We start from the raw sequence: 53,978 nt of genomic DNA, 5'->3' as shown, positions 1-53,978 counted from the left end.
CCGCGAGGCCTTCTCGCGGCTGTTCGAATACTTCGCGCCGCGGCTGAAGGCCTACCTGATGCGCTCCGGTGCGCCCGCCGGCGCCGCGGAGGACTTCGCCCAGGACGCCATGCTGACGGTCTGGCGAAAGGCCGACCTGTTCGATCCGTCCCGCGCCGGCGCGGCGACCTGGATCTTCACCATCGCGCGCAATCGCCGCCTCGACGTTCTGCGCCGCGAAGGCCGTGAGGCGGGACTGCCCGAGTTCGATCTGCGGCCCGATGAACCCCAACGCCCGGACGACCTGTTGACCGAGGCCGACGAGGCCGCGCGGTTGAACCAGGCGATGCGCCGGCTGTCACCCGACGAGATCGCCGTGCTGCGTCTCGCCTTCTTCAAGGGTGACGCCCACTCCGAAATCTCTCACGCCCTGAACCTTCCCCTGGGCACCGTCAAATCACGCATCCGCAAGGCCATGATCAAGTTGAGACTGATACTCGAGCCCGTCAGGGGGCAGGAATGAACGCGTTGCGTCATACCGTTTCCGATGAGCGTCTTCTCGCCTACGCCGCCGGCGGCCTGAGCCCGCCGGAAGCTGTGGTCGTGGCCGCGCATCTATCGTTCCGCTCTGAAACGGCGGCGTTCGCGCGCCGGCTGCAGGCGGTGGGGGGCCGGTTCCTGGACGACATGGAGCCGGAGCCGATGAGCGACAACGCCCTCGCCGCGGTGCTGGCGCGCACCGAGGTCGATACGGGCGCGGCCCTGGCCCCGCCGCCGCTGAACGACATGCCCCAACTGCCCGAACCCCTGCGCAGACTGCCCCTCGGTCCCTGGCGATGGATGGGCCCGGGGGTCAGGGTGCGTGACGTGCACGGGCCGCGGGCGGGGAATTGCCGGGTCATCCTGCTGGAAATCCAGCCGGGCCGCGCCACGCCCAAACACACCCATGGCGGGGTGGAGCTGACCTGCGTGCTGGCCGGCGCCTACGCGACCGAGACCGAGCGGTTCGATGTCGGCGATCTCGAGGAGGCCGACAGCCAGACCGTGCACCAGCCGCGGGTCGTTTCGAACGAGCCGTGCCTGTGCGTCGCCGCGCTGGACGGCCAGATTCTGCTCGACGGCTGGCTCGGAAAGCTGCTGCAGCCGTTCGTGCGGCTGTAGGCGGGCATCCGTTCGCGGCCTTGGGGCGTAGGTCAGGAGACTATCGGAGATCTCATGCCGATCCTTCTCGTCTGCGCCGCGTCGATCGCCTCCCTGTCGGCCGCCTGGCTGGTCGTGCGTCGAACCGGAGACGGCGGCTGGACCGATGTGATCTGGGCGCTTTCGGTCGGACTGATCGGCGGCGCGGCCGCGTTATGGCCCGCGCCGGATGCGGATCCGGCACGGCAGGGGCTGGTCGCGCTGCTGATCGGCTTCTGGGCCTTGAGGCTCGGCGGCTATCTGGCGGTGCGGACCGCGGGCGCCTCGGCCCCGGATCCTCGCTACGAGGACTTCAAGAAGGGTTGGGGCGGCTGGGGGCTCAAGGCCTGGGGCTTCCTGATGATCCAGGCGGCGACGGTCGTGGTGCTGGCGGTCTCCATCCGGGCGGCGGCGGCGCGACCGGACCCCGGGCTCGACTGGCGGGACGGGCTGGCGGGGTGTGTCGTCCTCGTCGCCGTCGCGGGCGAGGCCCTCGCCGACCGTCAGATGGCTGTGTTCCGCCGGGAGTCCTCCAACAGGGGCAAGGTCGCCGACACCGGCCTGTGGGGCTGGTCCCGGCATCCGAACTACTTTTTCGAGTGGACGGTCTGGCTGGCCTGGCCGGTCATGGCGTTCGACCCCGGCCATCCCGCGAGCTGGCTGACGCTGCCGGCGGCCATCCTGATGTGGTGGCTGCTCAATCACGTCAGCGGCGTGCCCATGCTGGAGGCCCAGATGCTGAAGACGCGTCCCGAGGCCTACCGCGCCTACCAGGCCCGCGTCTCCCGGTTCCTGCCCCTGCCTCCGCGATCGCGATGAACTCGGCGCCGGAGGCGCAGGGTCACTCCGCCGGAGCCGGGGCGGGCCTGCCGCCGCCCGCCAGGGCCGATTGACCCAGGATGACGATCGACAGGGCGGTGGTGGCGGCGGCGATCGTCACCCAGAAGCCGGCGCGGGCCCCATACAGGTCCACGATCGAGCCCGAGACGAAGGCGCCCAGGGCCATGCCGATGCCGATGCCGGTCATCACCCAGGTCACGCCTTCGGTCAGGACTTCGGCCGGGACGCGGCGCTCGATCAGTCCAAAGGCCGTGATGAAGGTCGGCGAGATGGCGACGCCGCTGAGGAAGATGGTCGCGGCCAGCAGCCAGACGCTGTCGGCCAGCAGCAACGGCACGGACGTCAGCAGCAGGACCCCCAGGGCGGCCAGCAGCTGGCGGTGCAGCGGAGCCTTGAGGTTCAGCGCCCCGATGATCAGGCCGACGGCGAACGACCCCAGGGCATAGACGCCGATCACCAGGCTGGCGGCACCGGGCTGGTTCAGCTCGCGGGTCAGGGCGACGGTGCTGACCTCGGCGGTGGCGAAGATGGCGCCGACGAAGATCAGGGCCAGGGTGATGATCTGAACCGGCCGCCGCGTGATGGCCGAGCGGTGCGCGACGCCCTCCGATCCCCGGACCGGCGGTTCGGTGCCGCGCTGGACCACGAAGGCGGTCATGCCCAGGGCCAGGGCCAGCGTCGAGGCGACCAGTCCCGCCTCGGGGAACAGGGCGACCGACAGGCCGACAGAGAGCGAGGCCCCGGCGATGTAGACCAGTTCGTCGGCGGCGGATTCGAAGGCGAAGGCCGTGTTCAGCTCGGGCCGGTCGCGGAACAGCTCCGTCCAGCGGGCCCGGACCATGGCCGGAATGCTGGGCATGGCGGCGGCCAGAAAGGCGAAGACGAACAGGGTCCAGACTGGCCAGCGCTGGTGCGTCGCCAGGATCAGCCCGATGAAGGCCAGGACCGCGACCGCGGCCGTGGGGATGAGCAGCCGGCTCTGTCCGAAGCGATCGACCAGGCGCGAGATCTGCGGCGCGGCCAGGGCGTTGGTCAGGGTGAAGACGGCGGCGACCGCCCCGGCCAGCCAATAGGCGCCGTGGGTCTGGGCCAGCATGGTGACGATGCCGATGGGCGCCATGGCGATGGGCAGGCGGGCGACGAAGCCCGCCGAGGCGAAGCCCGCCGCCCCGGGCGCGCTGAAGATGACTCGATAGGGATTGGCCATTGGGGAACCGCTTCGATGTGATTACATACGTCTCGTATGTGAGCGAAGTGGTTACATACGCGCCGTATGTCAACGCAATGGAGAAGACTTTTGTCGGCAGGCTCCGTGATCAAGCCGAAACCCCGGGCCGAACGGCTCGCGGCGACTCGCGCGACCCTCATCGCCGCGGCGCGCCGAGCCTTTGGCGAGAAGGGCTACGCCGAGGCGTCGATGGACGATTTCACGGCCGAGGCCGGGCTCACCCGCGGCGCGCTCTACCACCACTTCGGAGACAAGAAGGGGCTGCTGATGGCGGTGATCCTTCAGATCGATTCCGAAATGGCGACGCGCCTGAACGCGATCTCCGCCGCCGCGTCGGACCGCTGGCAGGGCTTCGTCGACGAGAACGTGGGCTACATCGAGATGGCGCTGGAGCCCGAGATCCAGCGCATCGTGCTGCGCGACGGCCCGGCGGTGCTCGGCGACCCGTCCCAATGGCCCAACAACGACGGCTGCATCGCCGCCATCAGCGCCAGCGTGCAGCGGCTGAAGAGCGAGGGTCTGGTCAGGGACGTCGACGCCGAGGCCGCCGCCCGACTGATCTGCGGGGCCTCGACCTATGCGGCCCAGTGGATCGCCAACGCCGACGATCCGGCGGCCACCGCAAGGCGGGCCATTCCGGCGTTCCAGGCCCTGATGGAAGGCCTGCTGCGCGGGGCGTAGGGCGCCGTCGGGATCAACGGAGCCGTTGCGGCTCAGCGACCAAACGTTAGCATGGGCGACGACGAGCGAACGGAGGCGGGGGCTATGCCGAAAGCGAAGAAGAAGCTGCTCCCCAAGGATTTCGACGCCCTTCTCAAGGCCGGCGACATCGCCGCGCTCAAGGCCGTCTTCGATACGTGCGAACTCGATGCGCGCGGCGGGTACGGCAAGCAGACGGCCCTGGCGTTCGGGGACTGTCCGGATGAGCTGGCGCGCTGGCTTGTCGGTCAGGGGGCCGATATCGAGGCTCGCGACGCCTACGGCCGCACGCCGCTGCACGAGCGCGCCGGAAGCTGGCAGGGCGGGGGGGAGATCCTGCTCGATCTCGGCGCCGACATCCAGGCGACGGACGGGCAGGGGAATACTCCCCTGCACGGCGCGGCGATGTCGGCCCGGCTGGAGGCGGTGCGCGTTCTACTGGCCCGGGGCGCCCGGGCCGATGCGGTCAACCTCGCCGGGCAGACGCCGCTGGCCGCCGGGCTACAGCAGTGCAGCAACATCCATATCGAGCCGATGGCCGGCATCGCCGCCCTGCTGCTGGCGGCGACCCCGCCCAGGACGCCGGGACTGTTCGACCGGCTGCGGCGCGCGGTGTCGGGCGGCGGCGACTCGGGGCCGGTCACCCCCCAGATGCAGGCCGCCGTGCAGCGGATCGGCGAAAATTTCGAGTTCCACCGCGCAGGCTTCAATCCCGAGTTTCTGGAGGCGACCAGCGATGGCCTGGATCGTCTGTACGCATTGTTCGATGTCCCGCCTGTCCCGCGCCGGCTGATGCATGACGGTCTCGCGCCGATCACGGTCCGGGGAGGACGCTGGCAGGATCAACAGCAGGAATTGTGGGCCCTGCTGGTCCCCTCCAAGGGGCCCGCCGCGACGGTGCAGGGCGAGGTCATCCGCATCGCCGGACGGATCGCCGACGAGGTTGACCGCAACGGCGGCGCCAACTGGGACGCCGACTACCGCCGCATGGGCCAGGCCTTCCTGGCGCACCTCGCCTCGGGCGCGCCCCTGTCTGACGCCGAACGGGACCGGGCGGCCCGGCTTGTCGCGGAGGTGCGCACCCGCGAGGGCGCGGGCGGCGAGCTTTGCGAACTGGCGGTCCAGTGGGTCCGGCTGAACCCCACGCCGGCGCCCTTGAGCCCGCCGGACTACGCGCGATGAACGATCCCGTGCCCGGCTATCTCACGCCCGCCTTTGTCGTGCTGGGATTTTCGGCGGTGGTCCTGGCGGGTTTCGGCGGGATGTTCTCGGGACAGAAGATCCAGGCCCTGTTCGGCGCGGGCGTCGGCTTCTGCCTGCTGATGCTCGTCGTGCTCTCGATCATGCTGTTCGATCGGGTGTCTCTGTGGACGCAAAGCCATATCACGACCGGCTTCGGCGTCCTGGCGGGCGTCTGCTACCATCTGCTCGTCGTCGCGGACGGCGCGTGGACAGGCCTGCTCGGCCACGCCGCGGTCGGCGGCGTGCTGTCGTTCCTGGTCTATTGGGCGCGCGATACGATGAGACCGTCCACCTGACGGGCGGCTGAACCCCGCCGGCCGGCCGCCGCTTCCGATCTAGTCGGCCACCTGCGATCATGACGACGGATAGGGCGCCGCCGTCACCGTTCACCGACAGGCGGCGCCGTTGGCCGATGCGGTGTTGCGGGGCCGCGGACCGGCTGGTCGAAAGGCCGCCTGTTTCGTCGGGGTCTTCCATGCGTCCAACCACCCGCTTCACCGCCACGGTCATGGCCTTCGCCCTGACCGGTCTCGCCTCGAACGCCATGGCCCAGACGCGGGCGCCGGATGTCGATCTGGACGCCGTGTTCGCCGCCGTCGCCCCGACCGGCCCAGGCTGCGCCGTGGGTCTGGCGCGGCCGGGACAGCCGGTCCTGCGCGGCGCCCGGGGCATGGCTGATCTGGAGCATCCCGATCCGCTGACGCCGGCCACGATCTTCGAAAGCGGCTCGGTGGCCAAGCAGTTCACCGCCGCCGCCGTGCTGCTGCTGGTTCAGGACGGCAAGCTGGGGCTGGACGACGACATCCGCCTGTATCTGCCCGAGATGCCGGACTACGGGACGCCGATCACCCTCCGGCATCTGCTCACCCACACCAGCGGCCTGCGCGAGCAGTGGAGCCTGCTGGCCCTGACCGGCAATCCGCCCGGAACCCAGGTCCACAGCCAGGCCGTCATCCTGAATCTGGCGTCGCGCCAGAAAGGGCTGAACTTCACGCCGGGCGCCGAGTTCCTCTACACCAACACCAACTACAGCCTGGCCGCGATCATCGTCGCGCGGGTCAGCGGCCAGAGCCTGCAGGCCTTCACCAACCAACGCCTTTTCAAGCCCCTGGGCATGGGCCAGACCCGCTGGCGCGAGGACTTCCGCACCGTGGTCCCGGGCCGCGCCACCGCCTATGCTCCGGTGGAGGACGGCTTCATCGCCAGCATGCCGTTCACCAATGTCATCGGAAACGGCGGCCTGCTCACCACCCTGGACGACCTGCTGCGCTGGAACGCCTTCCTGGACCGGCCCGCCGGCCTGCCGGGCGGGGCGCAGCTGGTCGCCGCGCTGGCGACGCCGGGCCGCCTGAACGACGGAACCGCCACGCCCTACGGCCTAGGGCTCGAGCTCGACCGGGCCCATGGCCTGCCGCGCGTGGGGCACAGCGGTTCGACCGGCGGATACAAGACCTGGACGGCCCGCTATCCCGACGCCGGGATCTCCGTCGCCGTGCTGTGCAACAACGGCGGGATCAATCCCGTCGCGGTGGGCGAGGCGCTGGCGGACCAGGCCCTGGCCGCCGCCGGCCATTCGGTCGAGGAGCCCATCGTCCCCGCACCGGCGGCGACCGTATCGGCGGCCGCGCCGGCCGATCTGGCGTCCTATCAGGGCCTGTTCCGGAACCCCGTCACCGGCGAACTGCTGCGGACGGCGCTGCTGGACGGGCGGCTGACGCTCACGCAGGGACGCTCCCAGGACCTGACCCCGCTCGGCGGCGAGCGGTTCAGGCGGGCCGACGGCGACGGCGTCCGCTTCGTCCGCAACGGGCAGGGGCCGACGGAGCTGATCCTGAGCCGTGATGCGAAGGAGACCCGCTATCCCGCGGTCCAGCCGCCCCTCGCGGAGATCGGCGCCTATGCCGGGACCTATTACAGCGTTGAGCTGGACGCCCGGATCGTGGTGGTCCGCCAGGGCGAGGCGCTGGTGATCCGGCAGGCCTTCGGGGTCGAGTGGCCGCTGACGCCACGCTTCGCCGACGGGTTCTCGACCCCCTTGCGCGGCGTCACCACCTTCGTGTTCACGCGCGCGGCGGACGGGCAGGTGGACGGCGTCCGGGCCTGGGCTGGCGGCGCGCGCGACATCGCCTTCGTCCGCCAGTAGGTCAGGCGCGGCTTTTCATCAGGGCACGGCTACGCTTCCGGGACACGGTGGGCGCAGATTCAGGGGATGGCCTGCGATATCGGGTGGCCCCCCGGGTCCGCAGGCCCTATCTGGAGACCATGACCGACGCAGACCGTATTGAAGCCCTTCTGGACATCGTGGACGACAGCCGAACCGAACAGCCCGCCGTGAGCGAGCAGCTGGCTGTGCTGGGACTGGTTGAGCGGCGCGGCAAGGCCCGCTTCTGGCCGACCAATGCGGGCTGGAACCTGATGAGCAGCCTGGGCCGCCCCTTCGACGTCGCATCGAGCGCTCGCCGGGCCTGAACAGCCCTCAGGCGCCGCCCAGCGCCTCGATCAGCACGCCCATGTTCTTGATGTACTCGCCGGTCGAGATCCCCATCACGGGGAAGTCCGTGATGTAGGGCGAGGTGTCGGACGCATCCCCCACACGCGTGATGCGGAACTCGCCCGGCGCGACCTGGGGTGAGCCGTCGCCGATGTAGGGATTGCTCACCGCCTTCAGCGGCGTCGGCCAGTAGCCGCGGGCGTTCAGCCCCGCCACCAGTCCCGCGACCACGGCGGGCTCGGCCGGCGGGCGGCGCCCGTCGCTGGTCATGTCCGAGACCGAGATGTCCTGCAGGGTGAAGTAGCGGGGCAGGGCCACCGACCCCCGCGGCGCCAGCAGGGGCGAGCCCTCCGACGCGTGTTCCGGCGTCATCGCCATGAGCCGCGCGTACTCGGCCCGCATCCGCTCGACATTGACCGCCCGGAACGAGCTGTAGTGGATCACCGTGTCGTTGGGATCGCCATCGACATAGTAGGCGCCGTTGACGACGTTCGAGCCCCGGCGATGCACGTACAGCGGCTTGTTGGTCCCCGGCTCGATGAAGGTCGGATGCGTCCGCCCGTCGCGCTGCAGCCGCTGCGGCACGCGCACGCTGTCCAGCCAGTCCAGCGCCTCGGATACGCGGGCCAGGTATTTCCGGTCGCCGGTGAGGCGGTAGAAGCTGAACAGCTGCTCGATGTTCGCCGCCGTCGTGTGGGTGGCGTAGGCCTCGGGCTCATAGGTCCGGGCGGCGGCGGGCTTCAGCGTGTCGGCGTGGTGCTGGAGGCCCCATCCGGCCTGGGGCGCCGGCTGCTGGCAGGCCAGGAAACAGTCCATGGCCCGCCGGATCGGATCGTCCAGGCGCCCACCCCCTTCTCTGGCATTGAGCGTCTGGCGGCAGAAGATCAGGAATTTGATGTTCTCGCCCGCCACATCGTCGTTGAAGGTGATGTAGCCGGTGTAGTCGGGTCGCCCGTGCAGCCCCGCCCCGTCGGTGCGCGGATAGCGCTGGGGCCAGCCGCCGTTCGCATACTGGCTGTCCAGGACGAAGCGGATCGCCTTGTCCAGCGGCGCCCGCCACTCGCGCTCGCGCTTCTCCAGATACAGCCGCAGCAGGAACTGCGACGCCTCCGAGGTCCCCGCGTCGTCGAAGGTGGCGTTGCCGTAGTCGTGGTGGAATTCCTCCATCCGCCAGGCGTTCTTACCATAGGTCTCGTACCAGCGGCGTAGGCTCTCGGGCCCGGCGGTGTCGATGACGTAGTTCCAGCCGCCCGACGGATGCTGGCCCCGCACCAGTGCCCGAGCCGCGCCGACGGCGGCCTCGTAGAACTGTTCGTCCCCGGTGGCGTGATAGGCGTCCAGGAACAGGTGGCCCATGGTGCCGGTCCCCGGCGGCTGCACCCAGATCATCGTCGGCGCCGCCTCCAGTTCGCCCCAGCGGCGCGAGAAGTCGGGCAGGGCGGACCAGACATAGCCCCCGCCCACCGAGGCCTCCTCGGTCATGAACCGCGTCGCCCGCTTCATGGTCGTCAGCACCGCGGCGCGGTCGGGCGCTGTCGCCTGTGCGCAGGCGCGCCCAGGCGCCGGTAAGGCGGCCAGCAGCGGCGCGGCGGCGCCCGCGGCCAGCAGGCCGCGTCGGGACAGGGTCGATGTCATGCCGGCATCCTCGCGGCGGTCAGAAGGCGCGGCAAGTTGGGTTGTTCATGACACCGGTGTCAATGCTGCGCGATCTCTTCTGAAGAATGGAGGACGATCACGCTAAACCATCACAACCCGGGTCCCCAACGCATTGATCTCCAAAGGCGCCCCATCCCCACCAGCGTCCTATTCCCGGCGCCCCTCCGGCCCCATGGGATAATGAGGGGATGGAAACGACGGCGACATCGAAGGATCGGGACGAGGCGCTGCGGAAGGCGCTGGCCTTCACCTTCCACCGCGAGGACCCCGAAGCCACCATGGCCTCCATCGAGGACCAGGTCGCGAAGGTGATCGTCGACGGCCGTGTGGAGGACGCGGGCCGCCTCATGCGGCTCGGGATGACGGCCGTTCGGTTCTGGCAGGTGAAGGAGCGGTTGCGCGCCCGCCATGCGCCGCCCCCGCCGCCAGAGCCGGAGCCGGAGCCGGAGCCGGAGCCGGAGCCGGACCCGGACCCCGATCCCGAGCCGGTCGCTCCGCCCATCGTACTGCGCCCGGCCCAGCGGCCGCCCCAGGCCATGCCCGACGGTTCGGCCTGGCGCACCTGGCTGTTCCTGGGCGGTCGCGGCGCCGGCAAGACCCAGGCGGGCGCCGAATGGCTGGCTGACCAGGCCGAGGTTCTGGGCAAGGGCGGCCGCCTGGCCCTGATCGGCCCGACCCTGCATGACGTGCGCGAGGTGATGATCGAGGGCGTCTCGGGCCTGCGCGCCCTGCCGCGCTGGACGGCCCAGACCCGTCCGGTGTTCGAAAGCTCGCGCCGCCGCCTGAAATTCGCCAACGGCTGCATCGCCTACGCCTTCTCGGCCGAGGATCCCGACAGCCTGCGCGGCCCCCAGTTCTCGGCCGCCTGGGCCGACGAGTTCTGCGCCTGGCGGGCCTCCGGCGCGCGCGGCGCGGCCGAGACTCTGGCCCTGCTGCGGATGGGATTGCGGCTCCCTATTCCTCCCCCGGCGGGGGAGGGGGTCTCGACCCATCCCCGCTTCTGGTGACGACAACACCAAAACCCACCCGCGCCCTGGTCCGCCTCAAGGACGAAGCCTCCTGCGCGGTCACCCATGCCGGCACCTCGGACAACGCCGACCACCTCGCCCCCGGTTTCCTCGACGGCCTGCGCGCCCTCTACGGCGGCACGAAACGCGAGGCGCAGGAGCTGGAAGGGAAGATCGTCGAGCTCGACGGCTCGCTGTTCACGGCCGAGATGATGGCGCGGGCGCGTTCTCCCTCCCCCTTGTGGGGAGGGATGTCGACGCGAAGCGGCGACAGGGTGGGGTGCGTATCCGAGCGCGCGGTTCCCCACCCGTCTGTCGCTGCGCGACAGCCACCCTCCCCAGGAGGGGAGGGAGAAGGGCCCTACGAACGCATCGTCGTCGCCGTCGACCCGCCGGCCACCGCGTCCGGCGACGCCTGCGGCATCATCGCGGCGGCCTCTCGCCTGCGTCCGGACGGCGTGCGCGAGGCCGTGGTGCTGGCCGACCGCTCGGCCCACGGCCTGTCGCCCGAGGAGTGGGCCCGGCGCGCCGTCGCCCTGGCCCGCGAGGTCAAGGCCGGCTGCATCGTCGCCGAGGTCAACCAGGGCGGCGACATGGTCGTCTCGGTCCTCAAGGCCGTCGACCGCCCGATCCCGGTCCGCACCGTCCGCGCCACCAAGGGCAAGGTCCTGCGCGCCGAGCCGGTGGCCGCCCTCTACGAACAGGGCCGGGTCAAGCACGCCGGCCTGTTCGAGGCGCTGGAGGAGGAGCTGCTGATGCTCGGCTCCGAGCTCGGCGAGGGCTCCCTGGACCGGGCGGACGCGCTGGTGTGGGCGGTGACGGACCTGCTGCTGGACCGGCCGGGGGCAAGGGGGCCGAGGGTGCGGGTGGTGTGAGCCTGCACGGCGGTCTGGCGGACATTAATACGATCCTTTCCCGTCGCTCGGTGCGGCCCTAGAGATTACGAGATAGAAGGATCAATGCTGTGAACGAACTCGATGCCTTGAAGACTGACCTAACCACGTTGGTTGTGGAAACATGGGAGAGCGGACGAAAGCCTTATCTGTTGGCCAAGCTCGGCGCGGATTTGGTGCGCCGTGGCCATAATCTGAAAGGGGCTTTGGGCGGGAAGAAGCTTGCCGAGTTGATTCATCGTGATCTCTCCGAAAAAGTGCGGACCTTCGTGGACCCGAACGATGAGAAGGTCCTGTGGGCGGTTCCCGCTGACGTGACCGATGTCAGTCCGCCCGAGCGCGTTCCCGCCGCTGAACGGCCGAAAAGGCTTGAGTTGGACCGCCAAATCCTCGAGGCGTTCACCACGCGTCTCGACGCTGGCCTGGTCCGAATGGTCAGCGTATCGCCCGTGCTCGCCGTGGCCGAAGTCCATCCGATGACGGCAGAATCCTCCGGTCTTCCGGTCATCACTCCCAGCGACCTGATCCTCGAACCTATCGCGACCCCGGCTGATCGCGATCGGCTCCAAGCCGCCATCGAGGCTTGGGCGGTGGCTAACAAGGTGATCATCTCGTCGCTCGCCCCAGCAACTCGTCGAGCCCGTCGCTCTTCTGGCTCCAGCTTGCTCGAAAAGTTATTCGAAGCGCTTGAGCCGGACGAACAGGAGCGGATCACCATGCCTCTTGACGTTGTGGCGAAGCTGATGAGAACGCCAGGTCGCTGAAGATGGCTTATGTCTTCGCCTTCGCCGGAATCCCCGCGTCGATCTACGACGTCGTTTACGACAGACGTCGAACGATCTGTGGCGACGATGCAGATTTCGTATCGTCACCAGCGAAAAACAGTTCTCATTCTGTTTCTGCCGCAGCCCAAGTCTGTAGTCTTCTCAAGACACTCGCGGATCGAGTCCGCAGTGATCATCACAATGCTCTGGTTGATACTGCCTTTGCCCTGATCGCCATTGGACCGACTTGCCGGACCGCAGCCCTTCAGGCCGCTTTTCCGGCCATTCTGGTGATCCCCGTCGAATGGAGTTTGGACACAACCACCGCGACGACGATGAAGCGCAGTCGGAATGAATTGATCGCGTTCCTCCAAGAGGCTTGCTTGCGGGCACGAGCAGTCTTCAAGCCGCTAGCCAAGGAACTCAGGGAAAAAGACAACCGAACGCCGCTCCTCTTGCCGCTCAAGAACTTTAAGTCCTCGGCTTTGACTCAGGAACTGAGCGCTTTCCACGAAACCGTAGCACGGGGTGGTCAAGCCGAAGCTGCGATCGTCGTGACGACCCAAGCCGTCAATCGACAGCACCCGCCGCAGTTGATCCAAGGAAAAGTTCGTCGTTGCTATGTCGATCGACGCCGCGTCGAATTCCACGCTCCCGGAAGCGCACGGCATGCCTATGCACGGTCGAATGGCGATCACCCAGATATCTGTATCTTGGCGGGCTCCCGACGGTTCGGGGCCCCTTTCGACCGGTGCTTTCATTACGATTGCAGCAAGGGGACCAAGAAGTTGAAGGGCCAGTTCACTCGCTGCCACGACAGCGAGGCGACGTGGAGCGGTGACCCGCACCTCAACATCGCGCCCAACGACTACATCCGTGTCTAATATTCCGATTTCGGCGTCGGCGGCTGACCGCAGTCAGCCGCCTCGGCGGAATTCGATCTTGCCTCGTCACCGGAGAGAACTCCTCTCTCCTTCATGTCCTACGATTGCGAGGCCAACGGCGGGGGGTCTCTAGAAACCAACCCGACGCTCAAGACACGCAACCGAGCCGAAGGCCTTTAGCAAAATTGGCTTCGACATTGGCGGGGGCTCCATTCCTCCTGCTCCCCGTGGGGAGCGCTCAGGCCGGAAGCGCATGGGACGTCCGCACCCTAGGGTGCACGGTATTCATATCGTGGAGTAACCAGCGAACGCAAGTCGGGCCTTCATCCTACCGTCAATCTCCGAAGTGCAGGCTTCACCCGAACTCCACCAGCACGTCATCCGCCGCTACCGGATCGCCGGCCTTGGCGGATACGGCCTTCACCACGCCGTCGCGTTCGGCCTTGAGGATGTTCTGCATCTTCATGGCTTCGATGATGGCGACGGTTTCGCCGGTCTTGACCTCCTGGCCCACCACCACGGGGATGGCCACGACCAGGCCCGGCATGGGGCTCAGCACCATCTTGGAGGTGTCCGCCGCCACCTTTTCCGGCAGGCGGGCGTAGAGGTCGGCCAGGCGGGGACGCAGCACGCGGACGCGGGCCTTGGCCGCGCGGTGGCGGATCTGGAAGCCGTCGGCGACGCGGGCGACGTCGGCGGTGAAGGGCTCGCCGTCCAGCTCGGCGCGGAACTGGGGCAGGCCGGGACGCCAGTCGATCTCGGTCAGACGGGCGTGGCCGCCGCCGGTGAAGGCCAGCAGCAGGGCCTCGTCCTCGTCATAGGACAGGTCGACGCCGTGCGGGGCCTTGTCGATGAGGACGACCCAGTCGGTCCGGTCGGACGGGTCGCCGTCCTGCTCGGCCTGGATCTCGTTCATGGCCACGGCGGCGGCGGCGATCAGGCGGACCTGGTGATCGGTCGGGGGCAGGCCGTGGAAGCCGTCGGGGAACTCGTCCTTGATGTAGCTGGTCGAGATATTGCCCGAGCGGAAGCGGGGCTGGTCCATGACGGCGGCGAGGAAGGGCACGTTGTGGCCGACGCCGGCCAGGTGGGTGTCCTCCAGCGCGCGGGCCATGCCGGTCAGGGCCTCGTCGCGGGTCGGGGCCCAGGCGCACAGCTTGGCGATCATGGGGTCGTAGAACATGCTGATCTCGTCGCCCTCGCGGACGCCGCTGTCGTTGCGGACGACATAGCCGTCCTCATGCTCGCCTTCCTCGGGCTGCTCGTAGCGGACCAGGCGGCCGATGGAGGGCAGGAAGCCGCGGTAGGGGTCCTCGGCGTAGATGCGGCTCTCGATGGCCCAGCCGTTGATCTTCAGGTCCTTCTGCTCGAAGGCGAGCTTTTCGCCCCAGGCCGAGCGGATCATCTGTTCGACCAGGTCGACGCCGGTGATCAGTTCGGTGACCGGGTGCTCGACCTGAAGCCGGGTGTTCATCTCCAGGAAGAAGAAGCTCTTGTCCTGGCCGGCGACGAACTCGACCGTGCCGGCCGAGTCATAGTTCACGGCCTTGGCCAGGGCGACGGCCTGGGCGCCCATGGCGGCGCGGGTGGCCTCGTCCAGAAGCGGGGAGGGAGCCTCCTCGATGACCTTCTGGTTCCGGCGCTGGATCGAGCACTCCCGCTCGAATAGGTGGACGACGTTGCCGTGCTTGTCGCCCAGCACCTGGATCTCGATGTGGCGCGGGTCGATGATGAATTTCTCGAGGAAGACCCGGTCGTCGCCGAAGGCGTTCAGGGCCTCGGCCTTCACGGCCGCGAAGCCCTCGGCCATGTCGTCGTCGGAGTGGGCGACGCGGATGCCCTTGCCGCCGCCGCCGGCCGAGGCCTTGATCATGACGGGGTAGCCGATCTCGCGGGCGATCTTCACCGCCTCTTCCGTCGATTCGATCAGCCCCATGTGGCCGGGCACGGTGGAGACCCCGGCGTCCTGGGCGAACTTCTTGGAGGTGATCTTGTCGCCCATGGCGTCGATCGCCTCGGGATTCGGGCCGATGAAGGCGATGCCCTCGGCCTTCAGGCGGCGCGCGAAACCGGCGTTCTCGCTCAGGAAGCCGAAACCGGGGTGGACCGCCTCCGCGCCCGTTTGACGCACCGCGTCCACGATCTTGTCCGCCAGCAGGTACGACTGGGCGGCGGGGGCGGGACCGATCAGGACGGCCTCGTCGGCCATCTCCACGGCCAGCGAACCGGCGTCCGCTTCCGAGTATACCTGCACCGTGGCTATGCCCATGCGGCGGCAGGTCTTGATGATGCGGACGGCGATTTCGCCGCGATTGGCGATCAGGATCTTCTTGAACATGAAGGCTCGACTGTGAAGCGGATGATCCGCCTGCGGAGGCGCTTCGCCCCGATTAGGCCGCGATCCGCAGGGAGTAAACCGGATGGGGGCGTTCATCCGAACGGGGTAGAGGCTTGGCAAGTCTGTCACCCTTGGGCTTTAACGTCGCCACGCCCTGTTCAATTCGGCTCCGGAGCCTGACTTCATGTCCCGTTTCCTACCCGCCGCGGCCGCCGCCGCACTGGTTCTCGCTGTCAGCGCCGGCTCCGCCTTCGCCCAGGATTTTCGCGCTCTGGCCCGCCAGGACCTGCAAGCGGCGCATGACGAACTGGCCGCCAACCACCCGGCGCCGGCCATCCCCGGCCAACCTAGCGTCGACTTCCGCGCCTGGCTGGACGCCGGCCTGCAGGACTCGCTGGGCCGGGTCAACCGCGTCAACTCGGGCGATTCCCACGCCTATCTGCTGCGCTACTACGCGGCGGGCTTCCGCGATTCGAACATCCAGATCGCCCCGACCTATGAAGGCCTCGGCCCGTATTTCGGCACGTCCTGGGCCGGTTTCGCCACCGGCTGGCGCGGCGGCAAATATGTCGTGACCTACGTCAAGCCGGGCCTGCGCGGCGCCAATGTGCCGCGCGTCGGCGACACGGTGGTGTCGTGCAACGCCACGCCGATCGAGGAGTTCGCCCGGGACAAGCTGGACCGCTGGGAAGGCAACCTGGACACCGAAGCCGGTCGCGTGACTTCGGCGCCCTACCTGACCTGGAACCGCAACAACCCGTTCGTGAACGGCGTGCCGTCGATCTGCGAGTTCGCCACCGGCAACCGCCGTCCGCGCGCCGTCACCCTGCGCCCCGAGCCGCTGGTCGCCGGCGACCTGGAAGCCGCCTACCGCGCCACCGTCTACATGCCGTCGGCGACCCCGCTGTCGGTCGAGACCGTCAACGGCCGCCCTTGGGTCAACGTCCACTCGTTCGCCGACTCGGCGGGCTGGGACGCCTTCAACTCAGCCGTTGAGGCCCAGGCCGCCCAGCTGCGCGGCCCGCAAGGCTTCGTGCTGGACCTGCGCGCCGCCTCGGGCGCCTCGGCCTACACCTCGACCGCGCGCGGCTATGGCCTGGCCAACCGCATCTGGACGCCGGAGTTCACCACCAGCCGCCAGCCCGCGGCCGGCGCCATCACCTACCGCGCCACGCCGGGCAACCGCACCTGGTACGCCGAGACCCTGGCCCTGATGCAGGCGGACCCGCGCTTCGCCGCCGAAGCCCCGGCCGTGATCGAGCAGACCGCCGCCATCGTGGCCGCCTTCGACGCCGCCATCGCCGCCGGCCAGCCGACCTTCACCCTTGAAGGCCGCGCCTCCACCGCCGACACGGGCGCCGCCAATCCGGTGCAGGGTCCGGTGATCGTCCTGGTCGACGCCGGCTGCTCGGGCGGTTGCCTGGACACGCTGGACCTGATCTCCAAGCTGCCGAACGTCCGCATCGCGGGCACGACGACGGCGACCGACACCATCTTCATCGAACCGACCACCCGTCGCCTGCCGTCGAACTATTCGGAGCTGAGCTACGGCCACAAGGCCTGGACCGCCCGTCCGCGCCCGAACAACACCCCCTACGCCCCGGCCGCCGGCCTGGTGTACACGGGCGACCCGGCCGACCAGGCCGCGGTTCAGGCCTGGGTGGGCACGCTGTTCGGGGGCTGAACCCGGTTTGAGTGAGACAAGGGGCCGGACAGGAAACTGTCCGGCCCTTTTCCTTGAAGGCTGGACCCGCAACCGTCCGCTTCCTATCTCCACGCCATGACCGACACGCACCGCTCCCCCTCCGGATACGACCTGACGCCGCCGGATGCGGTCGAGCGCGCGCGGCTGGAGGCGGACCTGACGGCCGAGGAGGCGCGGGTCCTGCTGTCGCACGGCACCGAGGCGCCGTTCTGCGGCGTGCTGCTGGGCGAGAAGCGGGCCGGGGTGTTCTGCTGCAGGGAATGCGGCCTGCCGCTGTTCCGGGCCGGGACCAAGTTCGAGAGCGGCACCGGCTGGCCCAGCTTCACCGAACCGGTGGACGAGGCCCATGTCGTCGCCATCACCGACACCAGCTACGGCATGGTGCGGACCGAGACGGTCTGCGCCCGCTGCGGCGGGCATCAGGGGCATGTGTTCCCCGACGGGCCGCCGCCGACCGGACTGCGCTACTGCATCAACTCGGTGGCGCTGGAATTCGTGCCCGAGGGCGAACCGCTGCGCGATCCGTTGCAGCGTGGAGACGGAAACGCCTGACCTTGGCCTTATTCAGGGCTAGGGTGGGTTTGGTACAGGAGTAGGCGCATGGCGGTTTCCGCACTGATGATGGCCGCGGCCCTGATGGGCGGCGATCCCGACGGGGTGATGACGACCGCGCCGGCGACCAATGTCGACCTGACCGCCGTGACCCGGCCTGTGGCCCCGACCGCCGAGGGCGCGGCCCAGCAGGCCGCCGAGCCGCACAACCTGACCACGGACCAGCAGATCGACCGCTGGATCGCCGCGCGCGATCCGGAGGCCCGGCCCTACGCCAACGGCGTCGCCGCCGACCGCGACATCGGCGGCGTCCGCGACACCCGGGTGGACCGCAAGATGCACAGCGAGTTCACCGCCGGCATCGGCACCGGCGGCTATCGCGACTTCGGCATGGCCGTGACCCTGCCGATCGGCGAGAACGGCACCCTGGGGCTGAGCTACCGCCAGACCGAGAACAGCCCCTACGGCTATCGCTACCGCGGATACGGCTACGGCCGTTCGCCCTATTTCAACGACGGCGGCTACGCCTTCCCGGGCCGCTACGACGCCGAGATCCCGCTGGAGCACGAACGGCGCGTCGCCCGGCCGGACGGGTTGCCGCTGGGAACAGCCGCCGATTCGAACTTCTGAGATCAGGGCCCGGTCGAAAGACCGGGCCCTTTCTCTTTCAGCTTCCCTTCGTCCGCCGTCCCAGCGAGGCCAGGACCGGCAGGACAATGAGGGTCAGCAGGGTGGCCGAGGTCAGGCCGCCGATGACGACGGTGGCCAGCGGCTTCTGCACCTCGGCGCCCGGGCCCCACGCAAACGCCATGGGGATGAAGCCCAGCACGGCGACGAGGGCCGTGGTCAGGACCGCGCGAAGGCGGCTGACGGCGCCGGCGACGGCGGCCTGGATCGGTGGCTCGCCGGCCTTGAGGCGCTCCAGAACCGCCTGCATCAGGACCAGGCCGTTGAGGGTGGCCACGCCGGAGACGGCGATGAAGCCGACCGCCGCCGAGATCGACAGGGGCATGCCCCGCGCCGCCAGCGCCAGGGCGCCCCCGACGAGGGCCAGGGGCACTCCGGCGAAGACCAGCGCGGCGTCCCGCACCGAGCGCAGGGCCAGGAACAGCAGGCCGCCGATGGTCAGGAAGACCAGCGGCACGATCAGGGCCAGGCGGGCGGAGGCGCGCTCGAGGTTCTCGAACTGGCCGCCCCAGTCCAGCCAGCCGCCGACCGGAGGCTGGACCTCGGCCGTCACCGCGCGCCGGGCCTCGGCGACGAAGCCGCCCAGATCGCGGCCGCGGACGTTGGCCTGGACCACGATGCGGCGCTTGCCGTTCTCGCGGCTGATCTGGTTGGGACCTTCCCCCGCCTCGAAGCGGGCGACGGCGGACAGGGGCACGGTCGGGGCGCCCGGTTCGGATTCCTCGGGCATGACCGGCAGCTGGGTCATGATCCCGGGATCGTTGCGCAGGGCGTCGTCGAGGCGGACGACCACGTCGAACCGGCGGTCCCCCTCCAGCACATGGCCGGCCTCGCGTCCGGCCAGGGCGATGGCCAGGGCGTCGGCGGCGTCGGAGGCGTGAATGCCCTGGGCGGCCGCGATGGTGCGGTCGACGCGAGCGGTCAGGGTCGGCTGGCCCGAGACCTGTTCGACGCGGACGTCGGCGGCCCCGTCGATGCGCCGCAGGACGGCGGCGACCTGTTCGGCCGAGCGCGTCATGGCCTCGAAGTCGTCGCCATAGACCTTGACCGCGACGTCCGAGCGGACCCCGGCGATCAGCTCGTTGAAGCGCATCTGGATCGGCTGGGTGAACTCATAGCTGTTGCCCGGCAGATGGCTGAGCGCCTCCTCCATCCGCTTGACCAGTTCGGCCTTGGGCAGGGACGGGTCGGGCCAGTCCTTGCGGTCCTTCAGCATGACGAAGGTGTCCGAGATGGACGGCGGCATGGGGTCGGACGCCACCTCGGCGGTGCCGGTGCGGGTGAAGACGCGTTCGACCTCGGGCATGGCCTTCAGCGTCGTCTCGACGCGGAACTGCATGGCCTGGCTCTGCTCCAGCGAGGTGGAGGGGACGCGCAGGGCCTGGACCAGGATGTCGCCCTCATCCAGCGTCGGCACGAACTCGCTGCCCAGCATCAGGAAGGCGACGACGCCTGCCGCCAGGGCGGCGCCGGCGCCGGCGAGGACGGCGCGCGGGCGGGCCACGGCGGCCTTGAGCAGGGGCTCGTAGCGGTCGCGGACGGCGCGGCTGATCCTGGTCTCGCCATCATCATGCCCCGCCCTGGGCTCGCGGACCCAGAGGGCGGTCAGGGCCGGGACGAAGGTGAAGCTGAGGATGAAGGCCCCCGCGAGCGCCAGCATGACAGTGGCGGCCATGGGGCCGAACATCTTGCCCTCGACGCCCTCGAACATCAGCAGGGGGGCGTAGACCAGCAGGATGATGGCCTGGCCGAAGGCGGCGGGCCGGGCCATTTCGCGGGCGGCGGAGGCGGCGATCGACAGGCGTTCCGCGACCGCCAGGGGGCGACCGGTCTCCTGACGTTTGAGGGACAGGCGGCGCAGGGTGTTCTCGACCACCACCACGGCCCCGTCGACGATCAGGCCGAAGTCCAGCGCGCCGAGGCTGAGCAGGTTGGCGCTGATGCCGAAGCGGTTCATCGCCGTGGCCGCGAACAGGAAGGCGAGGGGGATGACCAAGGCGGTGATGATCGCCGCCCGGACGTTGCCGAGGGCGAAGAAGAGCACGGCGATGACCAGGGCCGCGCCGAGGGCGAGGTTGTGCTCGACCGTGCTGATGGTGGCCTCGACCAGCGCGGTGCGGTCCAGAACCGGGCGGATCATGACGCCGGGCGGCAGGCTGGCCTGGATGGTCTCCAGCTTGGCGCCGACGCGCTGGGCCACGTTGCGGGAGTTCTCGCCCTGCAGCATCAGGGCCGTGCCGACGACGGTCTCATGGCCGTCCGAGCTGGCCGAGCCGAGGCGCGGCGCGCGGCCGGTCTCGACCACGGCCACGTCGGAGACGCGGATGACCTGGCCGTTGCGGTTCAGGATCGGGGTGGCGGCCAGTTCCTGAAGGGTGCGGACGCGGGCGTCGGCGCGGACGATCCAGGCCTCTCCGGCGCGGTTGACGTAGCCGGCGCCGGCGATGCGGTTGGCGTGCTCCAGCGCCTCGACCAGCTGGACCAGGCCGACGCCGTAGGCGGCCAGTTTCGCCGGGTCGGGATGGACGGCGTACTCCTTCACATAGCCGCCCAGCACGTCGATGCCGGCGACTCCGTCCACACCGCGCAGCTGGGGCGCGATGATCCAGTCCTGGACGGTGCGGAGGTAGGTCGCCTTCTCGGCGTCGGTGGTCAGGCGTTCGCCTTCGGGCGTGACATAGGGGACGCCGGTCCGGGCGGCGGCGCCCTTCATCTCGACGGTCCAGATGTAGACCTCGCCCAGGCCGGTCACGACCGGCCCCATGGAGGGCGTCAGGCCGTCAGGCAGGTCGGCGCGGGCGTCCTGCATCCGCTCGTTGACCAGGTTGCGGGCGAACCAGATGCTGGTGCTGTCGGTGAAGACGGCGGTGATCTGGGAGAAGCCGTGGCGCGACAGGGAGCGGGTCTCGACCAGGCCGGGCAGGCCGCTGAGGGCGGTCTCGAGCGGGAAGGTGACCTGCCGCTCGACCTCCTCGGGCCCCAGCGCCGGGGCGACGGTGGTGATCTGGACCTGCCGGTTGGTGATGTCCGGCACGGCGTCGATGGGCAGGCGGGTCAGCTCGCGCGCGCCGACGACGGCCCACAGCAGGGCCAGGACGATGATGAGCCAGCGGTGTCGGACCGCCGCGTCGATGATGCGGTTCAACATGATCAGTGCCCGTGCTCCGCCTCGCCCTTGGCCAGTTCGGCCTTGAGCAGGAAGGCGCCCGCGCCGGCGATGCGTTCGGTTCCGGTCAGGCCCGAGAGGATCTCGATGCGGCCGCCGGCGGTGGCGCCGGTGACGACGGGACGGGCGCGGAAGCCGTTGGCCTCCCTCACGAAGACCGAGGGGACGCCCTCGACCGTCTGCACCGCATCGGCCGGGACGGTGAGGCCGTCGCCGCCGCCGACCGACAGGCGGGCCGACAGGACGGTTCCGGCGGCGGGGGCGGGTCCCGAAGGCGCGGCGCGGACGACGGCCGTGCCGCCTTCCGTGGCCGGGGCGACGGCGATGACCACGGCCTCCAGTGTCTCGCCGCCGGCGAGGTCGGCGCGCAGCCGGGTTCCGACCGTCAGCAGGCGGGCGGCGGCGGGCGGGGCGTCGAAGACCAGTTCGGCGCGGCGGCTGTCGGCGATCTCGGCGACCTGCAGGGCCTCCTCGTGAAGGGTCACGCCGGGGGCGGCGAGCAGGCGGGTGACCACGCCGTCGGCGGGGCTGCGGATGACCACCACGCCGTCGGAGCCGGGCGAGCCCCAGGCGGCGACGCGGGCGCGGGCGGCGCGCAGGCGGGCGTCGGCGCTGCGCGATTCGGCCTCGCTGACGTCCACGCGGGCGCGGGGCATGTAGCCGCGGTCGAACAGGGCCCGGTCGCGGGCGGCGGCGGCGCGGGCGGCCTCGGCGGCGGCGGCGGCGGCGTCCATGTCGGCGCGGGCCGAGGCGCCTTCGGGACTGCGCAGGGTGGCCAGGGCGGCGCCGCGCCGGACGGTCGAGCCGGGGCCGACGTGGACGGCGGTGACGACGCCCGCCAGCGGGGCGTCGACGCGGGCCTCGGCGCCCGGGGCGACGGCGACGCGGCCCGGCAGGCGGTACTCGCTTCCGCCGCCGCGGGTGACAGCGTCCAGGGTGACGCCGGCGGCGGTCGCCTGCTGTTCGGTCATGGCGAGGAAGCCTTCGGGAGCGGCCGCATCCTCGGCGTGGTCCTCGGCCGGCGGCGGGGCGGGCGAATCGAGCAGGCGGGCGCCGCCGAAGCCGACGCCGAGGGCGGCGATGACGGCGGCGCCGGTCATCAGCCAGTGTTTGCGGGTGGTCATGGAGGTCTCTGGATGGGCCCGCGAACGCGCGGATGCGCGCTCGGGCGAGCCGGGGATCTGATCAGGATGAAAGGCGGGGCGCGACGCGAAAGGCCGCGCCGGATCAGACCCGTGGAGGGCGTTCTAGACCGTAGGCGGCCTGCAGCGGCGCGCCGGGGGACGAGGCCCAGCGCGAGACGCCGTGGCGCTCGTTCGGAAGAGGCAGGGCCGGCGGCGGGGACTGCGGCGCCGCCGCGTGCGGGGCGTGGCAGCAGCCGTGTCCGCAGACGATGACGCAGTGCTCGCAGGCCGGATCCTCACAGGGCGCGGCGGCGCCGGCGGCGGCCGCGGGCGGCGTCTCGTCCGCGCAGGCCACGGCGGCGGTGGCGGGCATGACGGCGACCAGGGCGAACAGCAGCGCGGCCAGAAGGCCGACCTTGTTCAGCAGGGTTTGCGCGCGCCGGAGCATGACGCGGACGTAGCACGGGTCGGCGAGGCTGTCGCGGACAGGGTGTCGCGGGGGCCGCGTCAGACGCAGGCGATCTTCGACGCCACCTCGGCGAGGGAGGGATCGCAGGTCCCGGATGATCCCTTGCAGCAGTCCTCGACGAGGAAGGACAGCAGGGCGCCCATGCGTCCGTAGTCGGCGGCGTAGATGATCGAACGGCCGTCGCGGCGCGAAGCGACGAGGCCGGCGTGGCCGAGGATGGTCAGGCTGTTGGACAAGGTGCTGGCGGGAACGCCGACGGCCTGACCCAGCACGCCCGCCGCCAGACCCTCCGGACCGGCCTGGACCAGGGTGCGGAAGATCGACAGGCGGCCTTCGTGGGCGAGGGCGGAAAGGACCGGGACGGCGTTCTTCATTTCCATACTTCACGAATATACGAATCATGTGCAAAAGGGAAGGCATGACGCACCTTCCCGCCCTGACCCCGGCCTATCTCGACGTTCCTTCGGAGCGAGCGCTGTCGGGGACGGCGCCGGACCACCCGCCGCGCTTCCTGCTGTTGTACGGTTCGCTGCGGGACCGGTCTTACAGCCGGCTTCTGGTCGAGGAGGCCGACCGGCTGCTGCGCCGCTTCGGGGCTGAGACGCGCATCTATGATCCGCGCGGCCTGCCTCAGCCCGATGACGCGGATCCGGCCCATCCCAAGGTCGCGGAACTGCGCGCGGCCTCACTGTGGTCCGAGGGGCATGTGTGGTGCAGCCCGGAGCGTCACGGCGCGATGACCGGGATCTTCAAGACGCAGATCGACTGGCTTCCGCTGGAGAGCGGCGGCGTCCGCCCGACCCAGGGCCGGACCCTGGCGGTGATGCAGGTGAATGCGGGGTCGCAGTCGTTCAACACCATCAACCAGCTGCGCGTGCTGGGGCGGTGGATGCGGATGATCACCATTCCGAACCAGTCGTCGGTGGCCAAGGCCTTCAACGAATTCGACGACGAGGGCCGGATGAAGCCTTCGCCCTACTACGACCGGCTGGTCGACGTGATGGAGGAACTGGTCAAGTTCACGCTGCTGACCCGAGGGCGCGCGGACTATCTGGTGGACCGGTACAGCGAGCGGAAGGCGGAGGACCGCCATCCGGCCGCCGCGTCGCTGGCGGACGCCGGGGCATGAGCGTGTTCGAGAAATACCTGACGGTCTGGGTGCTGCTGTGCATCGTCGTCGGGGTCGCGCTGGGACACGCCTTCCAGCCGGCGTTCCGGGAGATCGCCGGCCTGGAGATCGCGCACGTCAACCTGCCCGTCGCCGGGCTGATCTGGTTGATGATCATTCCCATGCTGGCGCGCATCGACTTCAGGGCGCTGGGGGCGGTGGCCCGTCACTGGCGCGGGGTGGCCGTCACGGTGGGGGTCAACTGGCTGGTGAAGCCCTTTTCGATGGCCTTGCTGGCGTGGCTGTTCATCGGGACGCTGTTCCGCCCCCTGCTGCCCCCCGGTCAGGTCGAGAGCTATATCGCCGGGCTGATCCTGCTGGCCGCCGCGCCCTGCACGGCGATGGTCTTCGTGTGGAGCCAGCTGACCGAGGGCGATCCGCCGTTCACGCTGAGCCAGGTGGCCCTGAACGACGCGATCATGCTGGTCGCCTTCGCGCCGGTCGTCGCGCTGCTGCTCGGTCTGTCGGCCATTTCGGTCCCGTGGGAGACCCTGCTGGCGTCCGTCGGACTCTACATCATCGTTCCCCTGATCCTGGCCCAGGTCCTGCGATCCGCTGTCCTGCGGCGAGGGCCGGAGGCCCTGGCGGCGCTGCTCAAGGCCCTGTCGCCGGTCTCCTTGCTGGCCTTGCTGGCGACGCTGATCCTGCTGTTCGGCTTCCAGGGCGAGCAGATCGTGCGGCAGCCGCTGGTCATCGCCCTGCTGGCCGTGCCGATCCTGATCCAGGTCTATTTCAACGCGGGCCTGGCCTACGTCCTGAACCGGATGGCGGGAGAGGCGCACCGGGTGGCGGCGCCGTCGGCCCTGATCGGCGCGAGCAATTTCTTCGAACTGGCGGTCGCGGCGGCGATCAGCCTGTTCGGCCTGACCTCGGGCGCGGCGCTGGCGACGGTCGTCGGCGTCCTGATCGAGGTTCCGGTCATGCTGACGGTGGTCGCCATCGTGAACCGGACGCGCGGCTGGTACGACCGCGGGCCCGCCGTCCGCCGCCTGAACAACCAACGGAGGGCCTGACATGGGCGACGCTTTCCCCGTCACCATCTACCACAACCCCGGCTGCGGGACGTCGCGCAACGCCCTGGAGATGATCCGGGCCAGCGGATACGCGCCGACCGTGGTCGATTATCTGGAGGCGGGCTGGGACCGCGCGACCCTGACGCATCTGCTGTCGGCCATGGGCGCGCGCCCGCGCGAGGTGATGCGGACGAAGGGAACGCCGGCCGAGGCGCTGGGCCTGCTGGCCGACGGCGTGACCGACGACGCGATTCTCGAGGCGATGGTGGCCCATCCGGTTCTGGTCAACCGGCCCATCGTCGAGACGCCGCTGGGCGTGAGGCTGTGCCGACCGTCCGAGGCGGTCTTCGCCCTTCTGGAGCGGCGACCGGACAGATTCGTGAAGGAGGACGGGGAGGCGGTCTGAACCGGCCGAAACGCAAGCGGGGCCCGACTTTTCAGCCGGGCCCCGCAGGGGTCTTCAGATGGTGCCGCCGGGGGGAATCGAACCCACGACCTCAGCCTTACCAAGGATGCGCTCTACCACTGAGCTACGGCGGCGAAATCTGAGGAAGCGGCCCTATAGCCAACCCGATGGCGGGGGGGAAGCCCTATTTCCGCTTGGGTGTGAAAAGTTTGGCGGCGGGGTTCGCCTGATCGGAGGGCGACCGTGGACAAGGTTCGCGTTAACGGTGTCGGGGTCTTGCGCGGCGCCGCGACGCGGGCTCTGATCCCCGCATGGACAAGCCCGAGACGACCGCTCCCGAAGCCGCTGCCGTCCCCGAGGCCCCGCCGGCCGCGCCCGCGCCGGTGAAGGCCGCGCCGGCCACGGAAGTGACGACCGGCGTTTCCGGCGCGCCCGCGCCCGCCGGTCCGGCCCGGGCCAAGTCCGAGAAGGCCCTGCGTCTGGCCAAGGCGCTGCGCGACAACCTGCGCCGCCGCAAGGTCGCGGCCAAGCCTGCAAGACCGAGCAACTGAAAGTCATCGGCCGCACCGTTCGCGCGGCCTTTCGCTCCCCCGGCGGACCGCGCTAGATAGCCGATCCCCCTGACGCCCCCGCGCAGGGCCGCAAGAGACCACATGGACAGCATCGCCATCACCGGCGGCGCCCAGCTGAACGGGATCATTCCCGTGAGCGGCGCCAAGAATTCCGCCCTCAAGCTGATGGCCGCCTCGATCCTGACGGATCAGCCGCTGCTGCTGACCAACATGCCGCGCCTGGCGGACACGAAATTCCTGGGCAAGCTGCTGCAGGCGCTGGGCGTCGAGGTGACCGAGCGCGACGGGGCCGACGGGCAGGAGACCCTGTTCCACGGCGCCACGATCAGCTCGACCTTCGCCCCCTATGACCTGGTCCGTCAGATGCGGGCCAGCTTCAATGTGCTGGGGCCGCTGCTGGCGCGCACCGGCGAGGCCAAGGTGTCGCTGCCGGGCGGCTGCACCATCGGGGCGCGTCCGGTGGACCTGCACCTGCAGGCGCTGACCGCCCTGGGCGCCGAGATCGAGCTGGACGAGGGCTATGTCACCGCCCGCGCGCCCAAGGGGCTGCGCGGGGCCGAGATCGAGTTCCCGTTCGTGTCGGTGGGCGCGACCGAGCACGCCCTGCTGGCCGCCGTGATGGCGAACGGGACGACGGTGCTGCGCAAGGCTGCGCGGGAGCCGGAGATCGGCGACCTGGCCCGCTGCCTGACGGCGATGGGCGCGAAGATCGACGGGATCGACACCGACGTCCTGACCATCACCGGCGTGACCTCGCTGGGCGGGGCCGAATGGTCGGTGATCCCGGACCGGATCGAAATGGGCTCCTATGCCGTGGCCGCGGCCATGGCCGGGGGCGAGGTGCGGCTGACCAAGGCGCGCGCCGGGCTCATGACCGCCCTGACCGAGAAGATGGTCGCCGCGGGCGTCGAGGTTACGCCGACCGACGACGGCGTGATCGTGAAGCGCGATCCGATGCAGCGCCTGCGGGCGGTCAATCTGGAGACCGAGGTCTATCCGGGCTTCGCCACCGACCTGCAGGCCCAGTTCATGACGCTGATGACAACGGCGGAGGGCGAAAGCGTCATCCGCGAGAACATCTTCGAGAACCGCTTCATGCATGCGCCCGAGCTGGCGCGCCTGGGCGCCGACATCCACGTCCACGCGGGTGAGGCGGTGGTGAAGGGGGTCGAGGTGCTGCACGGCGCGCCCGTGATGGCGACCGACCTGCGCGCATCCGTCAGTCTGGTCATCGCGGGCCTTGTCGCCCAGGGTGAAACGACGGTCGGCCGGGTCTATCATCTGGATCGCGGTTTCGAGCGTTTGGAAGAAAAGCTGGGCGCGTGCGGCGCGAACATCCGACGGATCACAGGCGATACGCATGAACACTGAGGTCAAGGGCGCGGCGGAGGAAACGGCGATCAAGTCGCCGATGGAGCCCCTGCGTCTGCTGGCCGAGGACGCCGACGACCTGAGCATCATCTCGGTGGCGCTGCAGGACGCGATCATGCGTCCCAAGGACATCGTCTGGGAGCGCAACGCGCGGCTGCTGACCGTGGCGCTGAGCCGGTTCTGCTGGGAATGCGGCGGGACGCGGGTGATGGCGGCCATGCAGTTCGGCGACGTGATCGCGGTGAAGAGCCGCCGCCTGCCGCGCGGGCCGGAGATCGCGCTGGAGCTGCTGGCCATGGAGTTCGAGCCGGGCGACGCGCCGGGCGGACGCATCATCATGATGTTCGCCGGGGGCGGGGACCTGCGGGTTGAGGTGGAATGCCTGGACGCCGTGCTGACCGACCTGTCGGAACGCTGGCCCGCCCGGATCGCCCCGACCCACCTGGAAGGCTCCATCGAGGCGGCGCTGGCGGAGGCGGGCGCCTCGTGAGCGAGCACCGGCTGGTCTCCATCGAACTGGATGCGGCCTCCCTGCCGGCGGCCTCGGCCGAGATCGAGCACGAACGCCGCGTCGCCGTGTTCGACCTGGTCGAGAAGAACAGTTTCGAGCCCGCGGGGGCGGCGACGGGACCCTATTCGCTGAAGCTGTCGTCGCAGGACGGCCGGCTGGTGTTCGACATCGCCGGGCCGCAGTTCGCCAAGGCCCACGGCCTGTCGATGTCCCCGCTGACCAAGGTGATCAAGGACTACATCGACATCTGCGACAGCTACTATGAAGTGCTGCGCGGGACCGACGTGGGCAAGATCGAGGCGATCGACATGGGTCGCCGGGGTCTGCACAACGAAGGCGCCGAACTGCTTAAGGCCAGGCTGGACGGCAAGATCACGGTGGACCACGAAACGGCCCGGCGATTGTTCACGCTGGTGACGGCGCTTTACCGGCGCTGAAGACGGGTCCTCTCCGTTGCGGAGCAATGGGGAGGAGAACTCGACTAGCTCGCCTTTTTCGGGCATATGCCCGCTCCTTCGACGCGCGCTCCGCCCGGCGCGCGGCGTCTACTCGTATCCACCGGGCGTGAGAGGCCGCATGGCTAAGGAAGAACTGCTCGAGTTTCCCGGCGTCGTCAGCGAACTGCTGCCGAACGCGACGTTCCGCGTGACGCTCGAGAACGACCACGAAATCATCGCCCACACCGCGGGCAAGATGCGCAAGAACCGCATCCGCGTGCTGGCAGGCGACAAGGTCCTGGTCGAGATGACGCCCTACGACCTGACCAAGGGCCGCATTACCTATCGCTTCAAGTAAGGGCGGGCTCACATGAGCCTTCGCCCCGAACTGGTGCTGGCCTCGGCCAGCCCGCGCCGCGTGGAGCTGCTGGCGCTGGTCGGGATCAAGCCCGACCGAATCGAACCCGCCGACATCGACGAGACCCCGCTGAAAGGCGAGACGCCGCCGCGTCTGGCCGCGCGCCTGGCCATCGGCAAGGCGCAGGTCGTGGCCGCGCGCGCGCCGGACGCCGTGGTGCTGGCCGCCGACACCGTGGTGTCCGTGGGCCGCCGCTTCCTGGAGAAGGCCGCCGACGAGGCGGAGTGCGTGCGCTTCCTGAAGCTGCTCTCGGGGCGCGGCCACCGCGTCTATACGGGCGTGGCCGTGGCGGCGGGCGGCAAGCTGACCCATCGGGTGGTCGAGACCCGGGTGACCTTCAAGGTCCTGTCCGACGCCGAGATCGCCGCCTACGTCGCCTCGGGCGAATGGAAGGGCAAGGCCGGGGGCTACGGCATCCAGGGCCGGGCCGGAGCCTTCGTGACCCGGCTGGTCGGCAGCTATCCGGCCGTGATGGGCCTGCCGCTGCATGAAAGCGTGAACCTGCTGGCCGGCGCGGGCGTCAGGCCGTGACGCTGGAGGTCTTCCTCGACGACACGCCCGGCGAGCTGAGGGCGGTGGTCGAACGGGACGGCCGGGCCGAACACATACTTATAGAAAGAGCCGATACGCCGCCGCAGACCCGGCTGGGCGCGCGCTCGGTCGCGCGGGTGAGACAATCCGCGCCCGGGCTGAAGGGCGCCTTCGTCGACCTGGGCGGGGGGCTTGAGGCCTTCATGCCGCTGAAGGGCGGGATCTCCGCTCCGGTGGGGGCCAAGGTCGAGGTCGAGATCTCGGCGGAACGGCGCGAGGCCAAGGCGCCGGTGGCGCGCTGGCTGGGCGCGGGGGAGGGGGAGCCCCGCCTCCTGGCCGCCGCGCCGACACTGATTGAAACGCTGGCGCGGATCGCGCCGAGGGCGGAGCCGGCGACGGGCCGGGCGGCGATCGAGGCCGGATGGGCGGCGGTCGAGCAGGCCCAGGGGCCGGCGGCCGTGCCGGGCGGCCAGGTCCACGTCGAGCGCACGCGCGCCATGATCACCGTCGACATCGACCTGAACGCCCATGACATGGGCCGGGCGCACTCGCGCGACGAGACGAATCGTCTGGCCCTGAAGGCGGCGGCGCGGCTGATCCGGCTGAATCGCTGGGGCGGACTGGTGGCGGTCGACCTGATCGGGACCCAGCACGACGGCAAGGCGATCCTGGCGGCGGCCCAAGCGGCGTTCGGCGACGATCCGTCGATCGTCTACGGGCCGGTGAACCGGTTCGGGGTGCTGATGCTGTCGCTGCCGTGGGGGCGGACGCCGCTGGAAGAGGTGCTGTACGCCGAGCCGCGCCTGCGGCTGCCGCGGCCCGAACAGGCGGCGCAGGAGGCGGTCCGGCGGCTGCGGGCCGCGCTGCTGGAGGACACCACGCGGGCGCGGGTGACTCTGACCTGCGCCACGGGAATCGCGGCGCTGGCCGCGCCGCTGGTGGCGCAGCTGGGGCCGCGCGCCCATCTGAAGACCGACGACAGCCTGAAGCCAGGCGATTCCAATATCGAGGCCGAGTGATCATGGCGACCTGCGCCATCTGCCGCCGCGCGCCGGCGGACCCGAAGTACAAACCCTTCTGCTCCAAGCGCTGCGCCGACGTGGATCTGCAACGCTGGTTCACCGGCGGCTACGCCATACCGGTGCGAGAGGACGAGCCCACGGACGAGGGCGGGAACCGTGGTTCGCAAGAAGACTGACAGAGGTGCTTGCCTCCCGAAAGCGGCTCGCTTATAGACCCCGCTCCCTCGCTTCAAAGCGTGCGCCCGGGTAGCTCAGTTGGTAGAGCAGTGGATTGAAAATCCACGTGTCGGTGGTTCGAATCCGCCCCCGGGCACCATCTTCTCGGAAGTATGGCGCCATCTCCTCGGGAGATGCCTTCTCCTCTCAGACAATCTGTAAGGCCATATTCGCCGGAGCGCCTCAGCTTCCGCGGCGAAGACCGCTGTTCGGCATGATCCCGTATGCGGAATTTCCCTTATAAGAGGTGGGAACGACCCCGTTAAGACAGGTTAACGGGTCTGGATTTACGGGCACGTAAGTCGGCTTGGAATGAATTGCTCAATCGGGGTTCATTTTTCCAAAATGATGCTCCGTACACCCTCGCAAAGGGTCGGACTTTCTGCCCAACCATCACGAAATTGACGCTTTCAACCTGAAACTTCCGTGATGAGCGTGCGTGCTCTCCCCCGAGGGGAAAAGCGCCGTTGCGCACTTGACGCTCTGGTATGCGTTCGCCAAAGGAGCTTGACCGCTTTCCTTTGCGAGCGGCCGGGAGGGGTTGGGAAAACGGTTTCCCAAGGCCTGTCGACACCGCCCCGGAAGCCTTAGGCAACCGGAAGCGTTCAGGAGGCGTTCCGCAGATCAGGGTTCAGTGAATCCCGACGCTGCGGGCGAGATTTTCATCGGGAACCGGCCGCCAGATTGGCCTGTTCCCTGGGTTCCACGAGTCAGACACCAAAGCAGGAACTGGCGAACTATGCTCGATTTCAAAAAGACCAACATTCTTCTGGCCATGGCCGGCGCTGCCGTCCTGATGGCTGGTTCGCCGGTCCTCGCGCAGGAAGCCGCTCCGGCCGCTCCCGCCGCCGCGACGGCCACCCCGGCTGACGCCGCCGCCGCCACTCCGGCGCCGGCTGCTGAAGCTGCTCCGGCCGCGACCGAAGAAGCTGCTCCCGCTGCCGAAGGCGGCGCTCACAAGCTGACCATCGCGACCATGTTCATGGACGCCGGTCTGATCGTTAAGGTCGTCATGATCGGCCTGGTCCTGGCCTCGATCTTCTCGTGGACCCTGCTGCTCATCAAACTGTTCGAGTTCGGCGCCCTCAACCGCGCCACCGACCGCTTCCTGGAAACCTTCCGCTCGGCCCGCACCATCGCGGACATGCGCAAGGTCGCCACCTCGGACGAGTTCGAAGGCAACCCGCTGGCCGACATGGCCGCCGCGGCCACCGACGAAATCGAACTGTCGCGTCAGGCCGGCCTCTCGGTCACCGGCGAACACTCCGACTCGGCCCTGCTGCGCGCGCAGCAAGCCGTCTCGGCGGTTCAGTCGGGTCTGGCCAAGCGCCTCTCGGGCGGCCAACAGTTCCTGGCCTCGGTCGGTTCGACCGGTCCGTTCATCGGTCTGTTCGGCACCGTGTACGGCATCATGAACTCGTTCATCGGCATCGCGAACACCAACACGACCAACCTGGCCGTCGTCGCCCCCGGTATCGCCGAGGCGCTGCTGGCCACGGGTATCGGTCTGTTCGCCGCTATCCCGGCGGTTATCTTCTACAACTACTTCAACACCCGCATCGCGGCGTACGGCACCCGTTCGGACGGCTTCAACGCCGAACTGATCAACGCCATCTCGCGTAACCTCGACAAGGGGGCGTAACCCGGATGGCCGCCAAACTTTCAGGCGGCGGCGGTGGCAAGTGGGCCATTGAGCAGAACTCTGACATCAACGTTACGCCTTTCGTTGATATCATGCTGGTTCTGCTCATCATCTTCATGGTGGCGGCTCCGCTCGCCACTGTGTCGGTGGAGGTGAAGCTGCCGACTGCGGTCGCCAAACCCGCGCAGAATCCGCCCAAGCCGTTCTACGTCTCCATCCAGGACAACGGCCGCGCGTACATCGGTGACAATGAGGTGGAGATCACCTCGGTCGGCGCCGAACTGGGCAAGCTGATCGGCAACAAGCCGCCGTCGGATGAGCGTATCTTCATCCGTGCGGACCAGCAGACCCGATACGGCGACTTCATGCAGGTCATGAACTCCCTCCAGGATCACGGGTTCTATTCCGTGGCTCTGGTCGGTGAAGACCAGTCGACGCAGTAGGGAACGGTGATCTCATGACAGATGTTGAATATCACCGCAGTCGCTACGACCCGCCGCGCAAGAAGGGCTTCCTCGGGGTTCCCCCGGGCGTGCTCCTCGTCAGCGTGCTGTTCGTTCTGGCCCTGTTCGGCCTGCTCGCCATCTACCTGATCAACATGCAGTTCACGCTGCGCGAGGTCCGGTACACGGATGACACCGTTGACGTCGAGCTGATCGAACCGATCCCCGAGCCGCCCCCTCCGCCGCCGCCGCCGCCGCCGCCGACCGATACGCCTCCGCCGCCCAAGCTGCAGGTGCGTGTCCCGGCGATCGTGCCGAACGTGACGCCGGTCGAGCCGGTCCGCATCGAGCCGGTCAAGAAGGAAGACCGGATCGAGAACACCGCACCGCCGGTGATCACCCCGGATCCTCCGCGCCCGGCTCCGGTGCCGGCTCCGGCTCGTCCGTCGCTGATCACTCAGCCGAGCTGGGCCCGTCAGGTCCCGCCGGAGTTCCCGGAACGGGCTTCCGCCCGCGGGATCGAGTCGGGACGGGTGACCCTTCAGTGCACCGTTCAACCGAACGGCAGCCTGTCGAACTGTTCCGTGGTGTCCGAGGACCCCGCGGGCGCCGGCTTCGGCCAGGCCGCTCTGGCTGCGGCTCGCCGGTCGCGGGTTTCGCCCCGCACCGTCGACGGCGCCGCCGAAGGCGCCACCGTTCGCTGGACGACGCGCTTCGTTCCGCCCACGGACTGAGGCGACTGAAACGACTACGGAACGCCCCGGAGGAAACTCCGGGGCGTTTTCGTTTGCGCGACGCGCCGTCCGCCGAGGCTTGCGCGCGCGCGTTTCGCCGGTGATGACTTTCATCCCGGCCAAGCTTTCGCGGAGACCCCCGATGAACCGTTTCCTCCTCGCCGCCCTGGTGACCGCCGGCGCGGCGCTGTCGGCCTGCGCCTACAACGACACCCTGGGGCGCAACCAGTTCCTGATCGTGGACGACGCGGCTCTGACGCAGCAGGCGGACGCCGCCTGGGCCCAGGCGCTGCGCACGCAGAGAATCTCGAACGACGCGGCCGCCCTGAACCGCATCCGCAATGTCGGCGGGCGGATCGTGGACGCCGCCGGCCTGTCGGACCGGCGCTGGGACTATGCGGTCTTCGTCAGCGATGCGCCGAACGCCTTCGTCCTGCCGTCGGGCAAGATCGGGGTGACCACCAGCCTGCTGGCCCTGGTGCGAAACGACGACCAGCTGGCCGCCGTGCTGGGCCACGAGGTCGGCCACGTCGTCGCCCGCCACGCGGCCGAGCGCTATTCGACGAGCGCCGCGACGGGGCTGGTGCTGAGCGGCGTGCAGGGCGTGGCCGGGGACTATGGCCAGGCGGCGGGCGCGATCGGCGGGCTGGGGGCCCAACTGGGCGTGCTGCTGCCCTTCTCGCGCCGGGACGAACTGGAGGCCGACCGTCTGGGCGTCGACTACATGCAGCGCGCCGGCTACCGCCCGGCGGAGTCCATCGCCCTGTGGCGGCTGATGCAGGCCCAGCGGCAGGGGGCGACGCCCGAGTTCGCCTCGACCCACCCCTCGGACACGACGCGGATCAGCGCGCTGGAGGGCTACATCAACAGCCGCGGCTGGAACTGAAGGGGCGGCGCGTGGAAAGTGACTAGTGACTAGTGATTAGCGGATCGCCGGGCCAGAGGCCGGTGCGAACCAGTTGCCGTCCGGGCCACCCACCAATCACTAGCCACTAACCCCTTCGTACGACCCAATTGGTCCTTGATCGCTCCGACCGACGCGGCTAAAGACGCCGCTCGCGCGGATACGTGCAGCCTTAGCTCAGTTGGTTAGAGCGCCGGTTTGTGGAGCCGGAGGTCCTCAGTTCAAACCTGAGAGGCTGTACCATCGCCCTTCCACGCTTCCCCTGACAGTCAGGTCGTCTGCCGCGCCGTTTGTGCGTAGGAAGTGGCTAGTGGTTAGTGACTAGTGGCTCGATGCCGCTGACATAGGCGCAGAGGCGGCAGGCGCGAATGCCTGAGACAGCCACCCACTAATCACTAACCACTAATCACTTGCTGGGCTCCGTTCCCGACCGGTTATGCTCGCCCCCATGAGCAGCGCAAACCCGATCTGGGATCCCCAGCAGTACAGTCGTTTCGAGGCCGAGCGTGATCGCGCGGCGCTGGACCTGCTGCTGCGCCTGCCGGGCGATCTGGAGCCGCGGCGCGTCGTCGACCTGGGCTGTGGGACCGGCCAGCACGCGGCCCTGCTGAAACGCCGCCATCCGGGGGCGACGGTCGTCGGTCTGGATTCGAGCGCGGCCATGCTGGAGCAGGCCCGGGCGCTGGGCGCGGATGTGGATTGGGTGCGGGCCGATCTGGCGACCTGGGACCCCGATGGACCGGTGGACCTGATCTTCGCCAACGCATCGCTTCAATGGCTGCCCGACCATGAGGGGCTGCTGCGGCGGCTGACCGGCCTGCTGGCGCCCGGCGGAGCGATCGCGGTGCAGATGCCGCTGGCTTGGGACACGCTGCACTACCGGACCATGCGCGCCGTCGTCGCCGACGGGCCGTGGTCGGACCGGCTGTCGGACCGGGAGACGATCCAGGCCCTGCTGAGCCCGGAGGCCTATTACGGCGTGCTGGCCGAGACCTGCGAGGCTGTGGACGTCTGGTCCACCACCTATCTGCACGCCCTGACCGGGCCGAACGCCGTGCTGGAATGGATGAAGGGTACGGCCCTGCGGCCGCATCTGACGGCGCTCAAGGACGATCCGGCTATGCAGGACGCTTATCTTTCCGCGCTGGGCGACGCCCTTTCCGTGGTGTTTCCGCGTCGTCCGGACGGGGTGACGCTTCTGCCGTTCCCGCGTCTGTTCCTGGTGGCGCGTCGGCGACGCGACGGCGGCGGCGCAGGCCGGTGACCGGGCCGTCCAGCTTCTCCAGCTCGACCGTCATGGCGCGGTAGCCGGCGTCCACGGCGGGGCCGAAGGCCTTCCAGTCGCGGATGTCGACGCCGTCCGGCGTGGGCTGGACCAGGATGTCGACGATGGCGCGCGAGCGCTCGATCTCGAGGTCCGTGGTCAGGGTGGCCGAGCGCATCATGATCGAGACGATGGGCGGGCCGCGGCGCCAGGCGCCGGTGGCCAGCAGCCGCCAGATCGAGGGCGGATGTTCGATCAGGGCCGGGTCGACGCCGCGCGCCTGCGACATGTCGATGCCGATGACCGGGCCGGAGTTCATCTGGCGCATGACCTCGGCGGGCAGATTGCTGAGCACCGCGCCGTCGACCAGCACCTGGCCGTCTATGACGATGGGCGGCAGCAGGCCCGGGATGGCGATGGAGGCGCGCATGGCGCGGCGCATCAGGCCCCGGCGATGCACCTCGATCCGGCCCGAGGTCAGATTGGTCGAGACGGCGAAGAAGGGCCGGGCCAGGTCGGCCATGTCGATGTCGCCGTAGGCGGCCTGGAGCAGGCCATCGACCTTCTTGGCGCGGGTCATGGCCAGCATGGGGAAGGTGATGTCGCTGAGCGGGTCGCTGTCCACGAACGAACGGCGGATGCGGTCCTCCAACTCCTCCAGAGACCAGCCCATGGCCGGGCCGGCGGCGATCACGGCGCCCATGGAGCTGCCGCCGACGAAGTCGACGGGGACGCCCGCGTCGCGCAGGGCCCGCAGCGCGCCGATGTGGGAGTAGGCGCGGGCGCCGCCGCCGGACATGACCACGCCGACGCCCATGCCGGTGATGACCCGGGCGATGCGGTCGGCGTCGGCCTGATCGCCCTCGACCGCTTGGAACCAGCGGCCCGGCTGGACCGCGTCGATCCAGACCGAGGTGTTGGCCGGACGGGCCATGCGCGGATCCCGCAACAGGATCAGGTCGGTGCGGCGCTGGGCGTCCAGCACCCCGGCGTGGGGCAGGGGGCGGTTTGGCGGGGCCAGCAGGCACTGGCCGACGACGAAGACGCGGTCGACCTGACGGGCGCACAGGGCGGCCCAGGCGGGCTCATCCGCCTCGGCGACATAGAGGACGAAGTCGTGGGCGTCCTCGACCCGGCTGAACCATTCGGTGGCCGAGGAGAGGGCGGAATGGTCAATGACCTGACAGGTGAAGCCCGAGGCCTCGATGGCGGCGGCGACGCGCTCGACGAAGGCGCGGATGGGCCGGGGGCGGGCCGAGATGAAGCCGAAGACGCTGGGCTCGCCGCCTCCGGAGCGGCGGTCGCGGGCGCGCTGGATCATCAGGCGCGACAGCTCGACCATCAGATCGGGCTCGGTGCGGGCGGCCTCGAAGAAGGCGTCGCGGGGCAGGGCCAGGATCTCTGAATCGCGCAAAGCGACGACGTCAGCGGTGTGCGGACTGCCCGCCAGCATGGCCATCTCGCCCGCGGGCTCGCCGGGCCGGATGACGCCGACGAACTGGGGCGGCTGGTCGTTGGCCTCGCGGCGGAAGACGCCCAGACGGCCGGCGCGCAGCAGGTAGAGGGTGTCGGACGGATCGTCCTCGGCGAACAGGGTCTCGCCCCCGGTCAGGGCGAACCAGCTGGCCGGGGTGTTTCGGCCGCTCTCGAAGATGCGGTGCAGGGCGTCTTCCAGACGATCAGAGCGGGCGGGGGGCATGGCGGCCGGGGTCCAGGGTTCGGGGTCTAGGATCGGAGCAAGGAACGGGGGACGACACGAGCTGGGAGGATCGCCAGATATGGTTACCGAAACCCCTAAACCCTAGTCCGTAGGACCCGACTCTACCAGGCGCCGAGTTCCCGCAGTTCCCGCGCCAGATCGTCCGGCAGGTCCGTCGCGTCAGCGCGGGTCAGGTCGGCCGGGGCGTCCTTGCCGTCCAGATAGCGCCAGCCCTGGAAGGGACGGCGGGCCAGGGGCGCGGTGCGGATGACGCGGGCGTCGATGCGGATTTCGCATCGGCTGGCGGGGCCTTCGCCGATGGTGGAGACGTCGAGGATGGGCTGGCGGCACAGGACCGAGCCCTTGATGACCCAGTACAGGGAGCCGCCGTCCTCCAGCTCGGCCGCCCGCTTGGGCGTCATGCGGGTGTGGACGACGCGCCAGTCGCTCAGGGCGGCGTTGCGTTCGAGGGTCTCGACCTCGGAGACGCCGACGCACAGCTTGATCATGTGGAGAGGCATAGGGCTGGATATGGCGCAGGGGGTAGGGCGGCGCCAGCGGTGGATGCCAAGCCCACCACTCTGCACCCATCACGCGACATCGCCGCCCGCGAGGCGTACTATCACTCTATGTATGGACTGATCGGCAAGATGACGGCGGTCGCGGGTCAACGTGAGGCGCTGACGGTGATCCTGCTGGACGGCGTGGCGGGCATGCCCGGCTGCCTCAGCTATATCGTCGCCCATGACCCCGCCGACGCGGACGCCATCTGGGTGACCGAGGTCTGGACCGACGAGGCCGCGCATCGGGCCTCGCTGCAGATTCCCGAGGTCAAGGCGGCGATCCGCAAGGGGATGCCGTTGATCGCGACCTTCGGCGACGCGCAGGTCACGACGCCGGTGGGCGGGGTGGGGCTGGGCGGCGTCTAGGTCAGGCCTCGGCGGCTTTCACCACCGCCAGGACCACGCCCTCGCCGACCTGTTCGCCGACGGCGACGGAAACGCTTTCGACCACGCCGTCGAACGGGGCGACCAGGGCGTGTTCCATCTTCATGGCCTCGAGCACCACGATGGGCGCGCCCTTGGCGACCGTGTCTCCCGCGGCGGCCGGGGTGGCGACGATCTTGCCGGGCATGGGCGCGCGCAGGGAGCCGTCGGACGCGGGGCCGCCGGTGGCGCTAGCGGCAGGGGCGCGGAACGAGACCTCATAGGCCTGGCCAGCCTCGAACATGACGATGGTGTCGTCGTCGATGGGCCAATGGTCGTCGAGATTGATGAAGACGTCGGGGTCGATCTCAAAGGGTCGGGGAGCGCCGCCGATCCACACCCTTTGCTGGGCGCGGGGCGAAGCGTTGAGACGCAATCCCATGGGGCCCCGGAAGGAGTCCCACGGTGAGTTCCACTCCGATCTCATGGTCTCGTTTTTGCGGAAGTAACGCCCAGCCTGTTGAACAAGGGTGTCCGAGGCCTCGGCCGGGGCGAGGTCGTCCGCCTCCGTTCCGATGAAGCCGGTGTCGACGTCGCCCTCGATGAAGCGGGGATGTTCGAGGCAGTTCACGAGGAAGCCCGCATTGGTCTTGACCGGCCAAATCTGCACCTCGGCGCAGGCGTCGGCCAGCGCGGCGGCCGCTTCCTCGCGGGTGTCCTCGTGCACGATCAGCTTGGCGATCATGGGATCGTAGAACTGGCTGACCTCGCCGCCCTGCATCACGCCGGTGTCGACGCGGATGTCCTCGGGCATGACGAAGTGGTCCAGCCGGCCGATGCTCGGCAGGAAGCCGTGGGCCGGGTCCTCGGCGTAGAGGCGGGCCTCCATGGCCCAGCCATTCATCGGGATATCAGCCTGCTTGAGCGGGATCGGCTCGCCCGCGGCGACGCGGAACTGCCATTCGACCAGGTCGACGCCGGTGATGCTTTCGGTGACCGGGTGCTCGACCTGCAGCCGGGTGTTCATCTCCATGAACCAGATGCGGTCGGCCTTGAGGCCGTTCGAGGCGTCGGCGATGAATTCGATGGTGCCTGCGCCCTGGTAGTTCACGGCCCTGGCGGCGCGGACGGCGGCGTCGGTGACGGCCTTGCGGGTGGCCGCGTCCATGCCGGGGGCCGGGGCCTCCTCGATCACCTTCTGGTGGCGACGCTGCAGCGAGCAGTCGCGCTCATGCAGGTGGACGACCTCGCCGTGGCTGTCGCCGAAGATCTGAACCTCGATGTGGCGCGGTCGGGTGATGTAGCTTTCGATCAGGACGCGCGGGTCGCCGAAGGAGGACTGGCCCTCGCGACGGGCGGAGGCCAGGCCATCGGCGAAGTCTTCGGCCCGGTCGACCTTCTTCATGCCCTTGCCGCCGCCGCCGGCGACGGCCTTGATCAGGACAGGGAAGCCGATCTTGTTCGCCTCGGCGGTGAGGGTTTCATCCGACTGATCGTCGCCCTGGTAGCCCGGGGTGACGGGCACGCCCGCCTCGATCATCAGCTTTTTGGCCGCGTCCTTCAGGCCCATGGCGCGGATCGACGACGGCTGCGGGCCGATCCAGACGATGCCGGCGGCCATGACGGCCTCGGCGAAGTCGGCGTTCTCGGACAGGAAGCCGTAGCCGGGGTGGATGGCCTCGGCGCCGGTTTCCTTCGCGGCGGCCAGGACCTTGTCGGCGACCAGATAGGACTCCCGCGCGGCGGCGGGACCGATCAGCACGGCCTCGTCGGCCTCGCGCACGTGCAGGGCGTTCGCGTCGGCTTCGGAATAGACGGCGATCGTGCGGATTCCGATCCGCTTGGCGGTGCGGAAGACGCGGCAGGCGATCTCGCCACGATTGGCGACCAGGACGGATTTGAACATGAGGCCGTTCTAGAGCGGTGCGTCGCGAGTGGCGAGGGCTAGTGCCCCGCCATCTCGTTGAAGCCGAGGTAGAGCCACAGGATGGCCAGGATGGCGAAGGTCACCGTGGTCAGGTTCCACAGCACGAACATGCGGACCAGGGTGCCGATGGTGCTGCGCTGGTAGGCGCCCTTCATGTGGATGAAGAGGTGCACCGGGGAGAGCAGCAGCAGCCACCAGGCCCAGGGCGTCAGGATGCCCAGCCCCATGATCACGATCAGCAGCAGCAGCTGGAACGACAGCGAGTGCATCGAGAAGATGACGTGGTCGAAGACATAGAAGCGGCGGTTGAAGGCGAACAGAACGGTCAGCATCAGGGCCGAGACGGGCAGGGCCAGAATGGCGACGCGGTGGGCCCAGATCTCCAGGATCAGGGCGAAGCGCGCCGGGTCCTGACGCACCTGCTCCATGCGCGAGTTGAACCAGTGATCCAGGTCGCGGATTTTCTCGGCGTCGGCGGTGTCGGCCATCTTCGGCGCTGCGTCGGCGCTCGTCTTGGTCTGGGCCGAGACGTCCTCGGCCAGATTGCGGCCGAAGGCGGCCCAATCCCCGCGCGCGGCGGCGATCTGAGTGCGCTTCTCGACTTCGCTCAGGTCCGGATCGGCCATGACCTCGGCTTCATAAGCTCTGGCGGCCTCGCTGCCGGGCGTGATGTTTCGGTGGTTCGTGTCGTCGCCGTCCGCTGTGGCGGCGCCGTGGGTCTCGGTCGAAGCCGCCTCGGCGCCGTGGCCTTCGGCGGCTTCGTGTTTGTCCGCGCCGGCCTTCATGGCGGCGTGGCCGACGAAGAAGGCGACCAGCAGGATGACCAGGAACATGCGGAAGGGCGCGACCTGGGAGGCGCGCTTGCCCTCCAGATACTCGCGGGTCAGCTTGCCGGGACGGCGCAGCAGGTCGGGCAGGGTGGAGAACAGCCGGCCGTCCAGGTGCAGCAGGCTCTCGACCGCCTCGACGGTCAGTTTCCAGATCGACTTGTGGAAGTCCTCCGCCAGCTGGCCGCACTCATGGCAGTGCGGTCCCATCAGCGGCGTCTGGCAGTTGGCGCAGGGCGTGCCGGGCGGGATGTCCGCGTGCTCGCGCCGCCATTTCAGCCAGCCGCCGCCCGAGGCGAGACCCGCCGTTTCCAGTTCACCCGACATGATCCCCCCGGCCGATTCTACTCGACTGATGGGAGTTCTAGGGACCGCAAGCCTAGCCGGAAAGGCCCAGAAGCATGACGCCTGTCAGGAAGGCGGCGAAGGCCAGCGTGGTCAGGACGCTCAGGGTCAACGCCCGCAGCACCGACTGGACCCATCCGCTGCCGTAGGCGCCCTTCAGGTGCACGGTGGCGTGGACGAAGGCGGCGATCATGATGAGGAAGGTCGCCAGGCCGGTCAGGAAGGTCGGCAGCAGGCTGGCCAGGGCGCTCAACAGGGCCAGGAAGCCGAGGCCGTACAGGGCGACCACCGCATGGTGATACAGGCTGAACCGCCGTCGCCAGGCGAACATCAGCCACAGGATGGCGACCGAGATCGGCACGGTCACGAACGACAGCTTGTAGCTGAGACTCTCGATCTTGTAGCCGTAGTACTCGGGGTTCTTGCGCAGCTTGGCCAGCAGGTCGAAGAGCCCGGCCGCCGGACCGTTCAGCCCCAGCTCGCGCCTGAGGGCGTCGGGATCGCTGGGATCGACGGCGGTGCGGGTGCCGTCGGGGTTGTCGACCCAGAAGCCGGTCTCGCGCCCATCCTCGGTGCTGTTGGCCTCGGTGCTGCCGGCCTTCGTGTTGGGGGCCGCCGCCGTGTGGGCCGGCCCGGGCTCGGCCTCGGCCAGGCCCCCGAGGTTCATCATGTGTCGCCCGGTGAAGTTCGGGAACAGGAACAGCAGGAAGACCGCGAACAGGAACAGGTGCAACGGCGCGACGTAGCGCGCCCGCCGCCCGGCCATCCATTCACGGCTCAGCTTGCCCGGATTGAAGGCGAGCAGGGGCAAGGTGCGCCACAGGCGGCCGTCGAAATGGGCGATGCCCTCGGCGAACTCCTCGACGAGATGTTTGAGCTTGTCGTGAAGGTGCGCCTTCTGCCCGCAGGCATGACAGAAGGCGCCGACCATCTCGGTTTCGCAATTGGCGCAGATCGGACCCTTGGGCTTCGTCTTGCGCACCCGTTTCGGCTTTTCCGCCGCGACCGCCCCCGCCGTCATGACCGTTATTCAGCCCATTTGGGTTTGCGCTTGTCGAGGAAGGCGCGGACGCCTTCCTGGCCCTCGTCCGAGACGCGGGCGCGGGCGATGCGCTTGGCGGTCTCGTCCATCAGGCCGCCGTCGATCTTGTGGCCCGAGACGTAGTGAACCAGCCGCTTGGCGTCTCCCATGGCGCCGGGCGCATTGGCGGAGAGGCTGTCGGTCAGCATGGAGACGAACTCGTCCACCGAGCCCTCGGGCAGGACCAGGTCGATCAGGCCCGCGTGGGCGGCGTAGTCGGCGTCGAAGATGTTGGCGGTCAGGAACAGCTGGCGCGCGCGGCGGGCGCCGATGGCCTCGACCACATAGGGGGCGATGGTCGCCGGGATCAGGCCCAGCTTGACCTCGGAGAAGGCAAAGCGGGCGCCCTCGACGGCCACGGCCATGTCACAGGCGGCGACGATGCCGGCCCCGCCGCCCATGGCCGAGCCCTCGACGATGGCGCAGGTCAGGGCCGGCACCTCGTGCAGGGCCTTGAGCATCTTCGCCAGGCCCATGGCGTCGTCGCGGTTGTCGCTTTCGCTCCAGCCGGCGGCGTCGCGCATCCAGCCCATGTCTGCGCCCGCGCTGAAGGTGCCGCCCGCGCCGCGCACGAAGACCACGCGCACATGATCGGCGCCGTGCAGGGTCTCGAACGCCTCGAACAGCGCGGCGATGGTCGCGGCGTCGAAGGCGTTGCGCTTCTCGGGGCGGTTGATGGTGACGAAGACCACGCCGTCGGCGGTGGAGTCGATCTGCACCAGGTCGTCATTGGCGTCCGGCGCCGGATCGGCCAGCAGCGGATGGACGATGGCGTTGATCTCGGCGGCCTCGGCGTCGGTGATGTCGAGGGCGTCTTCGGGTTCGGTGGGGGTGGGCTTGTCGGTCATGGGGACTCCTTCGAAGACGTAACGCGCTCAACGCGGTCCTTATCAGACCGGGCAGCGGTGGACGACCCAATCAGGCGCGTCGCCGTATGTGAAGGTGAGGGTCTGGCGGTCGTCGGAGAGGATCAGGGTGCGGTACTCCTCCTCCATCCCCTCATAATCCTCGTACCGGACGTGGATGTTGACGCCGCCCAGCTCGGCCGGGCGGACGGCGAGGACCGTGTCGGCCGCCTCGAAATAGGTGATGAAACCCGCTTCGATGCGGAGGTTCAGGCCGCTTTCACGGTCGCTGCATTTCGACAGGTCGCCGCTCCAGTCGCCGTGGAAGCGCTCGGGGATGGCGGGTTGCGGCTCCTGGGCCTGGGCGGCGGCTGACAGTGTCAGCGCGATCAGGGCGGTCAGATGGATCATTGAGGCTCCTTCGGTGACCTAACGCGCCAATCCGGTTCCTTCTCCCTTGGGGAGCCGTATCACATCCGGAACACGCCGAAGGTCGTCTCCGGGATCGGGGCGTTCAGCGAGGCGGAGATGGCCAGGCCGAGGACGTCGCGGGTCTGTGCCGGGTCGATGACGCCGTCGTCCCACAGGCGGGCGGTGGCGTAGTAGGGATTGCCCTCGTCCTCGTATTTCTGGCGCACCGGCGCCTTGAAGGCTTCCGCCTCCTCCGGGGTCCAGGTCTCGGCGTCGCGGTGGACGGTGGCCAGCACGCTGGCGGCCTGTTCGCCGCCCATGACGCTGATGCGGCTGTTGGGCCAGGTGAAGAGGAAGCGCGGGCTGTAGGCGCGACCGCACATGCCGTAGTTGCCGGCGCCGAAGCTGCCGCCGATCAGGACGGTGAATTTGGGCACCTCGGCCGAGGCGACGGCGGTGACCAGCTTGGCGCCGTGCTTGGCGATGCCCTCGGCCTCGTACTTGCCGCCGACCATGAAGCCCGAGATGTTCTGCAGGAACAGCAGCGGGATCTTCCGCTTGCAGGCCAGTTCGATGAAGTGGGCGCCCTTCTGGGCGCTTTCGCTGAACAGCACGCCGTTGTTGGCCAGGATGGCGACCGGATAGCCCCAGATGCGGGCGAAGCCGCAGACCAGGCTGGTCCCGTACAGGGCCTTGAACTCGTCCAGCTCGGAACCGTCGACGATGCGGGCGATGACCTCGCGCACGTCATAGGGGGCGCGGACGTCGTCGGGGATGATGCCGTACAGCTGTTCCGGATCCAGCGCGGGCGCGCGCGGCTCGCGCACGTCCAGAGCCACGGACTTCACCGTGTTCAGGTTGGCGACGATCGAGCGGACGATCTCCAGCGCGTGCTCGTCGTTCTCGGCGACATGGTCGACGACGCCGGACTTGCGGCCGTGGGTCTCGGCGCCGCCCAGCTCCTCGGCCGAGATGACCTCGCCCGTCGCGGCCTTCACCAGCGGCGGGCCGGCCAGGAAGATGGTGCCCTGGTTGCGGACGATGACCGTCTCGTCCGACATGGCCGGCACATAGGCGCCGCCGGCGGTGCAGGAGCCCATGACGCAGGCGATCTGCGGGATCGACTTGGCGCTCATGCGGGCCTGGTTGAAGAAGATGCGGCCGAAGTGGTCGCGGTCGGGGAAGACCTCGGCCTGGTGCGGCAGGTTGGCCCCGCCGGAATCGACCAGATAGACGCAGGGCAGGTTGTTCTGCTCGGCGATCTCCTGGGCCCGCAGGTGCTTCTTCACCGTCATGGGGAAGTAGGCGCCGCCCTTCACGGTCGGATCGTTGGCGACGATCATGACCTCGCGGCCCGAGACCCGGCCGACGCCGCAGATCATGCCCGCGCCCGGCGCCTCGTCGTTATACATGCCGCCGGCGGCCAGCTGGCCGACCTCGAGGAAGGGCGAGCCCGGGTCCAGCAGGCGCTCGACCCGGTCGCGGGGCAGCAGCTTGCCGCGCGAGACGTGGCGGTCGCGGCTGGCATCCGAGCCGCCGCGTCCGGCCTTGGCGACCTTTTCGTACAGCTCGTCGCGCAGGGCGCGGTTGTGGGCGTCCAGCGCCTTGAAGGCGGCGCTGTGGGGATCGATGGCGGACGTCAGCTTGGGCATGTGCGGAGGTTTAGGCGGCTTCGCGGGCAGGGGGAAGCGGGGGCGTTCTCCCTCCCCCCGAAGTGGGGAGGGATGTCGGCGCGTCAGCGACGACAGGGTGGGGGACCGTGCGGCCGCTCCCCACCCGACCTCGCTGCGCTCGGCCACCCTCCCCATGAGGGGAGGGAGAAGTCCTCCTTATGCCACCTCTCCCTCAACCCGGGTTGACCTTCACCGTCCCCCGTGGCCTGTCGCGCGTCCCATGACCGTGCTCAGCCCCCAGACCCGCGCCACCCTGAAAGACCTTCTGAATCTCGCCTGGCCGGTGGTGCTGGCGCGTATCGGCATCATGACCATGGGGCTGACCGACGCGATCGTGGTCGGCCACTATGCGTCGCGCGAGCTGGCCTATCACTCGCTGGCCTGGGCGCCGTCCTCGGTAGTGCTGACCACGGCGGTCGGGCTGATGATGGGGGTGCAGATCCTGACCGCCCGCCTGCGCGGCGAGGGACGGCACGCCGAGATCGGCGCGGTCCTGAGGCGCGGCGTCGTCTATGCGATGCAGATCGGCGTCGCCGCCATGCTGGCCCTGGCGGTGTTCGGGCCGTGGGTCATGCAGAACGTCCAGTTCGGCGAAGGCCTGGGCGAAGGCGCGTCAGGACCGCTGGTGGTCTTCGCCCTGTCCATGCCTGCCTATCTGATCTCGATCGCCGGGCAATTCTTCCTGGAGGGGCTGTCCAAGCCCAAGCCGGGGATGTGGGCCATGTGGGTGGCCAACGGCGTCAACATCGGCCTGAACCTGCTGCTGGTGCCCGATCTGCTGGGCCTCGGCGTGGACGGGGCTGTCGCCTCGGCCTGGGCGACGTTCGGCGCCCGGACGGCGCTGGCGGTGTTCCTGGTGATCTACATCCTGCGCCTGCCCGAGGCGAAGACCTGGAACCTGTGGGCCAAGCCGGCGCGGGACCGCGCGGTCGAGCGCGAGCAGGTCAAGGTCGGCCTGGGCGCCGGGGCGTCGAACTTCATCGAGGTCGGGGCCTTCGCGGCCATGACCCTGATCGCCGGCATGCTGGGGACCAACGAGACCGCCAGCTGGGCCATCGTGATCAATATGTCGGCGATCGTCTTCATGCTGCCGATGGGACTGTCGTCGGCGACGGCGGTGCTGGTCGGACGGGCGTACGGCGCGCAGGACCGGGCGGGCGTGATGCGCGCCGGCCTGGCGGGCATCGGCGTGGTCGCGGTGCTGACCCTGATCGTGGCCCTGGTCATCTGGCCGACGGCCACGGTGGTGGTGGGCGCCTATACGGCCGATCCGGCCCTGATCGCCATCGCCGGACCGGCGCTGGTGCTGGCGACCCTGTTCTTCGTGGCGGACGGCATCCAGGTCGTGGCGGCCCAGGCCAACCGCGCCGCGGGCGACGTCTGGTGGCCGACGATCATGCATTTCCTGTCCTACGGCGCGATCATGATGCCGCTGGGCTGGGTGCTGGCGCACAGGATCGGCGTGGACGGACTGGTGTGGGCGGTGATCATCGCCAGCCTGGTCTCGGGCGCCCTGCTGGCGGGGCGGTTCCTCAGGGTCGCGCGGCGGCTGCCGCACGTTCTGTGAAACGCAGCGTGTTGCCGTCCGGGTCGTCGACGTAGAATTCGCGCGTGCCCCACGTCTGATCCAGCGGACCCTGGTGGACCGGCGAGTCCGGCTTACCCGAAGGATCAAGGCCGCGCGCCCGGAACGCCTCGAACAGGGCGTCGACGCCGGCGACCTCGACCACGACCGCCTGCCCGAAGACGCCGTCGCCCCGATGGCTGGACAGGTTCAGCACCTCGCCGTCCCGGGTCAGCCAGGCGAACCCGGGATCCGTCAGTTCGGACCACTCGCGCCGGACCTCGAAATCCAGCACGCCGGTGTAGAAACCGACCGAGCGGAGGATGTCGCTGCATTTGACGGTGGGGATGATGGCCATGGGCGAGAGCGTAAGCGTCGTCCCCGATCGGGTCGAGGGACGGGCGGCGAGGGTCGAGGCGGGGCGGGAACGGGTTGCGAAATCCGGCTGCACTCGCCACTAACCACTCACCGCGACCCTCGCTCCTCGACCCTCAGGCCCCAATGTCCCGCATCCTCATCACCTCGGCGCTGCCCTACATCAACGGCATCAAGCATCTGGGGAATCTGGCGGGTTCGATGCTGCCGGCGGATGTCTACGCCCGCTTCAAGCGCGCGCAGGGCCATGAGGTCCTCTACATCTGCGCCACTGACGAGCACGGCACCCCGGCCGAGCTGGCCGCCGCCGCCGCCGGGCAGGACGTGCGCGCCTATTGCGACGAGCAGCACGAGATCCAGAAGGCCGCCGGCCAGTCGTTCGGCCTGAGCTACGACTGGTTCGGCCGCTCCTCGAACGATCCCAACCGCCGCCTGACGCAGCACTTTGCAAAAGTGCTGGAGGAACGGGGCCTGATCGAGGAGCGGGTCGATCGGATGATCTATTCCGTCGACGACGCCCGCTTCCTGCCGGACCGCTATGTCGAGGGGACCTGTCCGCACTGCGCCTATGAGAAGGCGCGCGGGGACCAGTGCGACAACTGCGGGCGGCTGCTGGACCCGACCGACCTGATCAATCCCTATTCGGCGGTCTCGGGCTCGCGGAACCTGGAAGTGCGCGACACCCGTCACCTCTATCTGCTGCAGACCAAGCTGGAGCAGCCGATCCGCGACTGGATCGGGACCAAGACCGACTGGCAGACCCTGGCCAAGTCCATCGCCTACAAGCACCTGGACGAGGGCCTGATCGACCGGGGCATCACCCGCGACCTGAAGTGGGGCGTGCCGGTGGTCGGGCCTGACGGCGGGCCGCGCCCGGGCATGGAGGGCAAGGTCTTCTATGTCTGGTTCGACGCGCCCATCGAATACATCGGCGCCACGGAAGAGTGGGCCGACGCCAACGGCACGACCTGGCGCGACTGGTGGAGGACCGACGAGGGCGCCGACGACGTGCGCTACGTCCAGTTCATGGGCAAGGACAACGTCGCCTTCCACACCGTCAGCTTCCCAGCGACGATCCTGGGCTCGGGCGAGCCCTGGAAGACGGTCGACACCCTGAAGGCCTTCAACTGGCTGAACTGGTACGGCGGCAAATTCTCGACCAGCCAGAAGCGCGGCGTCTTCATGGACCAGGCGCTGGAACTGCTGCCCGCCGACTACTGGCGCTGGCACCTGACCGCCTATGGCCCGGAACACTCCGACGCGGCCTTCACCTGGGAGCAGTTCCAGTCGACGACGAACAAGGACCTGGCCGACGTGCTGGGCAATTTCGTCAACCGGATCGTCAAGTTCACGGAGTCGAAGTTCGAGGGTGTGGTGCCCCAGGGCGGCGCCCTGACCGAGGTCGAGCAGTCCTTCCTGGCCCAGCTGAAGGGCGGCATCGCGGAGGCGACGGCCAATCTGGAGGACATGGAGTTCCGCAAGGCGGCGCAGTCGATCCGCGCCCTGTGGGTGCTGGGCAATGAGTATCTGCAGGTCGCGGCGCCGTGGACGGCGTTCAAGACCGATCCGGAACGGGCCGCCACCGCCACCCGCTTCGCCCTGAACCTGGTCGCCCTGTTCGCCCGCCTGGCCGCCCCGGTCATCCCGGCGTCGGCGGAGAAGATCGCCGCCAGCGTCGGCTCGACCGACCTGTCGTGGCCTTCGGCGGATGAGGACCTGCTGGCCGCCGTGCCGGTGGGCCGGCCGGTCGCCGCCGCCAGCGTCCTGTTCGCCAAGATCGAGGACGAGCAGGTCGCCGAATGGAGCGCGCGGTTCGGCGGCGCGGAGGGCTGATATCGTCCGGCGTCGCTTCGATGCATTGACCTTGGGGCGGCTCACCGGCGATCGTGCGGGACGTCTGAGGAAGTGTTCGAATGCCCCTGCTTGCCATTCTTCTGTCAGTTGGCGTTCTCGCCGTTCAGGATCCGCAGGACGCCTGCGCCGATGTCGGCGGCCAGCTTGAGATGACCAGCTGCTACGCGGACGTGCGCGACCGAGCGAAGGCCGAACAGGGCGTGATCCTGTCGCGGATCAACAGGGCGCTGGATGCTCTCCCGGCGGATCATGGCGTTGAACCACGGGAGGCGAAACGGGCGTTCAGCGAGGCTCAGTCCCACTGGAACGCGTTCGCCACAGCGGACTGCGGGGCCGGCGAGGCCCTGTTCGGCGACGGCGGCGCCTTCGCCCTGGACTCTCTGGATTGCGAGATTACCCACCTTGAAGACCGCAATCGCCAGCTTCGCGATTTCGAGAGCAGATATCTCGGCCGCTGATTTTCCTAGTTTGCCCGTTGGAGGTCGCTCGTGATCACGATTATCGCCCTGGCCCTTCTGGCTTCGCAGGATGGTCCCTCCTTCAACTGCAGCCGCGCCTCGACCCCATCCGAGCACGCCATCTGCGCCGATCCGGCGCTGGGGCGGCTGGATCGGCGAATGGCTGACCGCTACGCCGCCGTCCGCCGCGCTCTACCGGCGGGCGCCCGCACCGCGCTGACGCAGGATCAGCGATGGTTCATCGGCGCCCGCGACGAATGGCAGGAAAACAGCACGCGCGGCGGTTTCCGGGACTTCTCCGATCTGGCGGAGCGCATGAGGGGACGGGTGCAGTTCCTCGACAGCCTGCAGACCCGTCCGGCCGCCGGACTGGAAGGGGAGTGGCGCAATGTGGCGGGCTCCGTGGATATCCGGCGGCTGGAGAAGGGGCAGCTTCTGGTCGAGCTCAACGCCGCCCATCCCGTCAATGCGCGCTGGCTCTGCGACGTGTCCGGCACGGGACGGATCATCGACAATGCGATCACGATCAACGCCGACGACGGGTGGCGAATTCGGGTATCGTTGCGCGGCGGCTATCTGAACGTGGAGGAACTGGCCCCCGGCGGTGAGGGCGGCTCTCGTCCCTATTGCGGGATGAACGGCCACGTCGACGGGCACTATTTCCTGACGCGTTGAGCGTCAGCCCTCGATCACATGCGGCACGAAGCGCGCCGTGTTTCCCGTGATCAGTCCGGCCTCGCGCACGCCGATGCCGACGGCTGAGCCGTCGACGATCCAGCTGCCGATGACTGGATGCTGGCCGTCGAACTCCGGCAGGTCGTAGAGGCGCTGCCAGACGTAGCCCTCGCCGCCGTAGTCGCCGCCGGTGGCCTCGACCACCTTGCCGTCCCTGACGATGGAGATGTTGGCGCCCTCGCGGGCCAGGATCGGCTTGCGCGCATGGTCGCCGGGCAGGGCCTCGAACGAGGCCTCCAGCAGGTTCGGATGATGCGGAAACAACTCCCACAGGATCGGCAGCAGGGCCTTGTTCGACCAGATCATCTTCCAGATCGGCTCGATCCAGACGGTCGGCGAATGGACGATGCGCGAGCCGTATTCCTCGTTGATCAGCCATTCCCACGGATAGAGGTGGAACAGGGACCGGATCGGCGCGCCTGTGGCGTCGGCGAAGCGCAGGCCGGTCCATTCGATCTGGTCGATGGGCAGGGCGATGCTCTGGACCCCGCCTTCGCGGGCGACGTCGCGCATATAGGCGACGGTGACGGCGTCCTCGGCCGCGCCTTCCTCGGCCCAGGTGAAGTGGACCGGCTGCGGCAGGGCGGGTGCGATCTCGGCCCAGCGGGCGATCAGGGCGTCATGGATGCCGTTGAACTGATCCCGGCCCGGGAAGACCGCCTCCAGCCAGTCCCACTGGATGACCGAGGCCTCCAGCAGGGAGGTGGGGGTGTCGCAGTTGAACTCGAACATCTTGGGCGGCGAGACGCCGTCGTAGCCCAGGTCGAAGCGGCCGTGGTTCAGCGCCGGCGGTTCCTCGTCCCAGGCCTTGCGGATCAGGGGGACGGCGAAGTCGGGGATGCCGAAGCGGTGAAACAGGTTCTGATCGATGATGTGCTGACCCGCGGCCAAGCACAGGGCGTACAGCTCTTCGGTGGCCTGCTCGATCTGGCGGACTTCGCGGCGGCTGAAGCGGTAGCAGGCGGCCTCGTTCCAGTAGGGCAGGTCCCCGGCGGTATGCCAGACTAGGCCAAGGGCCTCGACCCGCTCGCGCCAGTCCGGCCGGGGCGCCAGCGGCAGCCGGTCCATCAGCCGCCCGAGGAGCCGCGCGCCGAGGCGCCGAAGCCGCTGCGGTCGGGGGCGGTGTAGCTGCCGCCCGAGGCCTTCTTGCCATAGGCCGTGCTCGCCAGCGCCGCGGCGCCGAAATACCAGAGGGCGCCGCCGCCCGCGCCGCCGCTGCGGTGGCAGTTCTGATCCGGGATCCGCGCGCCCGTCGGATCGGTGCAGATGCGGGTGGTCGCCTGTTGCTGCGGCGGTTGTTGTCCGCAGGCGCTGATCGACAAGGCCGCCGCCACGCTGGTGGCGAAGGACAGCTGGCGCACGGCGGCGTTCAGGGGCGTTTTCGGAGTGGCGGTCATGCTCAGGCCGCCGGAACCGTCAGTGGCGGCGGCAGATCGGCCGGGGTCGCCCCGGGTTGGGTCATGCAAATCCGCAGCTTGTCGCCTTCCTCGGCCTTGCAGTATTTGGCCACCTCCTTCGGCGTGATCTGCAGGAAGGCGGGGATGGCGGCGTTGTGCTGGGCCAGGTTCAGGGTGCGGACCACGGTGGCGCGGTAGCCGTCCCAGATCATGTGCAGGGCGACGTACAGGACGATGACCAGGCCCAGGTAGCCGATCCAGCGGAAGCGGTGCAGCAGCTTGGCGATATAGGTCGCCGCCACGCCCATCAGGCCGATCGACAGGACCAGGCCGAAGACCATGATCCACGGATGCTCGTGGGCCGCGCCGGCCACGGCCAGCACATTGTCCAGCGACATGGTGATGTCGGCGATCATGATCTGGACCAGGGCGGCGCCGAAGGTCTTGCGCTTCAGGCCGAGTTCCTCGGGCGACGGACCCTTGCCGTGCTCGATGCTCAGCGCCAGCTCGAGTTCCTTCTCGGCCTCGGCCTGGTCGTGGGTCGCCTGCTCGCGCAGTTCGCGCCACATCTTCCAGCACACCCACAGCAGCAGCAGGCCGCCGGCCAGCAGCAGGCCGATCAGCCCCATCAGCCAGCCGGTGATCAGGGCGAAGCCGATGCGCATGACCACGGCGGCGATCAGGCCGATCAGGATCGCCTTCTTGCGCTGCTCCTGCGGTAGGGCGGCGGCGGCCAGGCCGACGGCGACGGCGTTGTCGCCCGCCAGCACCAGATCCATCATGACCACCTGGCCCAGGGCGGTCGCCTGCGAGGCCAGTTCGGGAGAGCTGAAGAATTCCATTTCCGCTCTCTAGCGTCGGTGCGGCATCCTGTCAGCCGCCCTGTTTGCGTACCGCTTCATAAAGCGCGATGGCGGCGGCGTTGGAGACGTTCAGGCTCTCGAAACCGCCTGGCATGGGGATCCTGGCCATGGCCTCGCAGTGTTCGGCCACGAGCCGGCGCACGCCGTCGCCTTCCGAGCCCATGACCAGCACGGTCGGCTGGGCGTCCAGGGCCTGTTCCAGCGTCAGCTCGGCCGCGCCGTCCAGCCCGACCGCGCGCCAGCCCAGGTCGGCCAGACGCTCCAGCGCGCGCGACAGGTTGGTCACCCGGGCGCAGGGCAGGCGTTCGGTGGCGCCGGCGGAGGCCTTGGCCAGCGCGCCGGCCAGGGCGGGGGAATGGCGGTCCTGGACCACGATCCCCTTGGCTCCGAAGGCCAGGGCGGAGCGGAAGATGGCGCCGACGTTCTGCGGGTCGGTCAGCTGGTCCAGCATGACGATGACGCCCGAGGCGTCCTCGGCGATGTCCTCCAGCGCCACGCCTTCCAGCGGCGAGACCTTGAAGGCCAGGCCCTGGTGCACGGCGCCAGCGGGCAGCATGCGGTCCAGCGCCTGCGGCTCGATCACCTCGACCTTGTGGCCGTGCGGAGCCAGACGGTCGCGCTCGATCTCGGCGGCGCGGTCCGGCGTGGCCAGCAGCCGGCCCATGCCCTTGCGGGCCGGATTGGCCAGGGCGGCCAGCACGGGATGACGGCCCCAGACGAAATTATCGGCGTCCGCCTTGGCGCGCGAACCGCGCGGGGCGGAATCACTGAAGGTCTTCGCGGGCGGATTGGGGTTCCATCCGCCGCGATCGGGTCCGCCCTTGCCGGCGGCCTTCGGGCCGTCGAAACGCCCGCCGGGCTTGCCGGAAGGGGCCGTTTTCTTGCCCGATTTCCGGTCGTTGCGTTCTGGATTTCTCGACACTATAAGACGCCCTCCGATTTGGAGCCCTGAGGGCTTTCGGGTCTGGCGCACCTCCTAAAGCAGGCGACGCAAGACCACGAGAGACTTTGTTGCGCCGGGGGTCGAAAGACCGTCGTCGCGAAGGTTCCGGCGGTTCGAAAAGCGCGTTTGGGGGAATGTCCCGAGCGGCAAAGGGGGGGGACTGTAAATCCCCTGCGTAAGCTTCGCAGGTTCGAGTCCTGCTTCCCCCACCACGCGCTTTCGGAACGACGGACGGGACCCCATATCGGGTCGGCGGTCGAGGGTCTTTCGGACCTGAGGCCGTCTCCGTGCGGGTATAGTACAATGGTAGTACAGCAGCCTTCCAAGCTGAATATGTCGGTTCGATTCCGTCTACCCGCTCCAAGGTTTTTGATCAGCATCGCGCCCCTCCGCTGACGGACCCGGGCCACAGGAGTTTTGGCCATGGCCAAGGAAAAGTTCGAACGCACCAAGCCGCACTGCAACATCGGCACGATCGGTCACGTTGACCACGGCAAGAC

Annotated in this window: 56 protein-coding genes, 5 tRNA genes and 1 pseudogene (1 of these 62 running past the window's edge); 41 read left to right on the top strand and 21 right to left on the bottom strand. The window is 69.1% G+C overall.

Features of this window, described 5'->3' with window-relative positions; translation table 11 throughout:
- The 3 genes in view from AC3WRV_RS13450 to AC3WRV_RS13440 are tightly spaced (at most 54 nt apart) and all read left to right on the top strand, a layout consistent with a single transcriptional unit that may run on beyond the window.
- A protein-coding gene (locus tag AC3WRV_RS13450; protein WP_492313651.1) for a sigma-70 family RNA polymerase sigma factor crosses the window boundary here: on the top strand, positions 1-502 show its 3' portion. It extends 101 nt beyond the left edge of the window; only the last 502 of its 603 coding nucleotides appear in the window; its start codon lies off the left edge, out of view; it ends in the stop codon at positions 500-502.
- On the top strand, positions 499-1,140 hold the full coding sequence (chrR, locus tag AC3WRV_RS13445; protein WP_492313650.1) for a cadmium/peroxide/UV radiation responsive anti-sigma factor ChrR: 642 nt from the start codon (positions 499-501) through the stop codon (positions 1,138-1,140). The genes AC3WRV_RS13450 and chrR overlap by 4 nt, the downstream gene beginning before the upstream one ends.
- Before the next feature lie 54 nt (positions 1,141-1,194).
- Complete coding sequence (locus tag AC3WRV_RS13440; RefSeq protein WP_492313649.1) at positions 1,195-1,977, top strand: DUF1295 domain-containing protein; 783 nt, start codon at positions 1,195-1,197, stop codon at positions 1,975-1,977.
- Positions 1,978-1,999: 22 nt separating this feature from the next.
- Here the strand turns inward: AC3WRV_RS13440 and AC3WRV_RS13435 are convergent, their stop codons facing one another.
- Complete coding sequence (locus tag AC3WRV_RS13435; protein ID WP_291832494.1) at positions 2,000-3,205, bottom strand: MFS transporter; 1,206 nt, start codon at positions 3,203-3,205, stop codon at positions 2,000-2,002.
- Positions 3,206-3,295: 90 nt separating this feature from the next.
- Between AC3WRV_RS13435 and AC3WRV_RS13430 the strand changes: the two genes are divergently transcribed.
- From AC3WRV_RS13430 to AC3WRV_RS13410, 5 genes are all read left to right on the top strand, one after another.
- Positions 3,296-3,907 carry a TetR/AcrR family transcriptional regulator gene (locus AC3WRV_RS13430; protein ID WP_492313648.1) on the top strand — a complete coding sequence of 204 codons (612 nt, stop codon included), beginning with the start codon at positions 3,296-3,298 and terminating at the stop codon, positions 3,905-3,907.
- An 84-nt stretch (positions 3,908-3,991) separates the two neighbouring features.
- Positions 3,992-5,107, top strand: a complete 1,116-nt coding sequence (locus tag AC3WRV_RS13425; protein ID WP_492313647.1) for an ankyrin repeat domain-containing protein — start codon at positions 3,992-3,994, stop codon at positions 5,105-5,107.
- Positions 5,104-5,463: a hypothetical protein gene (locus tag AC3WRV_RS13420; protein WP_291832500.1), complete on the top strand. Its 360-nt coding sequence runs from the start codon at positions 5,104-5,106 to the stop codon at positions 5,461-5,463. The genes AC3WRV_RS13425 and AC3WRV_RS13420 overlap by 4 nt, the downstream gene beginning before the upstream one ends.
- A 179-nt stretch (positions 5,464-5,642) precedes the next feature.
- Positions 5,643-7,310 (top strand): serine hydrolase domain-containing protein, encoded by a 1,668-nt coding sequence (locus AC3WRV_RS13415; RefSeq protein ID WP_492313646.1) that lies wholly within the window; start codon positions 5,643-5,645, stop codon positions 7,308-7,310.
- Between the two features lie 119 nt (positions 7,311-7,429).
- Positions 7,430-7,636 (top strand): hypothetical protein, encoded by a 207-nt coding sequence (locus AC3WRV_RS13410; protein WP_291832506.1) that lies wholly within the window; start codon positions 7,430-7,432, stop codon positions 7,634-7,636.
- A 7-nt stretch (positions 7,637-7,643) separates the two neighbouring features.
- On the opposite strand, the gene AC3WRV_RS13405 is transcribed toward AC3WRV_RS13410, so the two are convergent.
- Positions 7,644-9,293, bottom strand: coding sequence for a pectate lyase (locus AC3WRV_RS13405; RefSeq protein ID WP_492313645.1), 1,650 nt, complete (start codon positions 9,291-9,293; stop codon positions 7,644-7,646).
- A 209-nt stretch (positions 9,294-9,502) separates the two neighbouring features.
- On the opposite strand from AC3WRV_RS13405, the gene AC3WRV_RS13400 reads away from it, so the two are divergent.
- The 4 genes from AC3WRV_RS13400 (at position 9,503) to AC3WRV_RS13385 (ending at position 12,862) form a co-directional block, all read left to right on the top strand.
- On the top strand, positions 9,503-10,321 hold the full coding sequence (locus tag AC3WRV_RS13400) for a terminase large subunit domain-containing protein (protein ID WP_492313644.1): 819 nt from the start codon (positions 9,503-9,505) through the stop codon (positions 10,319-10,321).
- On the top strand, positions 10,318-11,196 hold the full coding sequence (locus AC3WRV_RS13395; RefSeq protein ID WP_492313643.1) for a phage terminase large subunit family protein: 879 nt from the start codon (positions 10,318-10,320) through the stop codon (positions 11,194-11,196). Before AC3WRV_RS13400 ends, AC3WRV_RS13395 begins: the two co-directional genes overlap by 4 nt.
- Positions 11,197-11,285: 89 nt before the next feature.
- A complete protein-coding gene (locus AC3WRV_RS13390; RefSeq protein WP_492313642.1) occupies positions 11,286-11,978 on the top strand; it encodes a hypothetical protein in 693 nt (230 codons plus the stop codon).
- Positions 11,979-11,980: 2 nt separating this feature from the next.
- A complete protein-coding gene (locus AC3WRV_RS13385) occupies positions 11,981-12,862 on the top strand; it encodes a hypothetical protein (RefSeq protein ID WP_492313641.1) in 882 nt (293 codons plus the stop codon).
- Between the two features lie 355 nt (positions 12,863-13,217).
- Here AC3WRV_RS13385 and AC3WRV_RS13380 read toward each other — a convergent pair whose 3' ends face one another.
- On the bottom strand, positions 13,218-15,200 hold the full coding sequence (locus AC3WRV_RS13380; protein WP_492313640.1) for an acetyl-CoA carboxylase biotin carboxylase subunit: 1,983 nt from the start codon (positions 15,198-15,200) through the stop codon (positions 13,218-13,220).
- A 184-nt stretch (positions 15,201-15,384) separates the two neighbouring features.
- Here AC3WRV_RS13380 and AC3WRV_RS13375 point away from each other — a divergent pair, with 184 nt between their 5' ends.
- The 3 genes from AC3WRV_RS13375 (at position 15,385) to AC3WRV_RS13365 (ending at position 18,087) form a co-directional block, all read left to right on the top strand.
- Complete coding sequence (locus AC3WRV_RS13375; protein WP_291840470.1) at positions 15,385-16,884, top strand: hypothetical protein; 1,500 nt, start codon at positions 15,385-15,387, stop codon at positions 16,882-16,884.
- A gap of 96 nt (positions 16,885-16,980) precedes the next feature.
- Positions 16,981-17,457, top strand: coding sequence for a peptide-methionine (R)-S-oxide reductase MsrB (gene msrB, locus AC3WRV_RS13370; protein WP_492313639.1), 477 nt, complete (start codon positions 16,981-16,983; stop codon positions 17,455-17,457).
- 48 nt (positions 17,458-17,505) lie between these two features.
- Positions 17,506-18,087, top strand: coding sequence for a hypothetical protein (locus AC3WRV_RS13365; protein ID WP_291840465.1), 582 nt, complete (start codon positions 17,506-17,508; stop codon positions 18,085-18,087).
- A gap of 37 nt (positions 18,088-18,124) precedes the next feature.
- Here the strand turns inward: AC3WRV_RS13365 and AC3WRV_RS13360 are convergent, their stop codons facing one another.
- The 4 genes from AC3WRV_RS13360 to AC3WRV_RS13345 form a co-directional block, all read right to left on the bottom strand.
- Positions 18,125-21,292 carry an efflux RND transporter permease subunit gene (locus AC3WRV_RS13360; protein WP_492313638.1) on the bottom strand — a complete coding sequence of 1,056 codons (3,168 nt, stop codon included), beginning with the start codon at positions 21,290-21,292 and terminating at the stop codon, positions 18,125-18,127.
- Between the two features lie 2 nt (positions 21,293-21,294).
- Positions 21,295-22,434 (bottom strand): efflux RND transporter periplasmic adaptor subunit, encoded by a 1,140-nt coding sequence (locus AC3WRV_RS13355; RefSeq protein ID WP_492313637.1) that lies wholly within the window; start codon positions 22,432-22,434, stop codon positions 21,295-21,297.
- A 103-nt stretch (positions 22,435-22,537) separates the two neighbouring features.
- On the bottom strand, positions 22,538-22,882 hold the full coding sequence (locus AC3WRV_RS13350; protein ID WP_492313636.1) for a hypothetical protein: 345 nt from the start codon (positions 22,880-22,882) through the stop codon (positions 22,538-22,540).
- Positions 22,883-22,941: 59 nt separating this feature from the next.
- Positions 22,942-23,283: an ArsR/SmtB family transcription factor gene (locus AC3WRV_RS13345; protein ID WP_291834108.1), complete on the bottom strand. Its 342-nt coding sequence runs from the start codon at positions 23,281-23,283 to the stop codon at positions 22,942-22,944.
- Positions 23,284-23,321: 38 nt separating this feature from the next.
- Here AC3WRV_RS13345 and arsH point away from each other — a divergent pair, with 38 nt between their 5' ends.
- The 3 genes from arsH to arsC are packed head-to-tail and all read left to right on the top strand — an operon-like array spanning position 23,322 to position 25,490.
- A complete protein-coding gene (gene arsH / locus AC3WRV_RS13340) occupies positions 23,322-24,032 on the top strand; it encodes an arsenical resistance protein ArsH (protein ID WP_492313635.1) in 711 nt (236 codons plus the stop codon).
- Complete coding sequence (gene arsB / locus AC3WRV_RS13335; protein WP_492313634.1) at positions 24,029-25,084, top strand: ACR3 family arsenite efflux transporter; 1,056 nt, start codon at positions 24,029-24,031, stop codon at positions 25,082-25,084. The genes arsH and arsB overlap by 4 nt, the downstream gene beginning before the upstream one ends.
- Before the next feature lies 1 nt (position 25,085).
- On the top strand, positions 25,086-25,490 hold the full coding sequence (gene arsC / locus AC3WRV_RS13330; RefSeq protein WP_492313633.1) for an arsenate reductase (glutaredoxin): 405 nt from the start codon (positions 25,086-25,088) through the stop codon (positions 25,488-25,490).
- Positions 25,491-25,549: 59 nt separating this feature from the next.
- Here the strand turns inward: arsC and AC3WRV_RS13325 are convergent.
- Positions 25,550-25,624 (bottom strand) — tRNA-Thr (locus AC3WRV_RS13325).
- Between the two features lie 177 nt (positions 25,625-25,801).
- Between AC3WRV_RS13325 and AC3WRV_RS13320 the strand changes: the two genes are divergently transcribed.
- The 15 genes and pseudogenes from AC3WRV_RS13320 to AC3WRV_RS13250 form a co-directional block, all read left to right on the top strand.
- Positions 25,802-26,041 (top strand): hypothetical protein, encoded by a 240-nt coding sequence (locus AC3WRV_RS13320; RefSeq protein WP_492313632.1) that lies wholly within the window; start codon positions 25,802-25,804, stop codon positions 26,039-26,041.
- A 102-nt stretch (positions 26,042-26,143) separates the two neighbouring features.
- A complete protein-coding gene (gene murA, locus AC3WRV_RS13315) occupies positions 26,144-27,433 on the top strand; it encodes a UDP-N-acetylglucosamine 1-carboxyvinyltransferase (protein WP_492313631.1) in 1,290 nt (429 codons plus the stop codon).
- The gene (locus AC3WRV_RS13310; RefSeq protein WP_291834124.1) at positions 27,423-27,923 is read left to right on the top strand and encodes a DUF2948 family protein; all 501 of its coding nucleotides are present in this window, start codon (positions 27,423-27,425) and stop codon (positions 27,921-27,923) included. The genes murA and AC3WRV_RS13310 overlap by 11 nt, the downstream gene beginning before the upstream one ends.
- The gene (locus AC3WRV_RS13305) at positions 27,920-28,381 is read left to right on the top strand and encodes a UPF0262 family protein (protein WP_291834127.1); all 462 of its coding nucleotides are present in this window, start codon (positions 27,920-27,922) and stop codon (positions 28,379-28,381) included. The genes AC3WRV_RS13310 and AC3WRV_RS13305 overlap by 4 nt, the downstream gene beginning before the upstream one ends.
- A gap of 139 nt (positions 28,382-28,520) precedes the next feature.
- Entirely contained in the window at positions 28,521-28,739 is a 219-nt protein-coding gene (gene infA / locus AC3WRV_RS13300; protein ID WP_003164348.1) for a translation initiation factor IF-1, read from the top strand.
- Positions 28,740-28,751: 12 nt separating this feature from the next.
- Positions 28,752-29,330 carry a Maf family protein gene (locus AC3WRV_RS13295; protein ID WP_291834130.1) on the top strand — a complete coding sequence of 193 codons (579 nt, stop codon included), beginning with the start codon at positions 28,752-28,754 and terminating at the stop codon, positions 29,328-29,330.
- Positions 29,327-30,349, top strand: a complete 1,023-nt coding sequence (locus AC3WRV_RS13290; protein WP_492313630.1) for a ribonuclease E/G — start codon at positions 29,327-29,329, stop codon at positions 30,347-30,349. The genes AC3WRV_RS13295 and AC3WRV_RS13290 overlap by 4 nt, the downstream gene beginning before the upstream one ends.
- Before the next feature lie 2 nt (positions 30,350-30,351).
- Positions 30,352-30,528, top strand: a complete 177-nt coding sequence (locus AC3WRV_RS13285; protein ID WP_492313629.1) for a DNA gyrase inhibitor YacG — start codon at positions 30,352-30,354, stop codon at positions 30,526-30,528.
- 64 nt (positions 30,529-30,592) lie between these two features.
- Positions 30,593-30,668, top strand: a tRNA-Phe gene (locus AC3WRV_RS13280).
- A 639-nt stretch (positions 30,669-31,307) separates the two neighbouring features.
- The gene (locus AC3WRV_RS13275; RefSeq protein ID WP_492313628.1) at positions 31,308-32,210 is read left to right on the top strand and encodes a MotA/TolQ/ExbB proton channel family protein; all 903 of its coding nucleotides are present in this window, start codon (positions 31,308-31,310) and stop codon (positions 32,208-32,210) included.
- Positions 32,211-32,215: 5 nt separating this feature from the next.
- Positions 32,216-32,653, top strand: coding sequence for a biopolymer transporter ExbD (locus AC3WRV_RS13270; RefSeq protein ID WP_291834137.1), 438 nt, complete (start codon positions 32,216-32,218; stop codon positions 32,651-32,653).
- Between the two features lie 14 nt (positions 32,654-32,667).
- Positions 32,668-33,387 (top strand): TonB family protein, encoded by a 720-nt coding sequence (locus AC3WRV_RS13265; RefSeq protein WP_291834140.1) that lies wholly within the window; start codon positions 32,668-32,670, stop codon positions 33,385-33,387.
- 142 nt (positions 33,388-33,529) lie between these two features.
- The gene (locus tag AC3WRV_RS13260; protein WP_492313627.1) at positions 33,530-34,273 is read left to right on the top strand and encodes a M48 family metallopeptidase; all 744 of its coding nucleotides are present in this window, start codon (positions 33,530-33,532) and stop codon (positions 34,271-34,273) included.
- Between the two features lie 184 nt (positions 34,274-34,457).
- A tRNA-His gene (locus tag AC3WRV_RS13255) sits at positions 34,458-34,534 on the top strand.
- A 193-nt stretch (positions 34,535-34,727) separates the two neighbouring features.
- A pseudogene (locus AC3WRV_RS13250) lies at positions 34,728-35,147 on the top strand (methyltransferase domain-containing protein); the annotation flags it as partial.
- A 262-nt stretch (positions 35,148-35,409) separates the two neighbouring features.
- Here the strand turns inward: AC3WRV_RS13250 and AC3WRV_RS13245 are convergent.
- Positions 35,410-37,254: a patatin-like phospholipase family protein gene (locus AC3WRV_RS13245; protein ID WP_492313626.1), complete on the bottom strand. Its 1,845-nt coding sequence runs from the start codon at positions 37,252-37,254 to the stop codon at positions 35,410-35,412.
- Positions 37,255-37,376: 122 nt separating this feature from the next.
- The gene (locus tag AC3WRV_RS13240) at positions 37,377-37,775 is read right to left on the bottom strand and encodes a DUF1489 family protein (RefSeq protein ID WP_492313625.1); all 399 of its coding nucleotides are present in this window, start codon (positions 37,773-37,775) and stop codon (positions 37,377-37,379) included.
- A gap of 39 nt (positions 37,776-37,814) precedes the next feature.
- On the opposite strand from AC3WRV_RS13240, the gene AC3WRV_RS13235 reads away from it, so the two are divergent.
- Positions 37,815-38,183, top strand: a complete 369-nt coding sequence (locus tag AC3WRV_RS13235; RefSeq protein ID WP_291834151.1) for a putative quinol monooxygenase — start codon at positions 37,815-37,817, stop codon at positions 38,181-38,183.
- Between the two features lies 1 nt (position 38,184).
- Here the strand turns inward: AC3WRV_RS13235 and AC3WRV_RS13230 are convergent, their stop codons facing one another.
- From AC3WRV_RS13230 to AC3WRV_RS13205, 6 genes are read right to left on the bottom strand one after another with little or no spacing between them, the layout of a single operon-like run.
- Positions 38,185-40,086: an acetyl/propionyl/methylcrotonyl-CoA carboxylase subunit alpha gene (locus AC3WRV_RS13230; RefSeq protein ID WP_492313624.1), complete on the bottom strand. Its 1,902-nt coding sequence runs from the start codon at positions 40,084-40,086 to the stop codon at positions 38,185-38,187.
- A 38-nt stretch (positions 40,087-40,124) separates the two neighbouring features.
- The gene (locus AC3WRV_RS13225; RefSeq protein WP_492313623.1) at positions 40,125-41,261 is read right to left on the bottom strand and encodes a DUF3667 domain-containing protein; all 1,137 of its coding nucleotides are present in this window, start codon (positions 41,259-41,261) and stop codon (positions 40,125-40,127) included.
- Positions 41,262-41,313: 52 nt separating this feature from the next.
- On the bottom strand, positions 41,314-42,300 hold the full coding sequence (locus tag AC3WRV_RS13220) for a DUF3667 domain-containing protein (RefSeq protein ID WP_492313622.1): 987 nt from the start codon (positions 42,298-42,300) through the stop codon (positions 41,314-41,316).
- Between the two features lie 5 nt (positions 42,301-42,305).
- Entirely contained in the window at positions 42,306-43,208 is a 903-nt protein-coding gene (locus AC3WRV_RS13215) for an enoyl-CoA hydratase-related protein (RefSeq protein ID WP_291840320.1), read from the bottom strand.
- 42 nt (positions 43,209-43,250) lie between these two features.
- A complete protein-coding gene (locus tag AC3WRV_RS13210; protein WP_492313621.1) occupies positions 43,251-43,616 on the bottom strand; it encodes a hypothetical protein in 366 nt (121 codons plus the stop codon).
- Positions 43,617-43,675: 59 nt separating this feature from the next.
- Complete coding sequence (locus AC3WRV_RS13205) at positions 43,676-45,268, bottom strand: carboxyl transferase domain-containing protein (protein WP_291840326.1); 1,593 nt, start codon at positions 45,266-45,268, stop codon at positions 43,676-43,678.
- Between the two features lie 241 nt (positions 45,269-45,509).
- Here AC3WRV_RS13205 and AC3WRV_RS13200 point away from each other — a divergent pair, with 241 nt between their 5' ends.
- Complete coding sequence (locus tag AC3WRV_RS13200) at positions 45,510-46,856, top strand: MATE family efflux transporter (RefSeq protein ID WP_492313620.1); 1,347 nt, start codon at positions 45,510-45,512, stop codon at positions 46,854-46,856.
- Here AC3WRV_RS13200 and AC3WRV_RS13195 read toward each other — a convergent pair.
- On the bottom strand, positions 46,822-47,211 hold the full coding sequence (locus tag AC3WRV_RS13195; protein WP_492313619.1) for a bleomycin resistance protein: 390 nt from the start codon (positions 47,209-47,211) through the stop codon (positions 46,822-46,824). The two genes, AC3WRV_RS13200 and AC3WRV_RS13195, sit on opposite strands and share 35 nt — an antisense overlap.
- A 143-nt stretch (positions 47,212-47,354) precedes the next feature.
- Between AC3WRV_RS13195 and metG the strand changes: the two genes are divergently transcribed.
- The 3 genes from metG to AC3WRV_RS13180 all read left to right on the top strand — a co-directional run bounded on the left by metG (position 47,355) and on the right by AC3WRV_RS13180 (position 50,215).
- A complete protein-coding gene (gene metG, locus AC3WRV_RS13190; protein ID WP_492313618.1) occupies positions 47,355-49,061 on the top strand; it encodes a methionine--tRNA ligase in 1,707 nt (568 codons plus the stop codon).
- 80 nt (positions 49,062-49,141) lie between these two features.
- The gene (locus AC3WRV_RS13185) at positions 49,142-49,540 is read left to right on the top strand and encodes a lysozyme inhibitor LprI family protein (protein ID WP_492313617.1); all 399 of its coding nucleotides are present in this window, start codon (positions 49,142-49,144) and stop codon (positions 49,538-49,540) included.
- 30 nt (positions 49,541-49,570) lie between these two features.
- On the top strand, positions 49,571-50,215 hold the full coding sequence (locus tag AC3WRV_RS13180; protein ID WP_492313616.1) for a lysozyme inhibitor LprI family protein: 645 nt from the start codon (positions 49,571-49,573) through the stop codon (positions 50,213-50,215).
- Positions 50,216-50,218: 3 nt separating this feature from the next.
- Here the strand turns inward: AC3WRV_RS13180 and AC3WRV_RS13175 are convergent, their stop codons facing one another.
- From AC3WRV_RS13175 to rlmB, 4 genes are read right to left on the bottom strand one after another with little or no spacing between them, the layout of a single operon-like run.
- Positions 50,219-51,343, bottom strand: coding sequence for a glutathionylspermidine synthase family protein (locus tag AC3WRV_RS13175; RefSeq protein WP_492313615.1), 1,125 nt, complete (start codon positions 51,341-51,343; stop codon positions 50,219-50,221).
- A complete protein-coding gene (locus AC3WRV_RS13170; protein WP_291838217.1) occupies positions 51,343-51,672 on the bottom strand; it encodes a hypothetical protein in 330 nt (109 codons plus the stop codon). Before AC3WRV_RS13170 ends, AC3WRV_RS13175 begins: the two co-directional genes overlap by 1 nt.
- 2 nt (positions 51,673-51,674) lie before the next feature.
- Positions 51,675-52,514 (bottom strand): TerC family protein, encoded by an 840-nt coding sequence (locus tag AC3WRV_RS13165; protein WP_291838214.1) that lies wholly within the window; start codon positions 52,512-52,514, stop codon positions 51,675-51,677.
- A gap of 31 nt (positions 52,515-52,545) precedes the next feature.
- On the bottom strand, positions 52,546-53,457 hold the full coding sequence (gene rlmB / locus AC3WRV_RS13160; RefSeq protein WP_492313614.1) for a 23S rRNA (guanosine(2251)-2'-O)-methyltransferase RlmB: 912 nt from the start codon (positions 53,455-53,457) through the stop codon (positions 52,546-52,548).
- A 149-nt stretch (positions 53,458-53,606) separates the two neighbouring features.
- Between rlmB and AC3WRV_RS13155 the strand changes: the two genes are divergently transcribed.
- From AC3WRV_RS13155 to AC3WRV_RS13145, 3 genes are all read left to right on the top strand, one after another.
- Positions 53,607-53,690, top strand: a tRNA-Tyr gene (locus AC3WRV_RS13155).
- Positions 53,691-53,767: 77 nt separating this feature from the next.
- Positions 53,768-53,841, top strand: a tRNA-Gly gene (locus tag AC3WRV_RS13150).
- 60 nt (positions 53,842-53,901) lie between these two features.
- A partial coding sequence (locus tag AC3WRV_RS13145; RefSeq protein WP_007443273.1) for a hypothetical protein occupies positions 53,902-53,978 on the top strand: 77 nt, incomplete at its 3' end.

The organism is Brevundimonas sp. EU05-FHT14B11 (assembly GCF_058790835.1).
This window is presented reverse-complemented; position numbering and strand designations above follow the sequence as displayed.

Coding starts and splice junctions, on each gene's coding strand:
- chrR (WP_492313650.1), top strand. CDS start 499: ATGAACGCGTTGCGTCATACCGTTTCCGATGAGCGTCTTCTCGCCTAC.
- AC3WRV_RS13440 (WP_492313649.1), top strand. CDS start 1,195: ATGCCGATCCTTCTCGTCTGCGCCGCGTCGATCGCCTCCCTGTCGGCC.
- AC3WRV_RS13435 (WP_291832494.1), bottom strand. CDS start 3,205: ATGGCCAATCCCTATCGAGTCATCTTCAGCGCGCCCGGGGCGGCGGGC.
- AC3WRV_RS13425 (WP_492313647.1), top strand. CDS start 3,992: ATGCCGAAAGCGAAGAAGAAGCTGCTCCCCAAGGATTTCGACGCCCTT.
- AC3WRV_RS13420 (WP_291832500.1), top strand. CDS start 5,104: ATGAACGATCCCGTGCCCGGCTATCTCACGCCCGCCTTTGTCGTGCTG.
- AC3WRV_RS13415 (WP_492313646.1), top strand. CDS start 5,643: ATGCGTCCAACCACCCGCTTCACCGCCACGGTCATGGCCTTCGCCCTG.
- AC3WRV_RS13410 (WP_291832506.1), top strand. CDS start 7,430: ATGACCGACGCAGACCGTATTGAAGCCCTTCTGGACATCGTGGACGAC.
- AC3WRV_RS13405 (WP_492313645.1), bottom strand. CDS start 9,293: ATGACATCGACCCTGTCCCGACGCGGCCTGCTGGCCGCGGGCGCCGCC.
- AC3WRV_RS13400 (WP_492313644.1), top strand. CDS start 9,503: ATGGAAACGACGGCGACATCGAAGGATCGGGACGAGGCGCTGCGGAAG.
- AC3WRV_RS13385 (WP_492313641.1), top strand. CDS start 11,981: ATGGCTTATGTCTTCGCCTTCGCCGGAATCCCCGCGTCGATCTACGAC.
- AC3WRV_RS13380 (WP_492313640.1), bottom strand. CDS start 15,200: ATGTTCAAGAAGATCCTGATCGCCAATCGCGGCGAAATCGCCGTCCGC.
- AC3WRV_RS13375 (WP_291840470.1), top strand. CDS start 15,385: ATGTCCCGTTTCCTACCCGCCGCGGCCGCCGCCGCACTGGTTCTCGCT.
- msrB (WP_492313639.1), top strand. CDS start 16,981: ATGACCGACACGCACCGCTCCCCCTCCGGATACGACCTGACGCCGCCG.
- AC3WRV_RS13365 (WP_291840465.1), top strand. CDS start 17,506: ATGGCGGTTTCCGCACTGATGATGGCCGCGGCCCTGATGGGCGGCGAT.
- AC3WRV_RS13360 (WP_492313638.1), bottom strand. CDS start 21,292: ATGTTGAACCGCATCATCGACGCGGCGGTCCGACACCGCTGGCTCATC.
- AC3WRV_RS13355 (WP_492313637.1), bottom strand. CDS start 22,434: ATGACCACCCGCAAACACTGGCTGATGACCGGCGCCGCCGTCATCGCC.
- AC3WRV_RS13350 (WP_492313636.1), bottom strand. CDS start 22,882: ATGCTCCGGCGCGCGCAAACCCTGCTGAACAAGGTCGGCCTTCTGGCC.
- AC3WRV_RS13345 (WP_291834108.1), bottom strand. CDS start 23,283: ATGGAAATGAAGAACGCCGTCCCGGTCCTTTCCGCCCTCGCCCACGAA.
- arsH (WP_492313635.1), top strand. CDS start 23,322: ATGACGCACCTTCCCGCCCTGACCCCGGCCTATCTCGACGTTCCTTCG.
- arsB (WP_492313634.1), top strand. CDS start 24,029: ATGAGCGTGTTCGAGAAATACCTGACGGTCTGGGTGCTGCTGTGCATC.
- arsC (WP_492313633.1), top strand. CDS start 25,086: ATGGGCGACGCTTTCCCCGTCACCATCTACCACAACCCCGGCTGCGGG.
- AC3WRV_RS13320 (WP_492313632.1), top strand. CDS start 25,802: ATGGACAAGCCCGAGACGACCGCTCCCGAAGCCGCTGCCGTCCCCGAG.
- murA (WP_492313631.1), top strand. CDS start 26,144: ATGGACAGCATCGCCATCACCGGCGGCGCCCAGCTGAACGGGATCATT.
- AC3WRV_RS13310 (WP_291834124.1), top strand. CDS start 27,423: ATGAACACTGAGGTCAAGGGCGCGGCGGAGGAAACGGCGATCAAGTCG.
- infA (WP_003164348.1), top strand. CDS start 28,521: ATGGCTAAGGAAGAACTGCTCGAGTTTCCCGGCGTCGTCAGCGAACTG.
- AC3WRV_RS13295 (WP_291834130.1), top strand. CDS start 28,752: ATGAGCCTTCGCCCCGAACTGGTGCTGGCCTCGGCCAGCCCGCGCCGC.
- AC3WRV_RS13285 (WP_492313629.1), top strand. CDS start 30,352: ATGGCGACCTGCGCCATCTGCCGCCGCGCGCCGGCGGACCCGAAGTAC.
- AC3WRV_RS13275 (WP_492313628.1), top strand. CDS start 31,308: ATGCTCGATTTCAAAAAGACCAACATTCTTCTGGCCATGGCCGGCGCT.
- AC3WRV_RS13270 (WP_291834137.1), top strand. CDS start 32,216: ATGGCCGCCAAACTTTCAGGCGGCGGCGGTGGCAAGTGGGCCATTGAG.
- AC3WRV_RS13265 (WP_291834140.1), top strand. CDS start 32,668: ATGACAGATGTTGAATATCACCGCAGTCGCTACGACCCGCCGCGCAAG.
- AC3WRV_RS13260 (WP_492313627.1), top strand. CDS start 33,530: ATGAACCGTTTCCTCCTCGCCGCCCTGGTGACCGCCGGCGCGGCGCTG.
- AC3WRV_RS13245 (WP_492313626.1), bottom strand. CDS start 37,254: ATGCCCCCCGCCCGCTCTGATCGTCTGGAAGACGCCCTGCACCGCATC.
- AC3WRV_RS13240 (WP_492313625.1), bottom strand. CDS start 37,775: ATGCCTCTCCACATGATCAAGCTGTGCGTCGGCGTCTCCGAGGTCGAG.
- AC3WRV_RS13230 (WP_492313624.1), bottom strand. CDS start 40,086: ATGTTCAAATCCGTCCTGGTCGCCAATCGTGGCGAGATCGCCTGCCGC.
- AC3WRV_RS13225 (WP_492313623.1), bottom strand. CDS start 41,261: ATGTCGGGTGAACTGGAAACGGCGGGTCTCGCCTCGGGCGGCGGCTGG.
- AC3WRV_RS13220 (WP_492313622.1), bottom strand. CDS start 42,300: ATGACGGCGGGGGCGGTCGCGGCGGAAAAGCCGAAACGGGTGCGCAAG.
- AC3WRV_RS13215 (WP_291840320.1), bottom strand. CDS start 43,208: ATGACCGACAAGCCCACCCCCACCGAACCCGAAGACGCCCTCGACATC.
- AC3WRV_RS13210 (WP_492313621.1), bottom strand. CDS start 43,616: ATGATCCATCTGACCGCCCTGATCGCGCTGACACTGTCAGCCGCCGCC.
- AC3WRV_RS13205 (WP_291840326.1), bottom strand. CDS start 45,268: ATGCCCAAGCTGACGTCCGCCATCGATCCCCACAGCGCCGCCTTCAAG.
- AC3WRV_RS13200 (WP_492313620.1), top strand. CDS start 45,510: ATGACCGTGCTCAGCCCCCAGACCCGCGCCACCCTGAAAGACCTTCTG.
- AC3WRV_RS13195 (WP_492313619.1), bottom strand. CDS start 47,211: ATGGCCATCATCCCCACCGTCAAATGCAGCGACATCCTCCGCTCGGTC.
- metG (WP_492313618.1), top strand. CDS start 47,355: ATGTCCCGCATCCTCATCACCTCGGCGCTGCCCTACATCAACGGCATC.
- AC3WRV_RS13185 (WP_492313617.1), top strand. CDS start 49,142: ATGCCCCTGCTTGCCATTCTTCTGTCAGTTGGCGTTCTCGCCGTTCAG.
- AC3WRV_RS13175 (WP_492313615.1), bottom strand. CDS start 51,343: ATGGACCGGCTGCCGCTGGCGCCCCGGCCGGACTGGCGCGAGCGGGTC.
- AC3WRV_RS13170 (WP_291838217.1), bottom strand. CDS start 51,672: ATGACCGCCACTCCGAAAACGCCCCTGAACGCCGCCGTGCGCCAGCTG.
- AC3WRV_RS13165 (WP_291838214.1), bottom strand. CDS start 52,514: ATGGAATTCTTCAGCTCTCCCGAACTGGCCTCGCAGGCGACCGCCCTG.